We start from the raw sequence: 57671 nt of genomic DNA on the forward strand, positions 1-57671 counted from the left end.
TCTGGCCGAATTTCGGCTTCACCAACCGCAACGCCCATCAAAGTGATCCGATAACTGTTTGGGGTTAATTCCAAGTTGTCACGAATATGTACTGGAGGAATAAGGAAACCAAAGTCTTGCGAGAGTTTTTTTCTGACCCCTTTAACACGTTCAAGTAATTCTCCACCTTGGTCACGGTCAACCAATGGAATCAAGCGATACCCCACTTCTAAACCAATCACATCAACGGGCTGAACATCATCCCAAGAAAGTTCACGTTGAGCAGTCGATTCAGACTGACTTTTTACGGGTAATTGTTCGGTTTCTTTCTCTTGCGTTTGCTTACGTTGCAACCAATAAGCAGCACCACCAGCAATTGTCGCTAAACCAAGAAAAGAGAAATGCGGCATACCGGGAACCAACCCCATTACACCCAGAATACCCGCTGTAATGGTTAAGGCTTTAGGATTGTCAAACAGTTGGAAAATAACCTGCTGTCCCATGTCCTCATCGGTATTTTGGCGCGTAACCATGATAGCAGCGCCAATAGACAACAGTAATGAAGGGATTTGTGCAACTAAGCCATCACCAATGGTCAATAGGATATAAATTTCCATCGCCTGACTAAAACTCAGACTATATTGAATCATCCCAATGATAAGCCCGCCAATAATGTTAATAAATAGGATGAGAATACCGGCAATCGCATCCCCTTTAACAAATTTGGATGCACCATCCATTGAACCGTAAAAATCGGCTTCTTTAGTGACTTCAAACCGTCGAGTTCGAGCCTGTTCTTGATCAATCAACCCTGCATTCAAATCCGCATCAATCGCCATCTGTTTACCGGGTAAGGCATCCAAGGTAAAGCGAGCACTCACCTCTGAAATACGTCCAGCACCTTTGGTGACCACCATAAAGTTGATAATCATGAGGATAAGGAACACCACTAAGCCCACCGCATAGTTTCCGCCAATGACGACACTACCAAAGGCTTCGATAACATTACCCGCAGCGCCTGCGCCTTCATGACCGTACAGTAAAACCACCCGAGTTGAGGCCACGTTCAAAGCCAAACGCAATAAAGTTGCAATCAGCAGTACCGTAGGGAAGGCTGCAAAATCCAGAGGACGGCGCGTGTAAACGGTGACCAATAACACCACCATGGCAAGAGCGATATTAAAGGTAAAGAATAAATCAAGTAAAAAAGCGGGGATGGGTAACACCACCATCGCCAAAGTCGCCAATACCATGATCGGCGCACCCACCGCTGGTAGGCTGCGTTGAGGGATGTTGGGTAATTTATCCGCAAATGGCAGAGTAAATTTCATAGGCCTGCAGCAATTAAGTTAATGAGGTTTACGAAGTAACGGTATGTTACACCTTTAATTTTGATTTTTATGCAATTTTTAGTCCATCGGCGACTGTCAAAAATATGACAACGTGAGAGAATCACCAACCTTTCTCCTGATAGCCGTAAAAAAAGCCGCCTTAATAAGCAGCTATTCTACGCCTTTTATCGATCCCTTAAGGATATACGTTCCAGCGAACCTCTCCCTGAGCAGAGGATGGCGTATATTCAATACACATGATCCCTGAAGTTGGGAACATAGGAGCCGGCATATTAGCAACAAACTCCGCGCTAAGGTATCCAACCAAAGGAAGATGTGAAACCAGTAAAATACTCTCTAATTGTTCCGTTTCAATCAAGGCCACCAAATAATCGTAGACGGAATCGGCTTGCCCATAAGGCGTAATATCTTCACAAGTCTCCACTTGTGTGGCAGAAAAATAGCGAGAGATTGCTTGCCATGTTTGCTGTGCTCGTAAGTAGGGACTCACCAACACCTTATCAAATTGATGCAGATTTTGCTGTTCTGCGCATACTCGGGCAACGGCAACCGATTCATTACGTCCCCGCTCTGTTAACGCTCGTTCAGCATCATTGGCAGCATAGTGATGGGCTTCACCATGACGCATAATCACAATTTTCATTCTCTCTACCTAATCTACTTGATTTATGGCTGCTTATCCTCGTGTTATAAACAGTCTGCATCAGGTGTTTCTTTGCCTATTTCGGCATATTATTACGAGCGATTATAACAGCATAAAAGGCAAAGACCTCGATAGAGATAACAATCTTTTGAAAAGTTTTTTCGATGCTCAAAATGTTCGTCTGCTCAAAAAATTTACGTCGATCAATTGGCATCACAAGGTTTCAGACCCATACTACTAAGAACATGATTCCCAAACGCAGAACGCATCAGCACTGTCATCTATCAATTATGGTACGACACGTGAATACGATAATTTTTTGACACTCACTCTGCAGTCCCTTTCCATCAGCTCGGAGAACCCAGTGCATATTAGCCCTAATGATTCCAATCGCTACCGCAACCTAACGTTAACTAACGGTTTGCGAGTGCTATTGATCCATGATTCTCATGCACAAAAATCTGCAGCGGCTTTAGCCGTAAAGGTAGGGCACTTTGATGATCCTATCGAACGTCAAGGGCTGGCACACTACCTAGAACACATGCTTTTTCTTGGCACAAAAAAATACCCAAAGAGTGGTGATTTTCAACAATTTATTAGCCAACATGGCGGCAGTAATAATGCTTGGACAGGAACAGAACACAGTTGCTTCTTCTTTGATGTTTCCCCTAATACCTTTGAGAAAGCACTTGACCGATTTAGTCAGTTTTTTATAGCTCCTCTCTTTAATGCCGAAGCTTTAGATAAAGAACGCCAAGCCGTCGATTCTGAATTTAAGCTGAAATTAAACGACGACTCCCGCCGTCTGTATCAAGTACAAAAAGAAACCATCAACCAAGCTCATCCTTTTGCTAAATTCTCGGTCGGGAATCTAGACACTTTGGCCGACAGGGAAGGCAGTTCGATCCGCGATGAAATTATCGCTTTTTATCAAGATCATTACTCTGCAGATATTATGACGCTAACGCTGTTTGGGCCACAATCTCTGGATGAACAGGAAAGGTGGGCGACCGATAAGTTCACGAATATTGTAAATACCCAGCAAGCGAGTAAAAATATTGTTTCTCCCTTTGTAACCGAAGAGCACACAGGCTTACTTATTCATGTCGAACCACTAAAAGAAATTCGCAAATTGATCCTAAGCTTTCCGATGCCCAGTACCGATGCTTATTATCAGCGCAAACCGCTCTCCTATTTTGCTCATTTATTAGGTTATGAAGGCGAAGGCAGTTTATTGATCGCACTTAAAGAACGTGACTGGATCACCTCTCTTTCTGCTGGAGGAGGCACCAGTGGAAGTAATTATCGTGAATTTTCCATCAGTTGCACATTAACTGAACAGGGTTTAACGCAGATTGAAGCGATCATTCAAGCCGTTTTTCAAACATTAGACCTAATTCGTCAACAAGGGCTTAACGAATGGCGTTACATGGAAAAAAGAGCCGTTCTCGAAGCGGCGTTTCGGTTTCAAGAAAATGCTCGTCCTTTAGACATGGTAAGCCACCTAGTCATTAATATGCAGCACTACTCATCCGCAGACATCATTTATGGTGACTACATGATGCAAGCTTATGATGAGAAATTACTGCAACAAATTTTAACCTATTTAACTCCTGAAAACTTACGCGCAACCCTTGTTGCCCAAGGCTTACACTATGACCACAAAGCGCAGTGGTATCAAACACCTTACGCAGTCCAAAAATGGACATCACAACAACTTCAGCAATTTCGTTCACAAGATGTTCACTGGCCACTGAACCTCCCCCCTAAGAATATTTTTATTTGTGAACAATTGGAGGCGAAACCATTAGAGCAGCTCCAGACTCAGCCACAAGTTATTCAAGAGCAACCCGGTTTTCGTTTATGGCACCTACAAGAAAGCGAATTTAGGGTACCTAAAGGGGTGATTTATATTGCCATTGATAGCCCTCACTCCGTCGCTAACGTGCGAAATATTGTAATGACTCGCTTATGTGTAGAGATGTTTCTTGATAGCTTAGCAAAAGAAACCTACCAAGCTGAAATCGCTGGAATGAGCTATAACATGTACGCGCATCAAGGCGGCGTCACCTTATCATTATCCGGCTTTAGCCAAAAACAGCCTCAATTGATGAAAATGATTTTAGATAAGTTTGCCTTGCGTGAATTTAGTGAACATCGTTTTCAAACGGTCAAACATCAATTGCACCGGAATTGGCGTAATGCAGCGCATGATCGTCCGATATCGCAACTGTTTAATGCCATGACGGGGTTATTACAACCCAATAATCCGCCTTATGGTCACCTGCTTACTGCACTCGAAACGATTGAGCGCCAAGAATTAGCCCCCTTTGTTGAACAGATTCTCAGCCAGCTTCATGTGGAAATGTTTGTCTATGGCGATTGGCAACAGCAAGATGCACAAGCCATGGCTGAAGTACTCAAAGACGCATTAAGAGTTAACAACCAGTCTTATCAAGAATCATTACGACCACTTGTCATGCTTGGTGATAGTGGAACATTCCAATACGAAGTTAACTGTGACCAAGATGACTCAGCCATTGTGGTCTATTACCAATCACAAGAAATTACACCTCGCAATATTGCGCTTTACTCTCTTGCTAATCATTTAATGTCGGCTACATTTTTCCATGAAATCCGAACCAAACAACAACTAGGCTATATGGTTGGTACCGGAAATATGCCACTCAATCGCCATCCCGGCATTGTGCTTTATGTACAATCTCCGAATGCTGCTCCTGCTGAACTGATTCGCTCAATTGATGAATTTCTCAATGCCTTTTATCTGGTCTTACTGGAACTGAATGAGTATCAATGGCATAGCAGTAAGCGCGGATTATGGAATCAGATTGCCGCTCCAGATTCGACTTTAAGAAGTCGAGCGCAACGCTTATGGGTTGCGATTGGTAATAAAGATGAAACGTTTGATCAACGAGAGCAAGTACTGGACGAACTCAAGCAGCTTCGCCGATCTGATATGATTCGCTTTATCGTCAATGAACTCAAACCAAGAACGGCTAACCGCTTAATTATGCATACTCAGGGCAACGCCCACCACGATCATCAGCCACTTGAGCTTGGCGAAGACATTGAATCAGCTGCACAATTTCAACGTCGACCTAAAGCCTGTGATTTAGGCTAGTGTTCCGATTGGATAATAGACGTTAAACGGTGGGGATGTAGTTTGATACAGATCCCTTGCCACTTAAACGCTAGCGTAGGGTTAGCAAGACGCTCTCCCTCTCCTTTCGGTGAAGACAGTTTGGTCTGAATACCCAATTCAGCTAATTGTTCCCACTGCTTAGCCAGTGATGGGAATTGACGTAAAATATCTTGCTGATACGCTTCTGCATTATCAGCAGCAGAAGGCACGACAAACTCCACGTGCTCCCATCCCTGCAGAGGGTATACTTTTCCCTCTGCAGGATAAGGTAACTCTAGGCAATCAACCGACCAACCTTCACTCACCAAAGGTTGAGTTAACGCGAAAACGATAATCGGCCGCCCATGTATTTCTGCCATAGATAAAACATCGCCATGCTCTAACCATGCCTGATGCGCCGCTTCAGCCAATGACCTATCATTGATTCTTAACGCGATGTGATCCAATAAAAAAGAGGAAAGATCGAGCTGTAAAAGTTGGCAAAGTTGCTGAACTTTGCCCATAAAATCATTGAATTGATTTTTCATTTGTTGAGGATGAAGAGAAGATTCAATCAGTAAAGAACACATAGCCCTAGCCAAAAAGACGGATTTATCCGCTATGTTATCAACATTACATGGGGAAAGTAGAAAAATTCCTAATTTTCACCCTATAAGCCATTTCAGAATATTGCTATTATGTGCGCCAATTTATGAACAAGATCAAGATATGCATTCACCTTCTGTGTGATACAAATGCATACCTCACCAATTCTCGGAATTGAAGGACACGCGTGTGAATATTCAAGCACTGATTAATGATAAAGTCTCTCAGGCTCTTGAAGCCGCTGGCGCTCCGGCAGGGACACCTGCTGCGGTACGCCAATCCGCAAAACCACAATTTGGCGACTATCAAGCAAATGGCGTGATGGGTGCAGCCAAAAAACTCGGCATGAACCCACGAGAGTTCGCACAAAAAGTTCTGGATGTTCTCGATTTAGACGGCATTGCGAGCAAAACCGAAATTGCTGGCCCAGGTTTTATTAACATTTTTCTATGTGAGTCATTTCTTGCACAACAAGCAGAACTCGCTTTAGCCGATGCCGCTTTGGGCGTTGCCAAAGAAACCCCACAAACCATCGTTGTTGACTATTCTGCTCCCAACGTTGCAAAAGAAATGCACGTCGGGCACTTGCGCTCAACTATTATTGGGGATGCGGTCGTCCGTACCCTTGAATTTTTAGGTCATAACGTGATCCGAGCTAACCACATTGGGGACTGGGGCACTCAGTTTGGTATGCTTATCGCCAACCTTGAAAGAGTACAGCAGCAATCGGGTGAAGTTTCCATGGAATTGGCGGATCTTGAAGCCTTCTACCGTGAATCGAAAAAGCTATACGATGAAGATGAAACCTTTGCAGAGAAAGCACGTAACTACGTGGTTAAACTACAAAGTGGTGATGCTTTTTGCTTAGAAATGTGGAAAAAATTGGTCGATGTGACCATGATCCAAAACCAGCGCAATTATGACCGCCTCAATGTTTCTCTCACTCGAGATGATGTGATGGGAGAAAGCATGTACAACGATATGCTTTCTGGCATTGTTGCCGACCTTAAACAAAAAGGCCTAGCGCAAGAAGATGATGGCGCACAAGTGGTTTTTTTAGATGAATTTAAAAATAAAGATGGCGAACCGATGGGCGTCATTATCCAAAAACGTGATGGCGGTTTCCTCTACACCACCACCGATATTGCTTGTGCGAAATATCGTTATGAACAATTAGGTGCTGATCGCGTCTTATATTTTATTGATTCTCGTCAACATCAACACTTGATGCAAGCGTGGACCATCGTTCGTAAAGCCGGGTATATTCCTGAAACAGTCAGCTTGGAGCACCATGCCTTTGGGATGATGTTAGGTAAAGATGGCCGTCCATTTAAAACCCGTGCTGGTGGAACCGTTCGCCTAGCCGCTCTTTTAGATGAAGCAGAAGATCGTGCATTAGCCTTAATTGAAGCAAAAAATCCAGAGCTCTCTAACGAAGAAAAAGCTCAAATCTCAACAACGGTAGCAATGGCAGCAGTGAAGTATGCAGACTTGTCAAAACACCGTACCACAGATTACATCTTTGATTGGGATAATATGCTGGCCTTTGAAGGCAATACTGCACCTTATATGCAATATGCTTATACTCGCGTAGCCTCTATTTTTGCCAAAGCGGGCGTGGCGATGGAAAACCTGAATGGTGAGATCATCGTAAGCGAAGAAAAGGAAAAAGCCTTGATCGCTAAATTGCTTCAGTTCGAAGAAGCCGTTCAAGCCGTTGCTCGTGAAGGTCAGCCTCACATTATGTGTAGCTACTTATTCGAGTTGGCCGGTCAATTCTCTAGTTTCTATGAAGCATGCCCTATTTTGGTGGCGAGTGAAGAATCCATCAAACAGAGCCGTTTAAAATTAGCCGCCCTCACAGCTAAGACAATTAAGCAAGGTTTGGATTTGTTAGGAATCCATACGCTAGAGCGGATGTAGCCTCCACATTATCTCATGTCAAAAAGGTTGGCCATAGCGCCAACCTTTTTTCTCGCTACACCTAGATACTCTGTTGGGGATCTCTCTTCTTATTAGCGATATAATCTCATGATTAAAATATGATGGATTTGAGATATGCACTTTGAACTTCACCCTCAGCTAGCCCAAGATACCGATATGATTGGGCAATTTCCTCTCTGCTTAGCCTTACTTCATAAAGATGCGGCGGTGCCTTGGGTTATCTTAGTACCGAAAAAAAGCCCACTCAAAGAACTTCACCACCTACCAATGCAAGATCAACAGCAATTCTTACTTGAATCACAGGCCGTCAGCCAAGCTCTCGAAGCCTTGTTTCAGCCAGATAAACTAAATTTAGGGGCTCTAGGCAATATCGTACCCCAACTGCACATTCATCACATAGCCCGTTTTGCTACTGATTGTGCTTGGCCTGGGCCCATTTGGGGCAATACAGAAGGCGTACAACGCAGTGATAAAGATCAACAAGAAATGCTACAGAGATTACGCACCATTTTATCACTGAGCACGCTTTTTTCTTCTGAGGTATAAACCAATACCATCATTCAAGATCGTCGTTTAGGTCTGCATGAACAAAGAGCCGAACACAGCGTAATGCCAATCAGTTAAGCTGACTGGCATTTTTCTTTTTTAGTAAGGGGAGCAATCACATAGTCACGATTAATGACAAACTATTATCTCGATTCAAACAATAGCGAACTCGTGTAACATAGTTCGCCGCATTCGTATCGATCAAACGCGAAATCACCCCTTTTTTGATCCACACGGCAAGCATCGCATCGACGCCATCTTCACTAAGAGCGAAACGTTTGGCGAGATCTTTTCGGGTTGCTGACCCTTGTTGTTCAATCACCTGCTTAAGCTCAGATAAAATCATGCCAGTTGAACCTCAAGTGTCTGATGTTTACGCCCCAGACGTTTCATGTAGTGGAACACCAAAACAGACGTCAACACAATTCCCAAAATCCAACCACCACTACTCACAGGGTGATCATTAAAATGCGCGGCTTGATAAAATAGAGCGGCGGCTCCATAAGCGAGCCCCATTGTCCATACAGCAATGAAACGCGCATATTTTGAACCAAATTCGCGCACATAAGCTCCCATCGCAGCTACGCACGGTGTATAAAGCAGAATAAAAATCAAGTACGCGAATGCAGCGTAGCTACTCACAAAATAGTGCTGTAAATTACCAAAAATAGACGCATCCACTTCTTGCTCTGCAGCTATCGCATCATTATCAGTAAGATCACCCACATCAATGCCTAGCGGGTCAGAAAAATTAAGGCCCATTAGGTTCTCAGGAATAGTCATCACCGCTTCTTGCAAGCTAGCCAGTAAATCAAACTCAGCGTCTTCTTGGTCAACAGAGCTATAAAGATTGTTCAGTGTTCCAACAACGGCTTCTTTTGCAAAAATACCAGTAATAATCCCTACCGTCGCCGCCCAATTATCTTGATGAATCCCGATCGGTGTAAATATCGGTGTCACCACTTGAGCTGCACTTGATAAGACCGATTTATCACTATCTTCATTACCAAAACTACCATCTGTACCTAAGGAATTAAAGAAGCTCAAAATGGTCACCACAATAACGATGGTTTTTCCTGCACCCAAAACAAAGCGCTTTAATTTTTGCCATGTTTTGATCAACACATTTTGTAACGTAGGCAGTTCATAATCTGGCATTTCCATTAATAAACTGTCACTTGATCCAGGGTATAACGTTTTCTTTAACACCCATCCCGTAAAGACTGCCGCAACAATTCCTAATAGATACAGAGCAAATACGACGTTTTGTCCATTGTTTGGGAAAAAAGCGGCGGCAAAAAGTGCATAGACAGGTAAACGAGCACCACATGACATAAATGGTGCCATTGATGCCGCCAGTTTTCGCTCACGTTCTTGATCCAGAGTCCGTGTAGCCATAATTGCTGGTACATTGCAACCAAATCCCAACACTAATGGGACAAAGGCTTTACCCGGTAGACCAATCTTCTGCATGACTTTATCTAACACAAATGCAGCCCGCGACATGTAGCCTGAACTTTCAAGTAGCGCAAGAAATAGATACAGACAGGCAATAACTGGAATAAACGTGGCGACGGTTTGAATCCCCCCACCTAAGCCATCAGCCAATAAAGTGACTAACCAAATGGGAAGATGCTCATCGAACAGATAATGCCCACCATCAACCAATAATGCCCCGACACCAATATCAAAAAAGTCGATAAAAGCACTACCAATATTGATAGAGAACATAAACATTAAATACATGACAACAAAAAAGAAGGGAACGCCTACCCATTTATTTAAAATAACTCGATCTACTTTCTCCGTAAAACTGTGGCTTAACTTCCCTTCACTACGGCGCACGTGTTGGCAACACTGATGTAAAAAGGTGTATTTCACATCAGCAACAAGTAAATCAATATCCAATTCGCATTTTAATTGTTCACGATTAATCAATTGACGCTCTTCTTCCATCCGCTCATTGATCACCAATAAGTCATTCTCGAGCGCTCGGATCGCCAAAGCACGAGCCGACACTTCCTGAGCGGCAAAAATCGGCTCTAACTGTGTAATGGCCCCTTCAAATATCGAACCATAATCCAGCTCTAATTCTTTAAGCGCAATACCTTGCACCACTTTCTTATGCAGTTGTTCTTTAAAACGTCGTACTTGATGTTTGTTATTTGCAGACAAAGCGAAAACCGGGCAACCTAATACTTGCTCTAGTTTTTTTATATCAATGGTCTGACGTACCCGCTTAAGTGCGTCCATTTTATTAAGAACCACAACCATAGGGCGACCTAACTCACGTAACTGTAAGGTCATATAAAGGCTGCGTTCTAAGCAAGTGACATCAACCACATTGATGATCAAGTCGACTGGGTGAGTCAGCACTGCACGAGACGCTATCGACTCATCAATGCTATTACTGTCATTGCCACTGTCTAAAGCGTAAATTCCCGGTAAATCGGTCACTCGGAATTCATCGCCCGAATGACGATAACGACCCGTCTTCTTCTCAACCGTGACACCAGCCCAGTTACCAACTTGCTGTTTGGCACCCGTTAAGCCATTAAATAACGTCGTTTTTCCACTGTTGGGGTTACCAACGGTTAAAACTTGATATTCCATTAAACTTTCTCCACTTCCACGGCCGAGGCTATACTTTCTCGCACAGCAATAGAAACCCCTCTCACTTCAATTTGAAGAGGGTCTCCCATCGGAGCTCGACGAATCAGTGTTACTTGGGTATTCGGTAACAAGCCCATTACCATCAATTTCTTACGAATGTCTATCGACAATTCATTCAACGCGATGATGAGACCAGACTCACCCGCTTTCAATTCAGACAATTTCATTGGTCGCCACACAAACTGTATTGTAAATGAGAAGGATTTCTATTTCTAACTGTAATAATACGCCTACAAACGCCATTAATCATTGTGTGAAATCAAAGATTCCACAAATTGCCTCGTCACTTTCGCTAAAACGCCCTCGTTAAAAACGTCAAATAATTTTCTTCTTTGGATTAAATCTCTATTTACTCAGTTTTCATCTTCTAACAAAAAAACAAAAACTAAAAGTAAAACAAATGGATAGAATAGATTATTCATTAATGACGGTTTTATCAGGTTACGTTGTCGTTAATTTTATACGTGAAATAAGCCTGTTTGATTATAGTGATTCTGTCAACGGGGATTCTCCCCGCCGATAGAATTCCAGAGGTGATATGGCACTGCCCATATCACTCCGGCAGCAAGCGAAGGTGTCATTGACGCCCGTGGTATAGTCCCCCCGGCTATACCACGATCTTTTTTTCTATTCTGTTCCACTTTCTATCCTCCTGCCTAGCTCAACAGCCATCACTCATACTCCCAGCACCTTCTCGGCTCACTAATAATAAGAGGTTCATTTTGCTGATTAACTTGGTCAGTCAAATAATAAGTTCGTTACCGTAAGGAGGATGGTCGCTCATCTTCTGTAAATTGTGACGGAGATAAACCAAAGTGCAGCTTAAAACGCTGACTAAAATAAGAAGGGTCATTAAAGCCACATAAAAATGCAACCTGAGAAATTTTCTCACCGCTCATTAGTAAACCACATGCCTGCTCAAGGCGATATTCCGTGAGGTATTCTTTAAATGTTTTTCCGGTCGCATTTTTAAATCGGCGCTGCAAACTGCGTTCAGAGACATACATCTGTGAAGCAGCGGTAGATGTGGTGAAGTCTGGGTCAGCATAATGGGTGGCAATAATTTGATCCAACTTCATCAACCAATGAGATTCGGAAAGATCTGGCGCATAATGAATATTCACCGCGTTATCCGTCGTAGGCTGAACATGAGCTGGCCATTTCAGTTCAATCAAATTACGCTCTGGGGAAGAAAAGTCGTTGAACTCTCCTCCTGTTAAATTTACCGCCTCATGCAAAGTCTGCGTTCCATCCTCATCAAGCGTCACCATCTGTAAATCTAACCGCTCCGTTGATTCAGCGCAGTCCATTATCCTCACCACTATCCACTCTTCTTGTTGTCGCCCTTTAATACTCAATATTTGGTGTGGATGAAGACGATCTAGCACATCGGCAAAAATGGCGTTAAAAATAGCATCAAGCCCCGACTGTTTAAGGCAAACATCAGGAAGAGGCTCAGTAAACTCACACTCGACTTGAATCCCAGCTTGTGCAAATTCATGCTTCCACCCTTCAAGTATGGTATCCAATACAAGCTTTAGAGGCTGATTCATACCATGAGCAACTTTTCCCTTATTCAATAGACTGATTTGCTTAAATTGTGTCGTCATCCGCTGAGCTAATGGTAATAATGCTTTGCTTTGCTGTTGAGCCGCTTTCTCTGTCAGTACCGTTAATAATGACTGACTTTTCACTAACCAACGATCAATCCATAGCTGACGAACCTGTACTTGCTTACGCAACTGTTGATTATGGCTAACCAGAATTTTGCTTTGCTGTTGAGCCTGACGTGTTTTCAATGCGACCTGCTGACGTAAATCTTCATTCAAACGAATCATCACCCGAGCCCGCCAACGAATAAATAACACAATAAACATCGTTATAATGAATAAATATCCTATACATGCGAGTAAGGAAAAATACCACGGTTTCAGAACATGGAAGCGCCAAGTAAAACTCTCTGTTGGCTCATTTTGGTTACGTAATGACAAGCGATACTCACCTGGGAAAAGGTGATCGAAGGTAAGGTGAGGCCCTTCGAACGGCTGCCAATCATCATGATTAATTCGAAATTCAAGACGTTGGTTACCAGTAAGTGGTACTGAACCAAAATGAAAGCTGATCGCCTTTCCATAATCAACGTCTAATGATTGTTGAGCAAGCCCACCAATATGAATGGGATGGTACTCAATGCTCACCTGACTCAATACAATGGGCTGTTGTGGAATAGGCGTATCTGCAATCTCTTCGGCTTGCATATGAATAAGCCCTTGCGCAGAAGAAAAAAGCAGAGTTTCTTGACCTCGATCTCCACTAGTTGCACAAATTCCCGTCTCTAATTCATTATTTATTAGCCCATAAGGGGCGCCAATATGTTTTTGGATTGAACCATCAAAGTGATAAAGCGTAACCCCCTGTGATGAAGAGAGCCATAAGCCTTGAGATGTCAATAGCAAACATTTTAAACGAAGATTGTCTTCCTCCAAAGGAAGAGGCGTTACTGGGTAATTAAGAGCATGGAAGCGAAAAAGACCAAATTCACTTAAAAACCAGAGCGTCCCATTTGCTGCTTCAATAACTTGTAGACTACTCCCATAAGGGGCACTTTCTTTATAATAAGTGATTTGATCATTATCCAATCGGTAAACCCCTTGTTCCGTGCCTATCAGCAATCCATATTTTTGGCTGGCATGCAACCAAGTTATGGTTAGTGGTGAATGTTGAACGGACTGCCACTCTTGGGAAAAATCAACGTAATGCTTTTTCTGTGTATGGTAAGCCCAAAGACGGCCAGTTGAAGCGCCCCATAATGTGCCTTGCTTATCTACCGTTAAAAAGTCTATGTTATTATGGCGTAACACACTGGGTATTGAGGGCAAAGGTAACGATTGATTGGACAGAGAGTGGTAAATAAGCCCCTGAGCCGTAGCGATCCAGAGTCGTTGTCCTATTTGCAAGACATCGTTCACTCTCCCTTTATAGAGCAACGTTTTAATACCTTTGTGCTGTGTATCCAGTAAAAAAAGCCCGGTGTGGGTAATCATTAAATAGTTATTTGAACCGGATAAAGGCAGTAATTTTTTGACACTAGAGGCAATGCCATCATGCTCCATGTTATCCGTGAAGTAACGAGTGAACTTTTGGCTAAAAAGTGAAAAATATCGGATGCCTTTCTTCGTTGCTATCCAAATACCACCGCGTTGATCGTTAGCGAGAGCATAAATTTTTCCGTCTGGTAACCCATACTCAGCGGATTTTATGCCTGTAAATTCCGTAATTTCATCGCGGTTCAATGAATAAATCAATAACCCATTCTCAGTACCTATCCAGTAAGCATCCTCCGTTTCAATCATACTAGAAACCGTAGAGTTCCCGATTTTTTTCACCACTTGGGTAGGATGTTCAATATCAATCACCAAAGCACCATTGTGTGTCCCCACCAGTAAGTGGTTTCTTCTTGGAGAAAGAAATAAGGTTTCTATCGCATGTTTTCCAGATTGGAGAATGTGAGTAAATTGATTTTGTTTGGATAAGTACGTTCCAACATTTGTTGCTAAAACCCATTTATTCCGTACTTTCACCGCATCATTGATAATGATGTTACTGGCTTGATTAAGTTGATAAAGTTTACTTAAAGAAAGGGTTTGTAGTTCACCCTCTGCGATACGATAAGAATAGAAAAAACGATTATCGGTTAACCAGAGATAACCGTTGGATGCACCAATATTCTTAATCACAACGCCGGGCGTCAAGCTCAGCACTCGTTCCGGTTCACCTCCCGGATAAGTGCGATAAAGCTCATTGTCAATAAAGGTCCAAAATGCCCCTTGCTGATACACTAATTGCTGATAACGCTTGGGTAAGACAGAACCCCGCCTTGGTAGGATGGTTTGTCCATCAAAAAACATCACGTTACCATGAATATCATGAATCCAGATCCCCCCTTCATCTCCTCTAAAAAGTTGTTGGGCAACAAAGACTTTGCCCTGTGACAGGGTCGGTAAAGGGTAAGATATCGATGACGTCATATCTAACACTTGTGCAGATAGCGGTGAGAACCGAACCATCAGAAAGATGAGTAATAATATACGGTACAAAGTTATTCCTTTAACCGGTAAAAAAAGCACACTCATTCCTTTATCTAGGTTAATGACACAAGAGTTATTTTTTAGAGAAAATTAAATAATACGCTGATCTCTTGACCTTGCAAACCATTGAAAATTGATTATCACGAATGGTATTTATCGATCATGGATTGAAGATAACGTGCTGAGGAGAGATAACAGTAAAGTATTTTATCTAAACAAATTGGATTAGGTAGAAGCAATCAGAGAATATGTGATGTGGTTGATCGCTTTTTTGGCCTAAAGCGCATAAATGTCATCAATTATGACCAATAAAAACCGAACAATAAAGAAACGCTAACTAATGATACCACCATACCCTGATAGCACAAAAAATGCGTATCAGGGTATGATTTACGGTCTACCTTTTTACTTAACGGCAGAATGTCTTTTCTTCATTATTGAGATAAGCAAGAGTAAAAATTCCCTGCAAGTTGCTCCAGAAAGGAAAAATAGCTTCCCGCTTGAACAGGGATAGTAGACCCTAGCGGATCGAGAATACCGATATGAGTTTGGCTACCTCGGACCACGGTTTCAATCACTGCAGGTTGAAATTGTGGCTCAGCAAACACACATATTGCTTGATGGTTAGCCAAGTCGCGACGAATACTAATTAATGTTTTTGCACCCGGTTTTCTATCTGGACTGACGGTAAAATGACCAATATTATTAAGCTGATATCTATCTTCAAAATAAGCATAAGCATCGTGAAAAACATAGTATGGCTTGTTTTTGACTGGCGTTAATTGCTGAGCAATGGCTTTATCCGTCTCATCTAGCTTCGCTAAAAATTGCGATAAGTTCTCTTGGTAAACTTTGCTATGGTTAGGGTCAGTTTCACTTAAACGCTGCGCAATGGCTTCCGCCACTGTTTTTGCTTGTGCAATACCAAGCCAAAAATGTGGATCATAGGTTCCATGATGATGCCCATCATGATCATGCGATGCTTCTTCCCCATAAGATCGCAAGGCCAACTGAGGAATATCACTTAAAGTGAGTACATTGCTGTGTTGGCTGAGTGGCTTCTCTAGAAAAGGTTCAAGATCAGGACCAAACCAGATCACCAATTCCGCTTCACGAATCCGCTTTACATCTGAAGGACGAAGCGCATAATCGTGCGGCGAAGCATTCGCAGAAACAAGGACATCAGGTGTGTTTACTTGAGCTGTCAGCTCATAAGCGATCATCTGAATGGGCTTTATACTGGTCAAAATATCACTGGCCCACACCATTGAAGGTAATATGGTTAGCATAGCGATCAGTGTCAATCTAGATAACATGATACAATTTCCTGCTGGTAGCGTTCGTAGATTCGAAATGTTACATTATAACATCACCTAATTGCAAATGAGTTTCTTTCATGTCAACGCTAATTGAATTGCATGACATCTGTGTTGATTTCAATCAGCGCCGAGTTTTAGACAAGGTCAACCTGTCGCTCTCTCGCGGCAAAATTACAACATTAATCGGCCCTAATGGAGCTGGGAAATCAACATTAGTTCGTGTATTACTCGGGCTACACCAGCAAGATTCTGGTTCAATCTCCCGAGGGAAAAATATCAAAATTGGGTATGTACCTCAAAAACTCAAGCTTAATGATACACTCCCTCTGAGTGTGAATCGCTTTCTTCGCCTTGCGGGCAAGTACAGTGCACAAGAGATCAATGAAGCATTACTCTTAGTGGGTGCTGAACATCTCAATGATAGTGATATGCATAAATTATCGGGTGGTGAAAATCAGCGGGTACTTCTTGCCCGTGCACTACTACAACGCCCCGATGTATTGGTATTAGATGAACCGGCCCAAGGGGTCGATGTACAAGGACAAATTGATCTTTATGACCTGATTGATACCATTCGTCTTCGTTTTCACTGCGCTGTTTTTATGGTTTCTCATGACCTACATTTAGTAATGGCAAAAACAGATGAGGTGATCTGTTTACATCACCATATCTGTTGTTCGGGTTCTCCCGCTGATATTTCTCAACATCCCAGCTACCTGGCTTTATTCGGTCATCGTAGCCGAGAGACTCTGGCTTTTTATCAGCATAACCATCAACACCATCACGATTTAGCAGGTCAACCCGTTAAAGGAGATGCGCAAATTTGTTCTCACCATTCACACGGTCACCATCACCATGATTGAGTTTTTACTGCCTTCTATTGCTGCTGGAATCGGAATCGCCATCATAGCGGGTCCGCTTGGCTCTTTTGTCGTTTGGCGTCGAATGGCTTATTTTGGCGACACCCTCGCTCACGCCTCTTTACTGGGGCTGGCGCTTGGTTTTTTGCTCGACATTAACCTTTACTTCGCATTACTTATTTGTTGCTTGGGACTTGCTGTGATTTTGGTAACAATGCAGCGGCAAAAATTGATTGCGACCGATACATTACTCGGCATTTTAGCCCACAGTTCTTTATCACTTGGCCTGATTGCGGTCAGTTTTCTCGATAATGTACGAATTGATCTCATGAGCTACTTATTTGGTGATCTCCTCGCAGTTAGCCCTGTGGATCTCTGGTTTATCTGGAGTGGTGTAATTGCGGTAAGTGGATTAGTTTATCTCTTTTGGCGACCTTTGCTGTCCAGCAGTGTCAATGAAGAATTGGCAAGTGTTGAAGGAGTCAACATTGAGTTAATGCGCTTGATCTTAATGTTGTTAATTGGCGTGGTTATTGCGGTTGGTATGAAATTTGTGGGAGCATTAATCATGACCTCGTTGATGATTATCCCCGCGGCAACCGCCAGACGCATCGCCAAAACACCAGAACAGATGGCTCTGATAGCATCTTCAATTGGGATTATTTGTGTGTTGACAGGGCTTTCTCTTTCCTGGCAATTTGATACTCCTGCAGGCCCCTCTGTGGTGGTAAGCGCAACAATGATGTTCATGCTCAGTCAGTTAATAAAGCAACGCTAAAGCATAAAAAGGGCCACCGGAAATTTGGTGGCCCTTTTTTAGAATAAGTGAAAACTTACCAACCTGTCACTTCACGTAAAGCTTGACCGATATCGGCAAGGCTTTTCACGGTTTTCACACCCGCTGATTCCAGTGCTGCAAATTTTTCATCTGCCGTTCCTTTTCCACCAGAAATGATCGCACCTGCATGTCCCATTCGTTTACCCGGAGGTGCGGTTACACCCGCAATGTATGAAACAACAGGCTTAGTCACATTATCTTTAATAAATGCCGCCGCTTCTTCTTCTGCAGTACCACCGATCTCACCGATCATCACAATGGCTTCCGTTTCAGGATCTTCTTGAAACAGCTTTAGAATATCAATAAAGTTCGAACCTGGAATAGGGTCGCCACCAATACCCACACAGCTAGACTGGCCAAAACCTTCATCCGTGGTTTGTTTCACCGCTTCATAAGTGAGAGTTCCAGAACGCGACACAATGCCAACTTTACCTTTCTTATGAATATGACCCGGCATAATACCGATTTTACACTCATCCGGCGTAATCACGCCCGGGCAGTTAGGACCAATCATGCGCACACCCGTTTCTTCCAACTTCACTTTTACATCAATCATATCAGTAGTTGGAATACCTTCTGTAATGGTCACGATAAGTTCAATACCAGCATCAATCGCTTCTAAAATAGCGTCTTTACAGAAAGGAGCTGGAACATAGATAACTGATGCCGTCGCACCTGTTGCCTCGACTGCTTCACGAACGGTATTAAAAACGGGTAAACCTAGATGGGTTGTTCCACCTTTGCCCGGTGAAACCCCACCTACCATTTGAGTACCGTAGGCAATGGATTGTTCAGAATGGAAAGTTCCTTGACCGCCCGTGAATCCCTGACAAATAACTTTGGTGTCTTTGTTAATTAATACTGACATTATTATTTGCCCTCCGCAGCAGCAACCACTTTCTTCGCTGCGTCCGTCAACGACTCAGCGGCAATGATATCTAAACCAGATTTCGCTAACACTTCACGGCCAAGTTCCGCATTGGTCCCTTCTAGACGAACCACAACCGGGACTTCCACACCCACTTCTTTTACCGCACCGATAATCCCTTCTGCGATCATGTCACAACGCACGATACCACCGAAAATATTCACCAGAACCGCTTTCACATTATCATCAGACAGGATAATTTTAAAAGCTTCAGCGACGCGCTCTTTCGTCGCACCACCACCGACATCTAAGAAGTTGGCAGGCTTGCCGCCATGCAGATTAACGATATCCATGGTACCCATTGCAAGACCGGCACCATTAACCATGCAGCCAACATTACCATCAAGGGCAACATAGTTAAGTTCCCATTGCGCAGCATGAGCTTCACGGGCATCTTCCTGAGAGGGATCATGCATTTCACGCAGTTTAGGCTGGCGATACAAAGCATTTGAATCGATATTAATTTTTCCGTCTAAACACAGTAGGTTACCTTCTGCTGTCACCACGAGCGGGTTAATTTCTAAAAGAGCAAGATCATACTGCGTAAACATCTGTCCTAGTCCCATGAAGATTTTGACAAACTGTTTAATTTGTTCACCTTGCAGACCAAGTTTAAATGCGAGTTCTCGGCCTTGATAGGCTTGAGGACCAACGAGAGGGTCAATAGCCGCTTTATGGATCAGCTCTGGCGTTTCTTCTGCCACTTTCTCAATTTCCACGCCGCCTTCAGTCGACGCCATAAAGACGATACGACGGGTAGCTCGGTCAACCACTGCACCTAAATAGAGTTCATTGGCAATATTCGACGCTTCTTCAACCAAAATTTTTGAAACTGGTTGTCCATTCGCATCGGTTTGGTAAGTAATGAGATTTTTTCCTAACCATTTTTGGGCAAATTCTTTAACGCCGTCTTTGCTTTCATGCAGTTCAACACCGCCCGCTTTGCCACGACCGCCAGCATGAACCTGACATTTCACGACTTTTTTAACGGTACTAATACGCCCTGCAGCTTCGAAAGCTTCTTGCGGGGTATCACATGCATAGCCTTCAGGGACAGGCAAACCGAATTCTGCAAACAGCTGTTTGGCTTGATATTCATGCAAATTCATTATGTTATTCCATTTATATATTTTTATTCCATATAGCCCAATACTTTGTTGAGCTGTACGTCTGTAGGGGTACTCTCAATGAGTAGCCAAATGGCTGATAAATTAGGCCGGATGTTGAGCTGATCCGGCCCCGTGCTTAAACGTATATTACGTCTAAATTTTATACATCCAGTAATAGGCGTGCAGGATCTTCCAGCAACTCTTTTACGGTAACGAGGAAACCTACGGATTCACGACCATCAATCAAGCGGTGATCATAAGACAATGCCAAATACATCATTGGTAAGATTTCAATCTGACCATCCACCACCATGGCTCGATCTTGGATTTTATGCATTCCTAAGATCGCCGCTTGTGGTGGGTTAATGATCGGTGTTGACATTAAAGAACCGAAAACTCCGCCATTGGTAATGGTGAAATTTCCGCCAATCAGTTCATCAACCGTCAACTTACCATCACGGCCTTTTTCCGCCAAATCTTTAATGCCTTTCTCAATCTGAGCAAGGCCTAAAGTATCACTATCTCGCAGTACGGGGGTGACTAGACCACGCGGCGTTGAAACGGCAATACTGATGTCGAAGAAGTTATGATAAACAATATCATCTCCATCAAGTGAAGCATTGACTTCAGGGTAACGTTTAAGTGCTTCTGTTACTGCTTTAACGTAAAAAGACATAAAGCCTAAACGTATGCCATGCTTTTTCTCAAACAGATCTTGATACTGTTTACGCAGCTCCATGATGGGCTTCATATTGACTTCATTAAACGTCGTCAACATCGCTGTGCTATTTTTGGCTTCCAGCAAACGCTCAGCAATACGCTTACGCAAACGTGTCATCGGGACTCGTTTCTCACTACGAGCGGCCACGGGTGCCGCAAGTGCCGCTTGTTCAACCTCAGGTTGAGCTTTATTCGTAGCTAAGTAAGCTTCAACATCCTCTCGAGTAATGCGTCCACCGACACCGGAGCCTTTCACTTGTGAAGCCTCTAAACTGTGTTCGGCTAATAAACGGCGAACCGCTGGGCTTAACGCATCATTCGTTTCTTCGGTGAGAGCGGCTTTGTGTCGCTTATCGGGTGATGGCTCTGTCGCCGCAGTACTATCTTGTGTTGGTTCACCCGCAACCGCACCCGGCTTAAGCCGAGCTAAGAGTTGCTTAGACAATACGGTCGCACCTTCTTGTTCCAAAATCGCTTCCAAAATACCTTCTTCCGGAGCCGGAACTTCTAGCACAACTTTGTCTGTTTCAATCTCAACGATCACTTCATCTCGCGCGACTGCGTCACCCGGTTGTTTATGCCATGTCGCTACCGTTGCATCAGCGACTGATTCAGGTAAATCTGGAACCAGAATTTCAACTGTCATAATCTGTCTCTTCCTTTTACTTCTAGTTCTTAAGCTAGGGTCAGAGCGTCTTCTACCAACGCTTTCTGTTGTTTCATATGTACCGACATATAACCAACGGCCGGTGATGCAGAAGCAGGGCGGCCCGCATATTTCAGATCCGCTCCAGCAGGAATTGCTGCACGGAAATTATGTTGGCTGCAATACCAAGCACCTTGGTTCTGTGGCTCTTCCTGACACCATACATAATCAACAACATTGCTGTACGGCGCGATAGCAGCTTGAACTTCCTCAAGAGGGAAAGGATAAAGCTGCTCGATACGAACAATCACTACATCGTCTTGTTCCTTGTTACGTCGCTGCTCAAGTAAGTCGTAATACACTTTACCTGAACAAAACACCACCCGTTTCACTTTGGTCGGTTCAAGGTTATCGATTTCACCGATAGCGGGTAAAAAAGTACCTTGCGCGAGATCATCCATACTGGATACACATAGCGGATGACGTAACAAAGATTTCGGAGACATCACAATGAGAGGTCGGCGCATTTTACGAACCACCTGGCGACGCAGCATGTGGTAAACCTGTGCTGGCGTTGAAGGCACTACCACTTGCATATTTTGTTCTGCACAAAGCTGCAAGTAGCGCTCTAGACGAGCCGATGAATGCTCTGGACCTTGGCCTTCATAACCATGAGGAAGCAGCATCGTCAAACCACATAAACGCGCCCACTTTTGCTCACCCGATGAAATGAATTGGTCAATCACAACTTGAGCACCATTGGCAAAGTCACCAAACTGAGCTTCCCAAATCGTTAATCCACCCGGTTCTGCTGTTGCATAACCATATTCAAAAGCTAGAACCGCTTCTTCAGACAATACAGAGTCAATGACTTCAAAAGGCCCTTGCTTATCATGAACATTGGCTAATGGAATATAAGTACTTGCATCAGATTGGTTATGTAAGACCGAGTGACGATGGAAGAAAGTTCCGCGCCCCGAATCTTGCCCTGAGATGCGAATGCGTTGTCCATCATCCACTAACGTTGCATACGCTAATGTTTCAGCCATCCCCCAATCGAGCATTTTCTCACCCGATATCATAGACATTCGGTCGTTGTAGATCTTTTCAACCCGACTTTGTAACTTATGACTCTCTGGATATTGGCAAATTTTCTGACCAAGCTCTTGTAAGCGTTCTAAGGAAAACTGATTATCCCAAGCTTCGTTCCAATCATGCCCAATATAAGGAGACCAATCCACTGAATGCATGGTCATTGGTCGCCACTCTTTCACAACCACTTCACCATGATCCAACGCATCACGATATTCATTGATGAGCTGTGTGGCGACTTCGATATCACACTCTTTTCGCTCAATCAAAACATCAGCATAAAGCTTGCGAGTTGTAGGATGTTTTTTGATCTTCTGATACATCAAAGGTTGAGTGGCATTCGGTTCATCCGCTTCGTTATGACCATGACGGCGATAACACACCAGTTCAATCACAACATCACGCTTGAATTCATTGCGATAATCCAACGCCATCCGGGTCACAAAAGCAACGGCTTCAGGATCATCAGAATTTACGTGAAAAATCGGAGCCTGTACCATCTTAGCAATATCGGTACAGTACATCGTTGAACGAGTATCACGAGGGTTTGATGTGGTAAATCCAACTTGGTTGTTGATAACAATTCGAACCGTTCCACCGACACAATAGCCACGAGCCTGTGACATATTAAATGTTTCAGCAACCACCCCTTGCCCTGCCACTGCAGAATCACCATGAATCGTGATAGGCAAAACTCGGCTTCCTTCGGAATCCCCTAAACGATCCTGACGAGCACGAACCGAGCCCATTACCACGGGGTTAACAATCTCTAAGTGTGAAGGGTTAAAAGCCAAAGCAAGGTGAACATCTCCCCCCGGCGTTGCAAAATCAGCGGAGAAACCTTGGTGATATTTTACATCTCCGGTTCCCCATGTTTCATCGTGTTTACCCGCAAATTCATCGAATAAGCCTTGCGGTTTTTTCCCTAACACGTTGACTAACATATTCAAACGACCACGGTGAGCCATACCGATCACCACTTCTCGCATACCACTTTTACCGGCGTGACGAATAAGCTCTTTGGTCATCGGGATTAAGGCATCTCCCCCTTCTAAAGAGAAACGTTTAGCCCCAGGGAATTTTGCACCGAGATAACGCTCCAGTCCTTCTGCTGCAGTCAGTTCATCGAGGAAAGTTCGTTTCTCATCCAACGTAAAGGTGGGCTCACCGAGCACAGGCTCCAAACGCTGCTGAATCCAACGCTTTTGCTCTGTATCAGTCATATGCATGTATTCCGCACCGACAGAACCACAGTAAATTTTATTCAGAGAATGATAGATATCTTTCAACTTCATGGTATCTGCGCCAACGGCAAAAGAACCCACGTTGAACGTTTCTTCCATGTCATCTTCAGTGAGGTTATGGAAGGAGGGATCTAATTCCGCCACCGGTGGGCGTTTCCATAAACCAAGGGGATCGAGTTGAGCGGCCTCATGCCCGCGGAAGCGGTACGCATTGATTAGCTGCAGAACTTTTACTTGCTTTGCATCGACTTCAGGATCACTAACTTGGACATTGTAATGCTTTGTGTCTTGAGCGAGTCGCCGGAAGTAATCACGGATACGTGAATGTGGTTGTTCAACCACATGATCAGGTTGCGCAGGCAAACCTTCAAAAACACGTTTCCACTCCTCACTTACCAGGTCGGGGTCACTTAGATACAGTTCGTAGAGATCTTCTACATAAGTTGCATTGGCGCCAGCCAAGTGTGAAGACTCGAGCCATGCCTTCATCACGCCGTTGTGCATTATTTTCCCTTAACCAGTAGTTTTCACGTTTGCTTCGGTCTTACGCCGAGCTATAAAGGCAGGCCCCAAGGGCCTGCAATCTTCTATTATCTAAACCGAGCGATTCACCAACATCGATTTAATATGGCCGATCGCTTTCGTTGGGTTTAGCCCCTTAGGACAAACACTTACACAATTCATTATGCCATGGCAACGAAAAACGCTAAATGCATCATCAAGATTTGATAAGCGCTCATCGGTTGCCGTATCTCGACTATCAATTAGCCAGCGATAAGCCGCTAATAAGCCGGCAGGACCAATAAATTTATCCGGGTTCCACCAAAAAGAGGCACAAGAAGTAGAACAACAAGCACACATAATGCATTCATATAAACCATCAAGATGCTCACGTTCTTCAGGTAGCTGTAAATGCTCACGAGATGGCGGTAATTCACCATCGGAGATCAAAAACGGCTTAACTTTCGCGTAATTATCGTAGAACTGTGTCATATCAACGATTAGGTCACGTACAACGGGTAAACCGGGCAAAGGCCGAATAACAATTTTACTGCCTTTCAGGGCAGATAACGGTGTAATGCAAGCCAAACCATTTTTACCGTTCATATTTAAGCCATCAGAGCCACATACTCCTTCACGGCATGAACGACGAAACGCAATCGTTGGATCTTGTTCTTTCAATAAAATCAGCGCGTCCAACACCATCATATCCGAGCCTTCTTCGACTTCAAGTAGATAGTCTTTCATATAAGGCTTTTTATCGACATCCGGATTGTAGCGATACAAAGAGAAGTTCAGTTTCATTCGTTATTCCTCCCTTAGTACGTACGAATTTTTGGTGGGAAAGCTTCACGATGAACGGGTGACATATTCACGTCACGTTTGCTCATTTTTTCAGTTTCCGGATTATAAATAGAGTGACACAACCAATTGGCATCATCACGATCTGGGTAGTCAAAGCGAGCGTGGGCTCCACGGCTCTCTGTGCGGTAGTTTGCTGCAACCGCCGTCGAAAATGCCGTTTCCATCAAGTTGTCAAGCTCTAAGCATTCAACACGCTGAGTATTAAACTCTTTAGATTTATCCGCCAAGTGAGCCTCTTTGAGACGCTCACGTATCACTTTCAGCTCTTCAAGCCCGGTTGCCATGGCTTCCCCCTCACGGAATACTGAGAAGCTGTTTTGCATACAACGTTGGAGATCTTTACGGATTTGTACAGGATCTTCACCTTGGGTGCTATTTTCCCAACGCATGGTTCGGGCCAAAGAGGCTTCAATATCCGATTGGGTTGCAGGACGAGCTTCCGCTTGTGCTGCTAACGTTTCACCAAGGTGTAAACCGGTTGCGCGTCCGAACACCACAAGGTCAAGCAGTGAATTCCCGCCTAAACGGTTTGCTCCATGAACTGAAACTGAGGCAATTTCACCACAAGCAAATAAACCTTGAACCTCGAAATCCTTACCTGACGCATCTTGTTTTAATGCTTGCCCAGAAACCTGAGTCGGAACACCGCCCATCATATAATGGCAGGTTGGGATAACTGGAATCGGCTCTTTAACAGGGTCAACATGTGCAAAGGTACGTGAAAGCTCACAAATACCTGGCAGACGAGACTCCAAAACCTCTTTACCCAGATGATCAAGTTTCAACTTAAGGTGCGGGCCCCATGGACCATCACAGCCACGCCCTTCACGAATTTCGATCATCATTGAACGAGCCACCACATCACGACCAGCGAGGTCTTTCGCATTTGGAGCATAACGCTCCATAAAACGCTCACCGTCTTTATTGAGTAGGTAACCGCCTTCACCACGACAACCTTCTGTAACCAGAACCCCCGCGCCTGCAATGCCTGTTGGATGAAACTGCCACATTTCCATATCTTGCATCGGAACGCCCGCTCGCAGAGCCATTCCAACCCCATCACCAGTATTAATGTGTGCGTTGGTTGTTGAGGCATAAATACGTCCAGCCCCACCCGTGGCTAAAATAGTTGCTTTAGATTTGAAGTAGCAGATTTCTCCGGTTTCCATGCATAACGCAGTACAACCAAGTACGGCTCCATCTTGGTTTTTCACTAAATCAAGTGCATACCATTCTGAGAAAATCGTGGTTTTATGTTTAATGTTTTGTTGGTAAAGCGTATGCAATAAAGCATGGCCAGTACGGTCGGCCGCCGCCGCCGTACGAGCAGCTTGTTCACCACCAAATTCTTTGGATTGCCCACCAAAGGGACGTTGATAGATGGTGCCATCTTCAAAACGAGAGAAAGGCAGCCCCATACGTTCTAGCTCAATAACAGATTCAGGTCCATTTTTACACATATATTCAATGGCATTTTGGTCACCAATGTAGTCGGAACCTTTCACAGTGTCATACATATGCCACTGCCAGTTATCTTTATGTGAATTTCCCAATGCCACAGTAATACCACCTTGAGCAGAGACAGTATGAGAGCGAGTTGGGAAAACCTTAGAAAGCAAAGCACAGGTTAACCCTTGCTCTGAAATTTGTAGTGCAGCACGCATACCTGCACCACCAGCGCCAATGACAACGGCATCGAACTCACGAACAGGAATAGTCACTTACACACCCCACAATACAAATAGTCCAGAGAAAAAGTACCCCAATAAGGTCATAACCACGACCAACTGCAATGTAGCCCGGAGTTTTGAGCACTTAACATAATCAGTGAGTACTTGCCATAAACCAATCCAGCCGTGGATAAGAATGCAAACGAGTGCCAACATGGTAAACACTTTCGTTAAGGTGGTACCGAAGAATTGTGACCAAGAGAGGTAAGAAATATCCGTGAAAGCACAAAAACTCACCAGATATATTGTATACAGTGTTAAAATTATCGCTGTCGCGCGGAGTAATAAAAAATCATGGACACCATTACGACCCAATGAAGAGACATGCTTTACCATAGCCACACCCCCACCAATAACGATAAAATACCAGTAATTGCAAATGACACTTTGGCTGTCATCGAACCTGTATCAAGCTCTTCGAAATACCCCAGATCCATGATCAGATGACGAATGCCACCGATGATATGATAGGCCAACGCAGTCAAGATGCCCCATAGAATAAATTTAACGAAGAAACCACTGACGATTTCACTCGCCTCCATAAACCCAACAGGAGAGGATAAGGAGAGGGATAGTAACCATAGCAAAATACCGACCGCGACAAACGTAATAACCCCCGCCACTCGGTGGAGGATAGAAGCGATTGCGGTGATCGGAAAGCTTATGGTCTGCAAATCTAAATTAACAGGTCTTAACTTTCTTTCTTTCACGGGCTTGCTCACTCAGCTTTAATTGAAGCATTTATAGTTATGAATGAAATTTAGTGATAAACCGATAAAACCCAACCTCTATTAAACATATTCACCAGAATTATCATGACAAAATTGTAAAATAAAAGTTAATAAATAAACCTTGATTATTACCTTGGGTTTATTTTTTGTGTTGAATTTATAAGATTTTCACCAAATTTTGCTACGCCGACATGCGACTGGCAACATTATACAACAAATGATGTAACAATTTTTGCTACACAGAACAGATTTTTAACTTTATATGTATAAAAAATCAAAGTAAGTGCACACAACAGAGGAGAAAAATTGACTTTAAATGAGATCAGACGTACAAGAATGACACACAAACATCCTGGACGGATTAAATAATAAACAAAGGAGATTGTTATGGCAGATAAGAAAGCAACCCTTCACATTGAAGGAAAAGCACCTATCAACCTGCCGATCATGGATGGGACCATGGGTCCTCAAGTAATCGATGTTCGTCAGTTAGGTTCGAATGGCTACTTTACCTTTGACCCGGGTTTTCTTGCCACTGCATCTTGTGAATCTCAAATCACTTATATTGATGGTAATAAAGGTGTTCTATTACATCGAGGTTACCCTATCGATCAATTAGCCAATAATGCGGATTATCTAGAAGTTTGTTACATCCTGCTTTATGGTGAAGCCCCGACTCGACAACAATATGATGAATTTAAGAAAACCGTCACTCGCCATACCATGGTGCATGAACAAATTGCGAGTTTCTTTCATGGATTCCGCCGAGATGCTCACCCGATGGCGGTGATGTGTGGTGTTGTTGGAGCACTCGCGGCTTTCTATCACGATTCACTCGATATCAACAATGATACACACCGAGAGATCGCAGCTTATCGCTTGTTATCTAAAATGCCCACGCTCGCGGCCATGTGTTATAAATATTCCATTGGTCAACCCTTTATTTATCCTCGTAATGATCTCACTTACGCGGAAAACTTCTTGCACATGATGTTTGCAAACCCATGTGAAGAGTACGAAGTTAACCCTATCGTTGCTCGAGCCATGGATAAAATCTTTACCTTACACGCGGATCATGAGCAAAACGCATCAACCTCGACCGTACGCCTTGCGGGCTCTTCAGGAGCCAACCCCTTTGCTTGTATTGCCGCAGGTATCGCATCACTATGGGGGCCTGCTCACGGTGGAGCAAACGAAGCTTGCCTACGTATGCTGGAAGAAATCGGCTCTGTCGATAAGATCCCTGAATATGTTGAACGAGCAAAAGATAAAGATGATCCATTCCGTTTAATGGGCTTTGGGCATCGAGTGTATAAAAACTATGATCCTCGTGCGACCGTAATGCGAGAAGCATGTCATGACGTATTGAAAGAGTTGAATATTCAAGACCCACTCTTGGATGTGGCAATGGAGCTAGAACGCATTGCCCTTTCTGATGAATACTTTATTGAGAAGAAGCTCTATCCTAACGTAGACTTCTATTCAGGTATTATTTTGAAAGCCATTGGTATCCCAATTTCAATGTTTACCGTGATCTTTGCCATGTCACGTACCATTGGTTGGATAGCGCACTGGAATGAAATGCATAGTGACCCAGATAATCGAATTGGCCGCCCTCGTCAGCTCTATACTGGTCAGAAACTAAGAGATTTCCAACCACTTCATGAACGTGAATAAGTACCTAACGTGGGTTAGATAAGAAAAGAGCGAGGTCAAAACCTCGCTCTTTTCTTTTTATACTGGATTATCAATATCAATAAACTCGACCTCAAAACCATGATTTTTCGCCAACCATTCCCCTAAGGCTTTAACACCATAACGCTCCGTTGCATGATGGCCAGCTGCAAAATAGTGAATATTAAGTTCACGCGCTATATAGGTCGTTCGCTCTGAAACCTCTCCGGAAATAAAGGCATCCATTCCTTGTTCAGCAGCAAGCATGATGTAGTCTTGTCCACCACCAGTACACCAAGCAATATTCTTAATCGGTTTATCTTGCTGCTCAGGTGCAATGTGTAACGGTGGCCGATGAAGGACTTGAGCTATCTTGGCTGCCAAGGCTTCACCGCTTGATGTGTGACGCAAAGAACCATACATAGCCACTGATTGAGGATGCCCTTCTAAACCACCTTCCACTTCAATTTCCAACAACTGTGCTAACTGAGCGTTGTTACCCAATTGAGGATGAATATCAAGCGGCAAATGATAAGCCAGCAAATTGATATCGTGTTTTATCAGGGTCCGTAACCGATCACCTTTCATACCACGAATGGATTCAGACTCGCCTTTCCAAAAGTAACCATGATGAACAAGCAGTGCATCAGCTTGATGTTCTACTGCCTTTTCAATCAATGCCTTAGATGCCGTCACTCCGGTAATAATTTTTTTTATTTCAGATTTACCTTCTACTTGCAGCCCATTAGGGCAGTAATCTTTAATTAATTGTGGAGATAAGGTCTCATTTAACAACGCTTCTAACTGAAAATTGTTCATCTTGTGTTCCATAACTTGATTAGCATGGCGTGGTTATAACAATTTCAAGTTAGAATGTCGAAAACTGTACGGTCGCAGTAAGAGTAAACATTATGGACATAACACCGCTGATCTCTTGGGTCATCAAAACCCCAACGCTATTTGAACACGCTTCCCCTCTGGTGAAAAAAGTACCTTTTTCACCACCATCGAATGAGCAATACTGGCCTCCCTATCAAGGAAATCCAAGGTTAGGATTTATTTACCAGTCTATATGCCAGCAACTGTTTACTCTCACCCCTCGTTATAATGCGGTATCAGAAGAAATTCAGCTTAACGAACATGGGAAAACACTCGGTGCGATTGATTTTATTGTTAAAAATCGCCAGACCAATGAGTATGAGCACTGGGAAGTGGCGATAAAATTTTATCTTCTTCATCAGGGGCGATGGTATGGCCCCAATGCGGAAGATAGACTGGATCGAAAACTTTCCCACATGCTTAATCACCAGTTAACACTCTCATCCCATCCCATTTTTTGTGAAAACTACCCATTATGGGCGAAGGCCAAACCGCATTTATTGATGCAAGGGCGTTTATATACCAATCCATTTCAGTCAGAGAATCTTCCCAAAGAATGCTTAGGCTACCCACTCAATCGCACTCAGATTCAAGGGCATTGGTGCTATCAAGATCAAGTATCTCTGATTGATGAACCACTCTACTCTTTAGATAAGCCACAATGGTTGACTGGCAGAGGAAAAACATCATCACCTTACTTCGCTGACCACCTCGCTCAGGAATTTATTCATTGCCAAAGTGAATCGGGTCTCTTTTGGTTTATTATGCCTCGTCATTGGCCAGCATCGGCTGACGTCAATTAGCTCAAATAAAAAAGGGAAGTACTTCGTACCTCCCTTCCCATACAAACTGTGTATCGCGTGTTTACAAACCAGCGTCGTTAAAAACTTGATTAACAATCTGCTGTGCTTCTTGCTCAATCAGGGTTAAATGTTCCGCCCCTTTAAAGCTTTCACAATAAATTTTATAAATATCTTCCGTTCCCGATGGACGAGCAGCAAACCAACCAAATTCTGTGGTCACTTTTAGCCCACCAATGGCTGCACCATTACCCGGTGCATGCGTTAAACGAGCCGTAATCGGATCACCGGCTAATGTCTGAGCAGAAACCATTTCTGGTGATAGCTTACTCAGTACAGCTTTTTGTGGTCCATTCGCCACCGCTTGAATACGGCTATAATAAGAATCACCATGTTTAGCGGCGAGTTCATCATAATATTGTTGAGGATTTTTCCCGGTAACGGCAGTAATTTCAGCAGCCAGCAAACATAAAATAATGCCATCTTTGTCCGTTGACCAAGGTGTACCATCTTTACGTAAGAAAGAAGCACCCGCACTCTCTTCGCCACCAAAGCCAAATTTTCCGGTGTACAGGCCATCAACAAACCATTTGAATCCAACGGGGACTTCACATAATTCACGGCCTAAATCAGCAACGACTTTATCAATCATAGCGCTAGACACTAATGTTTTGCCAACGGCAACTTCTGCGTTCCACTCTGTACGATGACGATAAAGGTAATCAATACATACTGCGAGGAAATGGTTGGGATTCATCAAACCTTGTGGGGTTACGATGCCATGACGGTCATAATCAGGGTCATTACCAAAAGCAAGGTCGTATTGATCTTTAAGTGCTAATAGCCCAGCCATCGCATAAGGCGATGAACAGTCCATACGTACCACGCCATCTTTATCTAATGACATAAATTGGAAAGTAGGATCAATCGATTCACTGACCAAGGTTAAATCTAGATTGTAGGCCTGACCAATTTGACGCCAGTAATCAATCCCACTCCCCCCCAGTGGATCAACGCCAATTTTCAGCTTGGCGTTTTGAATGGCTTGCATATCAACAACATTAGAAAGGTCATCAATATAAGGTTTCACTAAATCCACTTGCTTCAATAATGGGGATTGCTTGGCCTCTGTTATAGAAAGACGTTTAACGCCGCTTAACCCTTCAGCAATCAGTTGATTAGCCCGATTTTCAATCGCTTGGGTTAACGCCCCCTCTGCAGGTCCACCGTGAGTTGGGTTGTATTTGATTCCACCGTCTTGAGGAGGGTTGTGCGATGGTGTAATCACAATACCGTCTGCTTTCGCCGTATGCTGAAGATTATGAGTCAAAATGGCATGGGAAATGCCCGGTGTTGGTGTATAGCCATTATTTTCTTGAATAATCACTTCAACACCATTGGCAATCAGAACTTCAAGTACACTGCTTAATGCTGGTTCTGATAGAGCATGAGTATCTTTCCCCACATAGATAGGGCCATTTGTTCCTTGCTCAGCACGAATATCCACCACTGCTTGAGCAATGGCTAAAATATGATTTTCATTAAATGTCGCCTTATCGGCGCTGCCCCGATGGCCTGATGTGCCAAACTGAACTTGATGCTGCGGATTTTTTGGATCAGGTTGCAATAAGTAGTAGTTGGCCACAAGGGCGGGGATATTGTGCAAATCCTGCTGTTGTGCTTTTTGTCCTGCACGTGGGTGCATAGCCATAATGACATCCTATGTAAAATAACGACAAATAAAAAACCTCATAATACGCTGTTTTAACTGCATATTATGAGGTTTCAATCAGACTTTTGGCCTTCGTTCTCTAAAAAGTCAAATAGATTGAGTCACTTTATCAATGATCTCGGTCGGAAAATTCATCCGAACCATAACTTGCTCAACCATTTGCTGTTTTCGGCTCGTGTTATTATTAGTAATGACCCAGAATGGCGTATGAGGAATCGCTTTTGGCTTCGTGGTTTGTCCATTGGCCAATAATGTTTGTTCATTATCCGCAAAATACACTCGCTTCCGGCCTTTAACCGACATGGCTTCAGAAAAACTTTCAGGATCGACACGATAGAGTGTGGAGAGCACTAACATAAAACGATCAATCGCTTTTTTCAGATCAGCAAATTCATCTGAAATCAGTAAGGCGCGCATCTCTTTGACGCTATCGATTTTCGTTTCTTGAGCGGCATCTTTACTCACAACTATACCTTTAGTCGCCAGCACATCCGATGCTGACTCTTGCATAGACTGTCTATCCACATTCAGCAAACGGCGCAAAATATCTGACGCACTTTCACCAATATGTCGGGTTTGGCTAGCAATGTAACGGTATAGATCTTCATCAACCTCTATTGTTTTCATTCGCTTTTCACAATCTCAATGTTTAAACTCTGTGGGATTATAGCGAGATCTTTGCCGAGACTCTACGTTAAACCCATTACTATTAAGATAAAATGTCAGCACTGCTCAATTATAAACTCGAAGGTGAGGGTCACACCGTTGTTTTGATCCATGGTCTATTTGGGAGTTTGGATAATTTAGGATTATTAGCCCGAGACCTAAAAACAGACCACCAAGTATTAAGTATTGACTTACGCAACCATGGTCAATCTTTTCACTCACCAGAGCATAACTATGCGTTAATGGCACGAGATGTCGCTCGGCTGCTTCACCACCTCCAGATCTCTCAAGCCACTCTCATTGGCCACTCAATGGGTGGAAAGGTCGCGATGAAGCTAGCCGATTTAGATCCAGAGATCATACAACAGTTAATCGTACTCGATATGGCCCCCATTGCGTATACAGTACGTCGACACGATAATGTTTTCGCTGGGTTAAACGCTGTTCTAGAACAAAAACCGACCTCTCGTAGTGAAGTGATGGCTATTTTAGCCAAACACATTCAGTTGGAAGGCGTTCGTCAATTTCTCAGTAAATCACTCATAAGCCAAGACAGTGTGATGGCTTGGCGCTTTAATGTTAAGGCAATAAAAGCTAACTACGGGAATATCCTAGGCTGGGAACCTATCGCGCAAAATAAAACGCCGACACTCTTTATTAAAGGAGCTGATTCAGATTATTTAACCGCAGAGCATCAAGTGGTGATTCAACAACAATTTCACCATGCTAAAGCGCATGTGATTGCTAATACAGGGCATTGGTTACATGCCGAAAAACCCGTCGAAGTATTGCGTGCAATCCGGAAGTTCATCGTTTAACCCCATAATCCATATAAAAATAAGGGATAAATCAAAGATCATGGGTTGATTAACTTTGACCAATAACAGTGGTATAGTTCGCGCAAGCAAATTGGTATAAAGGATAACCATGCTTTACGACTATATGAACATGCTCGAATCGATTGGGCTTGATCTGCTTTTTGCGTCCATTTTTTTCTTTATTGGAATGGCAATAAAAGACGTATTGAAACAAGGTAATGTTCCGCCATTTGGCCGTCGTATCGTATGGCTTGTGCTATTTTTAGGTTGCGCGGGTTTTATTGCCAAAGGCCTTATTCAACTCAGTTGGGAAGGCACAGGGCTGGGCTAATGACCTAGCATTATTCCCATCAACCGATAACAATGTAAAGGTAAAGACTCTATGGCAAGTGTAGGTATCTTTTTTGGTAGCGATACAGGTAACACCGAAGCTATTGCAAAAATGATTCAAAAACAACTCGGTAAAAAACTGGTCCACGTCCAAGATATCGCCAAAAGCAGTAAAGAAGATATTGATAATTTCGATCTTCTACTGCTAGGCATCCCTACTTGGTATTACGGTGAAGCTCAATGTGACTGGGATGATTTTTTCCCTGAGTTAGAAGCCATTGATTTTTCTACCAAGTTGGTCGCCATTTTTGGGTGTGGAGATCAAGAAGATTATGCGGAATACTTCTGTGACGCGATGGGCACGGTACGTGACATCGTCGAAGCAAAAGGAGCAACTATTGTGGGTCATTGGCCAACAGAAGGCTACGAATTTGAAGCCTCGAAAGCATTAGTGGATGACAGCCACTTTGTCGGTTTATGTATTGATGAAGATCGTCAACCAGAACTCACTGATCAACGTGTCACCACTTGGGTAAACCAAGTTTATGAAGAAATGTGTCTCGCTGAGCTAGACGACTAAAAAATAGCCCTCTGTACTGAGGGCTATTTTTTACCTAAATTCACACCTCCGTCTCGACGTGTTACCACAAAAGTTGTCCTAAGAATGGAGCTATTAATACGGTAACCATCCCTGCAATCATCATAACGACACTAGATACGACACCTTCAGAGTTTCCTATTTGATATGCTTTGGCGGTTCCTGCACCATGGGCCGATGCCCCTAAACTCGCACCTTTACCAAAACGAGAGCGAATCGACAGCACGGTTAACACGGTTTCCCCCACCGCCATACCAATTACACCCGTTAACACAACAAACAGAGCCGTTAAGTCACTTTGCCCACCAATAGAACGTGTTGCCTCAACAGCAAAAGGCGTTGTTATCGAACGCATGGCTAAACTGCGTTGTAACAATTCGGGTAATTCAAACCAACGAGCAAGCAAAACGGTACTGCCCACTGCCACAATGACCGACACCACAACCCCAACGGATAGTGAAAGCCAATGGCGGCGAATTAGCTTACGGTTATCATAAACTGGAATAGCAAAAGCGACTGTTGCCGGGCCAAGTAACCAGAGCAACCAGTGAGATTCTTCCATATAAGCTTGATACGGAATCCCTAACCCCATCACGACAACCACCAAGAGTAAAGGAGCAAGCAGAAGCGGCATTAATAATATCGAACGCTTACGTTGATACAGCATTTTGCTGCCATAGTAAAAAAGCAACGTTAAAACAAGGCAAGCAATCCCCAGTAACGATAGATGAATAGACATCTTATGCTCCTCTCACCGAATGGCTTTTGCGTCGAGCTAATTTTAATTCGAAACGATATAGCTTATCGACCACCCAAGCCGTCGCCGCAATCACCACGATGGTACTGATCACTAAAACCAACATAATACGCAGCCCTTGCTGACGCATTAGCGGCTGATAATTCACGACGGCAACGACAGCAGGGACAAAAAATAATAACATCTCCGCCAGCAGCCACGATGCACCTCTGCGCAGCCAATCCACCTTCACAACTCGGCTAAACACCAATACCAATAACAAGAGCATACCTGTTAAGTTAGCCGGGATAGGAAGATGAAAACGATGTACCAAATAATCGGCAATAAACCATATCAAGGCTAAAACCGAAATTTGACCTAAAGTCAGCAAACCATTTTCTAGTTTTCTCATTCTATCATTCGATATTTTTGTGAAATTAGTCACAGTATAGTAAGGTAACAAACCTGCATAAAATGACTTTTTATTATAAATATCATTCCAAAATGGAATACTGAGGACACCGAGATCATCATGGACATTAAAGCGCTTCGATACTTTGTTGAACTCGTTAACCAGCAAAGTTTTACCCGTGCATCAGAGCAGCTCTATGTAACACAACCCACCATCAGTAAAATGATTCGTAGCCTTGAGCTTGAAGTAGGTCAACCACTATTACATAGAGAAGGAAGGCGTTTTTGGCTCACCGAGGCAGGCGAGATCGTCTACCAACGTGCCGTAGAAATTATCGCACATTTGACCCAACTCAATGCCGAACTGATTGATCTAAACCAATTACAGCGAGGTCAACTTCGATTAGGAATCCCCCCAATGGTTGGGCACCTCTATGCGAGAGTGATTCGCCAATACCGCCAAGCGTACCCAAATGTGGAAATGACGATAGTTGAATACGGAGGCCGAAAAATAGAACAAGCCGTATTAGATGGCGAGATTGATGTGGCTGTCACGATGCTTTCCCATCATGCTGAACAAAACCTAAATACTTTAGTGCTTGATAGTTATCCTATTTATGCGGTTGTACCCAATGTTTCCCCTTGGAAAGAGACGCCTAAAATTACTTGGGACATGTTAAAAAATGAGCCCTTTTACCTTTATACCCAAGAATTTACGTTAAGTGATTATGTTCAGACTCTCTGTCAGCAACAAGGGTTTACCCCACAAATCGCGGCGCGTAGCAGCCAATGGGACTTTCTAGTAGCCCTCGTCAAAAGCGGGGTTGGTGTAGCCTTTTTACCAGAACCCCTTTGTCAGCGGATACAGAGCGATGGTGTTCTGGTACGGCCCATCATTCCGACGATTGATTGGCAACTCTGCGTGATTTGGCACGCTGAACGGTACGTTTCTCGTACAGCGGAAGCATGGATTGAACTGTGCGAGCAATATCAAAGTACAGCAAATAACTCTCCTCGATAGAATATGAATAAGTTCGTGATTCTCATAAAGGCAATGTATCAACCCCACTGGCGCGATACTTTGGTCTTTTCCGAACGTATAACTTACGATGCACCTCAGAAACCACATTTCCCTCCTTATCTTTGACATGAATGATGAATTCCGGAAAACATTTATCCCCATTGGCGGTGACGCTCAATATGTCATCTAATTGAGCCTGAGAAATCAAAAATTCAGCATAAAGATCGCTTCGGCCGGGTTTAATAAAATTAATGCTCGCCTCTTTATCCCACACATAATATTGCTTACCTAAAATCCCCATCAACATCAACGAGTAAACAGGGTCAGTAAGAGAAAAAATACTCCCTCCATATTGGGATCGGTTCGCATTTTTATTCCACCAGCGTAATTTTAAACGTAGCTTTGCTTCACGAAAATCATTGCTAATCGATTCAATTTTTATTCCTGCGCCCCAAAAAGGAGGCCAACTATTTAGTGCCCACTTCACAATATTGGGTTTATATAACATTTCCAGTGTTTTATTCATGCTATCCGTGCCTTAGACTCTAAGTGCTCTCAACCTCTTAGCGATAAGGATAAGCTTGATCATGAGGTTGAGAAATACAATACGGTTAATGTTGCACAATTGTAACTGGCCTGATCGGGTTTCGCCGTGATTTGGCTAGACTTTATAAATAAAGACAGTAACCCTTTGAACTTCGGGTTTATTGTTTTAACTGGGTGACCTATAATGTGGGGCAATATTGACTTCTGTTTACGACGGCAGATCATCAACGGGAAAGTATATGTCAGACAATAACCAAGCGCTAAAGGATGCTGGTCTTAAAGTAACCCTTCCTCGGCTAAAGATTTTAGAAGTATTGCAACAGCCAGAGTGCCAACATATTAGTGCTGAAGAGCTGTACAAAAAGCTGATTGATCTCGGTGAAGAGATCGGTCTTGCCACCGTTTATCGAGTTTTAAACCAATTTGATGATGCTGGCATTGTTACTCGCCACCACTTTGAAGGGGGCAAATCAGTTTTTGAACTCTCGACCCAACATCATCATGATCACCTAGTCTGTCTCGATTGTGGTGAAGTAATCGAGTTTTCAGATGATGTTATCGAGCAGCGTCAAAAAGAGATTGCCGCTCGCTACAATGTAAAACTAACTAATCACAGTTTATATCTGTATGGTAAATGTGCAGACGGAAACTGTAAAACCGATCCTGATGCACACAAGGCAAAGTAATCGAATAAAAAAACCACCGTACGGTGGTTTTTTTATGACTCATTACCTCAACACATTCAGCTAAAAGTAATCTCGGATCAAAACTTCTGCAATCTGCACGGCATTCGTTGCAGCACCTTTACGCACATTGTCGGCAACAACCCATAAGTTGATACCACTATGGTGGCTAATATCATTACGGATACGTCCAACTAGCACATTGTCTTTACCGCCAGCATCACGAACTTGTGTTGGATACTCCTCTCCTTGGAAAACCTCAATACCATCCGTTTGATCTAATAACGTAACAACTTGTTCAGCATCTATCGGATGACTGGTTTCAATATGTATCGCTTCAGCATGGCCATAAAAAACGGGAACCCGCACACAAGTTGGGTTAACCATCAAAGAAGGATCATTAAAGATTTTCTGGGTTTCCCACACCATCTTCATCTCTTCTTTGGTATAACCGTTCTCCATAAATTGATCAATTTGTGGAATGCAGTTAAAAGCGATTTGCTGACTGAAGGCCTGAGGATCAGCTGGAATACCATTCAGTAACTTGGCTGTCTGCCCTGCAAGTTCATCGATGCCTGCTTTACCTGCACCAGAAACGGATTGATAAGTGGTCACGTTAACGCGTTCAATGCCAACAGCATCATAAATCGGTTTTAAGGCCACCAACATCTGGATGGTTGAACAGTTCGGATTAGCAATAATATTTCGATTACGAAACTCTGCAATGGCTTGTGGGTTGACTTCTGGAACAACCAGTGGAATATCGTAGTCATAACGAAATTGTGAAGAGTTATCAATCACCACAACACCAGCCTCTGCGGCAATCGGAGCCCAGCGCTCAGACTGCTCTCCTCCTGCAGAAAACAAAGCAATATGAGCAAGAGACCAATCGAACTCTTCCACATTCTGTACGCGGACTGTCTTACCGTTAAAACGATAGGTTTTACCTTCACTACGCTCACTGGCTAGTAAAAATAATTCACCAACTGGAAACTGGCGTTCTTGCAGAACTTCCAACATCGTTTCACCCACGGCACCTGTTGCGCCGAAAATGGCAACATTAAATTCTTGGCTCATTCGTTACCTCTATATTAAAACCTAATTTTGCTAGTGGCTCGAGTTGACAAGATTCATCCCCCACTAGCCTGATTGCGCTATATTCCCGCCGATCCCAATACTGTTTCCGCATTTGATCAAAGGCTCCGGGTTGCTGAATTTCGCGGCGAAACTGCGCATCATCACGTCGAACATCGTAAACCAATTGAGTTAAGTTTAGCAGCGTCGCTTCATCCCATCGTCGATTTAATGTCACTTCTGGAATAAGAGCAACCGGGAGTAAGCTCGATGGGTTTGCCCAAAATGCTTGCCCTAAAAACTCACTATAACGATTAAACACCATCGTTGTGCCACGTGCTTTCCCTTCTAAACCATAACCTGCGACATGTGGCGTCGCAAAAGCAAGCAATGGAAGTAACGACAAATCAACCTGAGGTTCAAACTCAAATACATCCAACGCTGCCGTGAACCCATCGTGCTGCTGTAATCGGGCTTTAAGTGCCTCATTATCAACAACAGGACCACGGGCTGCATTAATTAAAATTTGATCACCACGCAAACGTTGGAGAACAGACTCATTAATCAAGTGGTGTGTCGGCCATTCACCATCACGAGTAATCGGTGTGTGTAACGTAATCACATCCGCCTTTTCTAATAGTGTCGGTAACGGTGTAAACTCACGACTATCCCCTTGAGCTTGTTTAGGCGGATCGTTAAGAAGTACCTTAATACCCAGACCGGTTAAGCATTCCGCTAAATAAGTCCCAACTTGACCTGCACCTATAATCCCTACGGTTTTATCAAATACCGAGAAGCCTTGCTGCTGAGCAAGTACCATCAAAACACTAAACACATACTCGGCTACTCCAACTTTGTTACAACCGGGAGCGGCAGTAAAAAAGATGCCCCGCTCAGCCAATAAGGCTTGGTCTACATGATCCATACCTGCAGTTGCCGTACCAACGAATTTTAATCGATTCGCTTTCGTAAGCAGACGTTCATCCACATTCGTCACTGAGCGAATCATCAAAGCATCAATATCGATTAAATCATCGGCTGTTAGTGTTCGCCCGGGTTTTAAGATCACCTCACCAAGCTGACAAAATAACGACTCAGCATAAGGCATATTTTCATCAATCAATATTTTCATAGCAGATTCACACAAGTTATTTTTGAGGAATAAAGGGGAACAATGAGAAGAACACTCAACTCACCGAGGCGTATCGTCTGTTTGACCAGCATTGTGCAGAAAAGCATTCACGGTGTCGAGAATAAAAATACCCGGTGCCAATTGGTCACCGGGTGAATATCCAGAACAAAAGGATCCCGTCCCGCTCTCCAGGGGACAGAGTCTGCGTCTGTTTGATCGGCGATACCGATCGGTTCTGGAAACCTTTTACCTTACGGTATTTAGTAATTACGCTGAGTACTTTTTAATGACCAACGTTGCGTTCGTTCCGCCAAATCCAAAGCTATTAGACATAACCGTTGTTAATGGCTGCTCGCGCATTTCCGTTACAATATCTAAGCCTTGAGCGGCGTCATCTAATGTTTCAATATTAATGCTGGGAGCAACAAAATTATGATGCAACATCAAAGTAGAGTAGATAGCTTCATGAACGCCTGCCGCACCAAGAGCATGACCCGTCATAGCTTTTGTGGCAGAAATGGCTGGGCTGTTACCCGAAAAGACTTCTTGAATCGCGCCTAACTCCTTCACATCACCAACCGGTGTTGAAGTACCATGGGTATTCACATAATCCACATGATCAACATTTTGCATCGCCATTTTCATACAACGTGCGGCACCTTCACCTGAAGGAGCAACCATGTCATAGCCGTCAGACGTCGCACCATACCCTACGATTTCACCATATATTTTGGCACCACGAGCTAAAGCGTGTTCTAACTCTTCAATCACCAGCATACCGCCGCCTCCAGAGATAACAAAACCATCACGGTCTGCATCATAGGTGCGTGAGGCTTGCTCTGGTGTATCGTTATACTTCGTTGAGAGTGCGCCCATCGCATCAAACATCATCGTCAAAGACCAATCTAATTCTTCACCACCACCAGCAAAGACGATGTCCTGTTTACCTAATTGAATCAGTTCCATCGCATTACCAATGCAGTGAGCAGATGTGGCACATGCCGAGCTGATGGAATAATTCACACCACGAATTTTAAATGGGGTGGCTAGACATGCAGAAACGGTCGAAGACATCGTACGTGGCACCATATAAGGCCCAATGCGTTTCACCCCTTTTTCACGTAGTGTATCAACAGCCACCACTTGATTTAATGATGATGCCCCACCGGAACCGGCGATGATCCCTGTACGATCATTAGAAACTTGTTCTGGCGTTAAACCAGCATCTGCAATGGCTTGCTCCATGGATAAATAAGCATACGCAGCAGCATCACCCATAAAACGCATTTGTTTGCGATCAATATGTTCTGATGGGTTAATTTTCAGGTTACCCCACACTTGAGAGCGTAGGCCTTGCTCTTTAAATTGCTCAGAAGCAGTAATGCCTGATTTGCCGGCTTTCAGAGACGCTAAAACTTCTTGGACGTTGTTACCGATACTGGAAACAATACCCATACCGGTGATTACGACTCGTTTCATGTGACATTCCTATAATTCAAAATTTCTCGCTAGATAATAACGAAGATAAGTAACAAAAGTGGTCAGCTTTCCTATAAATCCGTACAATCTTGCCTTATTAAACGCATATTTCCTAGAACTCATCGATTATGACTTCCATTACTCATGCACAATTGGCTTGGAATGAAGCAGGAACACCTGTTTCAGACCAATTTGACGACGTCTATTTTTCTAATACTAATGGATTAGAAGAGACTCGTTACGTTTTTCTTGAAAAAAATCATCTCCCACAAAGATGGCATGAGTATGACCAACGCCGTTTTGTGATCGCAGAAACGGGATTTGGAACCGGGCTCAACTTTCTTGCCACTTGGCAATGGTTTGATCAGTTTTTACAGCAATCCCCTGATTCTACGCTAAAAACATTGCATTTTATCAGCTTTGAAAAGTATCCACTCAACAAAACCGATTTGATCCAAGCACATCAATCTTGGCCTGAACTGGCCGTATATGCTCAGCAATTACAAAAACATTATCCAATGGCTGTTCCTGAATGCCATCGTATTGTATTCGCTGGCGGGGCAGTGACACTTGATTTGTGGTTCGGGGATATTAAAGATTGCCTTCCTAAGGTTCCTGTTCCACAACAAGGGTTAGTCGATGCTTGGTTTCTTGATGGATTTGCACCCAGTAAAAATCCTGAAATGTGGAATCAAAATCTGTTTAATGGTATGAGCCAATTAGCCAAACAAGGGGCTACGTGTGCCACCTTTACCGCTGCAGGATTTGTTCGGCGCGGGCTTATCGAAGCGGGCTTTGAAATGAAAAAGGTTAAGGGTTTTGGTACAAAACGAGAAATGATTGTAGGTCATCTGGCATCGAAAAAACCATACACCAATATCCATCCTTGCTATCACAGAGAAAAAGTCACCGATCTGAAAGAAGTTGCCATCATTGGTGGTGGTATTGCCAGTGCGACACTGGCTTACACACTTTCTCAACGAGGCGTTCCTGTAACCTTATATTGCGCAGACACAGCGCCCGCAGACGGAGCATCCGGTAACCGACAAGGAGCTGTCTACCCTTTATTAAATAGTGAACACAGCGGTGTATCCCGTGTCTTTGCCCCTGCATTTCTCTTTGCTCGCCAATCTATTGAACAGATAGCACAGCGCTGCCTATTTGAGCATGACTGGTGTGGGGTGACTCAGTTAATGTGGGATGAAAAATCAACCGACAAGCTCACTCGCATGCTGCAAGGCCACTTTCCGGCGGCACTGGTTCAGTCTCTCACCAAAGAACAAACTCAAGAAAAAATAGGGTTACCGATTGATATACCTAGCCTTTATTACTCACTCGGTGGCTGGTTATCCCCTGCAGAATTCACCAAAGCCTTGTTGATGTTATTACAAGAGGAAGGGGCATTAACCGCCTATTTCGAACAACCAATTCATAAATTAACTTGGTTGGAAAACCAACAATGCTGGCAATTAGACAGTGATGGCCAATCATTTCAACATCAATGTGTGGTCATTGCCAATGGTCACCAGTTTGATCAATTCGAGCAGACCCGATTCATTCCTTTAGGTAAGGTGAAAGGCCAAGTAAGCCACGTGCCTACAAATTCAACCTTAAACTCACTGCATTCTGTGCTTTGTTACGACGGTTATATGACACCCAACAGCCCTAATCACAGCACTCATTGTCTTGGCGCAAGTTATGACCGACAACCGTTAGACCACCTTTTTGACCCTCAAGCACAAGAAGAGAATGCTCAACGCTTAACTCGCTGTATTCCCAACCAGCCTTGGCCTAAACTGGTTGATGTGTCAGGTAATCAATCACGGCAAGGTATTCGCTGTGTTAGCCGAGATCACTTACCTTTTGTTGGCAATATTGGTCACCGTGACAAAATTATTGAGCAGTACTCAGATTTACCTCAACAGTCCCCAGAACAAATCTCTCCCGTTTCAAATTATCCGCATTTATATGGGTTACTGGGCTTGGGCTCTCGGGGATTAAGTTCAGCCCCTTTGATGGCCGAAGTTCTAGCATCGCAGATCTGTGGTGATCCGATCCCCCTTGCTGTTGATGTTCTTGAAACGCTGCATCCGAGTCGAATGTGGATTCGAAAACTCAAGAAGGGCAAATCTCTCAGCGAATAAAACATCCCTATACTACGCCTTCTGTACTGACGTAAAAACGCCTCGCAATTGCGAGGCGTTTTCGATAACTCAATGCATCAGTCATTTATTCTGCTAATTTAGCGACCGCTTCTTGAACTTGAGCCGCCAGTTCTGAGTTAGTAACCTTACCCTGTTCTTGGTCAAAATTATCATAAAAGCTAGCAATAGAAAGCGAGGCTTTAACATTACCACCAAAGAATGGCGCAGAACCTATTGCTGCTGCTAAGACTGATTTCGCTCCGCCCGGGCCTGGTGAAGTAGCTAAATAAACCGCAGGTTTATCTTTAAAGACATTGCGATCGATTCGTGTTGCCCAGTCAAATAAGTTTTTATACGCCGCAGGGTGGTGACCATTATGCTCAGCAAATGAAATAACAAAGGCATCTGCTTGAGCTAAATCATTCAAGAAAGCTTGAGCGCCTTCAGCCTGACCGATTTCTTTTTCTACATCTTCACTAAACATAGGCACTGAATACTGGCTAATATCCAGCACTTGAACCTCGGCACCGTCAATCAAACCAGCTGCGTAAGTGGCCAACGCTTTATTGATAGATGTTGAACTAGTACTTGCGCCAAATGCGATAACTTTCATTGTGATAACCTCACTGTTCATAAGATGACAATTAGAGTAAACATTCATCATGCAAGCTGCAAGTCGTAAAATCAAATAGAGTTATTCAAATATTTCGAACAAGTCGCAATGATTGACGGTCTCCCTTGAGTTATTTTTCTTTAGCCGCTGACAAAACCGTTTTAAACTTGCGCAACTAGTTGTTGCCAAAGTTCACTGACAATCGCTCGATCCGCAGGTGATAGCTCTGAACGAGCCGCCGTTAAGCTCTGTTCGATTCGCGCTTTAAATTCGGTCAAGTCATCAATTCCCTCTTCCTCACAAGCTGCAGCAGAGAGTGAAATATGACCACGCAAATACCCACCAGCAAAAAGCTCGTCATCAGAGGCGGACTCAATACGCGTATCAATCAAATTCAGCAGTTGTTCTTCAAATTCAATAATCATCTTTTACTCATTATTTCACTATAAATTGGCTGGGGCTTAAAGGTGGCCTAACATAATGCTGGCGCAAAGCATCCGATAACCGTTTAACTCTCAAAGGCAATCCTTGTTTTAACAGTACTAGCACCTGTTGATGTACTTTATGCATAAAGGCCAATCGATCTGGCTCAATATCACCATTTAGGTTGTCACAACTAACGGTAAATGGAAAACCCGCACTTTGCGCAAAAATCCATTCATAAGCTTGAGGCCGAATTTCGACGCGTTCAAACTCCGCCTGAACTTTAGCCGACCGCCCATCAGGCTCATACCAATAACCAAAATCTTCCAGTAACCGCCGCTGAGGCCCAGCAACACACCAGTGCGCAATTTCATGCAAAGCCGAGGCATAAAAGCCCCGAGCAAAAATAATTCGGTGATAAGGCGTTTGCTCATCCGCTGGTAAATAAATCGGTTCCTCGCCACCTAATTCTAACTTGGTCTGATAATCAGCAAAAAAAGTCTGGTTGAAAATGGTGATCAGATCTTGATATTGATGCGTCATGGGTATTTTTGCCTCTCCCCTATCATTAACGAGGGGCATTCTCTCGGTTTTTTATCACGGGGTAAAGAGCCATCCGTACAATCTGCCAGCAAATAAATGAACGCTTGCAACAATCGTTGTAATCAGTCTCTCTCCCCCGCTCAGCCGAACAATTAGTTTAAGTAATCTATCCGCGACTTCATCTATATAAAAACTCATTCGCCAACCTCTAAAATTCCTCTTACACTCTCGCTTTCTCAAGCTTCAGATGAATTGATAAGGTACTCCGACATGTTGTTGAGCGTTCTGTATATTATTGGTATTACTGCGGAAGCGATGACTGGAGCACTCAGTGCGGGACGCCGAAAAATGGACTGGTTTGGCGTTATGTTGGTTGCCAGTGCCACCGCGATTGGTGGTGGTACTGTTCGTGATATTTTACTTGGTCACTACCCGTTAGGCTGGGTAAAAAATCCAGAATTTCTTGCGATTACCTGCCTAGCTGGCGTATTAACCACGGGGGTTTATCGCTGGGTCATTAAGCTAAAAGGGTTATTTATTCGCTTAGACGCACTAGGGTTGATTGTGTTTAGCATCATTGGTACAAAAGTGGCGTTAGGTATGGGACATCATGTGATGATCTGTATGGTGGCCGCATTAGTCACAGGCGTATTTGGCGGCTTATTACGAGATTTAATCTGTCGTCAGCCCCCTTTAGTTTTGCATGATGAGCTGTACGCTTCGGTCACACTAGTCGCATCAGGGCTCTATCTCACATTACTTGAGTTAGGAGTCAGTGAAATAACCAATACCATTATCACCTTAACCGTCGGCTATCTTTTACGTATGGCTGCGGTTCGCTTTAAGTGGCGCTTACCTTCTTTCCACTTGGTTGAAACAGATAATCCACTACATTAATTCGCTCTGTCTAACAAAAAAAACTCACATCCTATACAAGATGTGAGGTTTCACTGAATAGACAACATTAGAGTATCGGTGTTTCCGTATAAACGCCGTGGTTCTGGCCTCGATGACGTAGCAAATGGTCCATCAGTACAATCGCTAACATCGCTTCTGCAATCGGTACCGCACGAATCCCCACGCAAGGATCATGACGACCTTTGGTAATCAGTTGAGTCGCTTCCCCCTCTCGAGTAATGGTTTCACCGGGAACGGTAATACTTGAAGTCGGCTTTAGAGCAATGTTTGCCACTATGTCTTGCCCAGATGAAATACCCCCTAAAATGCCCCCAGCATGATTACTAGCAAAGCCTTTAGGAGTAAGCGGATCACGGTGCTCGCTGCCTTTTTGACGCACAACCTCAAAGCCATCGCCAATTTCAACCCCTTTTACGGCATTGATACTCATAAGAGCGTGTGCAATATCCGCATCTAAGCGGTCAAACACGGGCTCACCTAAACCAACCGGAACCTGAGTGGCTACCACTTGAATTTTAGCCCCGATGGAGTCGCCCTCTTTTTTCAACTCACGAATCAGTTGATCAAACGCGTCCACCTTATCAACATCAGGGCAAAAAAAGGCATTGTTCTCAATTTCGCTCCAATCCACTTTTTCTATCGATACATCGCCCATTTGCGACAAATATGCTCGGATTTCAATGCCAAATTCTTGTTTGAGGTATTTCTTAGCGATCCCCCCTGCGGCCACACGCATCGCGGTTTCCCGAGCGGAAGAGCGACCACCACCACGGTAATCGCGCAAACCATACTTTTGGTGATAAGTATAATCTGCATGACCTGGACGGAATTTATCTTTAATTTCCGAATAGTCTTTTGAACGTTGGTCTGTATTTTCAATGAGCAAACCAATAGAAGTGCCCGTTGTTTTCCCCTCAAACACGCCTGATAAAATTTTCACTTCATCAGGCTCACGTCGTTGGGTGGTATAGCGCGAGGTTCCGGGACGGCGACGATCTAAATCAACTTGTAGATCGGCGGCGCTAATTTCCAATCCTGGAGGGCATCCGTCAACGATACATCCTAGTGCGATACCGTGACTTTCTCCGAATGTAGTCACTCGAAAATGTTGTCCGATACTGTTTCCTGCCATTGTTTCCTCAAACTCGCTTACTTTGAGCGTGTGGTTTCGCCCATCGTATTCATTACTATTATTCGTAGAATCATACTCGCTTGATTAACGAATGATGTAAAGCCCCTATCGCGCACTAATTTATAGCGAATAGCAAAGCGCCGGCACAAGGCCGGCGCTTGATGACAATTCAACGATTAATCGCGGTACAGTACAAACTCATCCGCACACGCCACTAACTGCTCGCGTGTTAATAAAAAGACACCATGCCCACCATTTTCAAATTCCAGCCACGTAAATGGAATATCCGGGTATTGCTCCATCAAATGGACCATCGAATTACCAACTTCACACACCAAAATGCCTTGGTCGGTCAAGTAACGAGGCGCATTAGCCAAAATACGGCGGACCAATTTAAGCCCATCGGTTCCTGCGGCTAACCCAAGCTCTGGCTCATGCTTAAACTCATCCGGCAAACTATTCATATCTTCTTGATCCACATAAGGTGGATTGGTCACGATGATATGGTATTGCTCTTGAGGTAAATCTCGGAACAGATCGGAACGAATAGGGAAGACTTGCTGCTCTAAACCGTGATCTTGAATATTTTGCTCTGCCACTTGCAACGCATCTGTCGAAATATCGATCGCATCCACTTCTGCATCTGGAAAAGCATAAGCACAAGCAATCGCAATACAGCCACTTCCAGTACATAGATCCATAATTCGAGTCGGTTCTTCCACTAACCAAGGCGAAAATTCGGCTTGAATTAACTCACCAATTGGAGAACGAGGCACTAATACACGCTCATCAACAAAAAACTCCAACCCACAAAACCACGCTTTATTGGTTAAATAAGAGACCGGAGTTCGCTCATTAATGCGTTTAACTACTCGCTCAACCACGCGTAAACGCTCGCTGCCCGTTAGGCGTGAATTCAGGACATGGGGAGGCACATCAATCGGTAAGTAGAGCGTAGGTAAAATGAGCTGAACCGCTTCATCCCAGGCATTATCTGTGCCGTGGCCATAAAATAGTTTCGCGGCGTTAAAGCGACTCACCGTCCAACGAATCATATCTTGAAGCGTATGCAGTTCAGAAACCGCTTCATCTACAAAAATCTTATCCAAAATTGCCTCCGAAAAGCGCTACAATACTGCCAATTCCGATTCATAACCGATGATTTACCCAAAATGAACAAAAAACACACCGATTTCAATCCAAACGCTGATCTCGATGCTGATGATTTTGCTCTGTTTCAGGATGCAGTAAAAGGCGTAAAAAAGTTTGCGCAGGATACCATAATCCGGCCACCAAACAGAAACCCCAAACAAAAAGAAATCCGCCGAACATCACGCGAAGCCAGTGACAACGATTTTTATTTTTCTGATGAATTTGTACCAATGCTGAGTGAAGAAGGCCCAACCCGTTACGCTCGTAGTGACGTGTCAAAGTATGAAGTCAAGAAGCTACGCCGTGGCGTTTATGTGCCCGATGTTTTTCTTGATATGCATGGCATGACTCAGGTCGAAGCCAAGCGAGAACTAGGAGCCATGATAGCTTACTGCCTAAAAGAAAATGTGCACTGTGCTTGTGTTCAACATGGCATAGGTAAGCATATTCTTAAACAAAAGGTACCATTGTGGTTAGCTCAGCATCCTGATGTGTTGGCTTTTCACCAAGCACCATTAGAGTTTGGTGGCAATGGGTCATTATTGATTCTCTTGTCTATTCCGGAAAAATAGCTCCAATCTCATCAATAACGCATATCCGGTGGAATAGGCAGTTTATCTTCTTTAAGCACCGGACGCTCTCCCCCTTTACGCCGATATTGCTTAAGCTGAAAAACATACGCCAGCACTTGTGCCACTGCCATAAACAAGCCATCAGGGATCTCTTGCTCTAACTCCGTCGTGTGATAAAGCGCACGAGCGAGTGGAGGAGCGGGAACAATCATGATGTCGTGCTCACGTGCCACCTCTCGAATTTTTAAAGCCAGAAAATCGCCGCCTTTTGCCACCACGACGGGTGCACGGTCAGTATCTTGCTTATAGCGTAAAGCGACCGAAAAGTGTTCTGGGTTGGTGATAATAACGTCTGCTTGAGGAATATCAGCCATCATACGCCGTTGAGCCGCTTCCCGCTGCAACATCCGAATCCGCCCTTTCACCTCAGGTTTCCCTTCGGTATCTTTATATTCATCTTTGATTTCTTGCTTAGTCATTTTGAGCTTTTCAGCGTGTTGCCAAATTTGAAAAGGCACATCAATCGCCACAACCACCAATAAAGAGCAGCTAATGAGCAAAACGAAGTTCAGCAAAATATCTAAAGCGTGAAATAGATTTTGAGGAAACACATCCAAACTTAACTGAAAGAGATCGCTCTTTGAAGCGTCAACTAAATAAAAGGCCACCCCTGCCACCAGCAGCACTTTTAACATTGACTTCACCAATTCCACCCAACTTTGTAGGCCAAACATCCGTTTAATACCACTCAACGGATTCAGTTTAGAAAACTTAGGCATGGCAGCTTCAACCGAAAAGTTCACCCCGCCAACCCCTGCCGCTCCAATCATGGCAGCAACAAAAAGGGTGCTCAAAATCAGTAATAATGGCAGCAATAAATCGGCGAGGGTTCCCGCTATAATTTCAAACAGTTTACTGCTATCAAAAATTTCTTCGCGGCTGAGTGAAAATAAGCGCTCCATCATGCTATATAAGCCTCGCGCTAATCGATCACCAAACCACATCAGTGATACCGCCCCTACCACCAAAACAGAAACGGAAGCCAACTCTTTCGATCGCGCAACCTGGCCCTTTTCTTTTGCCTGTTGCAACCGTCGGGGAGTGGCTTCTTCGGTCCTTTCTTGTCCGTCAGAATCTGCCATCGTCGCCTCCTAACAATTTAAGCGAATCAAACGGCAAAGCTGCTGTTCACCGTCTGACCAGAATAATTCATAATGGGTAAATAAACCGCCCACGATATACCAACAAAGCAATAAGCCGACCAGTAATGCAAAAGCAAAGCCGAGTGAAAAAATGTTCAGCTGAGGGGCGGCCCGTGTCATCACCCCAAAAGAAAGGTTTACGGTAAGCAGGGCGATAATGCCAGACAAGGCCATATTCAACGCGACCTTAAACATGATACCGAGCCAAAGAGCCAACTCCCGAAAATCCACACTTGTCAGTGAACCACTGCCGATAGGTAAACTCTTAAAACTCATCACCACTAATTGGATCATCTGTAAATGACCATCGGTAGCCAAAAAAAACATGGTGGCCAAAAACATAAAGAGTTGACCCAATAAGGGCGTATTTTGACCATTAGCCGGATCAACCATCGAGGCAAAGCCTAAACTGGCTTGCATACCTAAAATTTGCCCTAAAATAACAAAAGCTTGAATCAAAAATTGCGTTACCATTCCCATAGCAACACCAATGATTAATTGCTCCAACGTGGTTAAAAAGCCTTGAAATGAAAGCAGTGGAACTTCATCTGAAATTTCAGGAATAGCTGGCATCACAGCAAAGGTAATCGCCAAACCGAGATAAAGACGAATTCGGGGAGAAACGAACCGAGCCCCAGTGACAGACATCACCATCAACATGGCTGAAATACGGGTAAAGGGCCAAAAATAGTGAGCAATAAAATCCAACACCACACTTGTCGGGTATTCCATTTATACTCCTAATAGAGAACCTGTGGTAAACGCTCAACCATGGCTAAAAAGAACTCCATTAACATCTGAGTCATCCAATGAGCAAACACCATTAATGCCAGTAGAGTCACAATAAGACGCGGCAAGAAGCTCAGGGTTTGTTCGTTAATCGATGTCGCAGCTTGAAAAATCGCTACCACTAAACCAATCAGTAAGCTTGGGACTATGATGGCACACACCATAATGAGCACCATCCACAACGACTCACGAAATAACTCAACAAACAGTTCTGGTGTCATCGTCTTCTCCCGCTACAAGGCAAAACTGCCTGCCAAGGTGGATAAAATGAGGTTCCAACCATCAACCAAGACAAAAAGCATCAATTTGAAAGGTAACGAAACAATCATTGGTGATAGCATCATCATCCCCATCGCCATCAAAACTGAAGCGACGACCAAGTCAATAATTAAAAATGGCAAAAAAAGCATAAAGCCAATTTGAAAAGCGGTTTTTAATTCTGAGGTAATAAAAGCAGGAATGAGCACCGCCATCGATACTTCTTCAGGGCTTTGTACTTCTGAGCCTGAAATATTAACGAAGGTTTCTAAATCTTTCAGTCGCGTTTGTTTCAGCATAAAAGCCTTCATTGGCTCTTGGGCCAAATCAAATGCTTGGCGCGCCGACATCTGTTCATTGAGATAGGGTTGAACCGCTTGATCGTTAATCTGATTCAGTACTGGGGACATAATGAAGAAGGTAAGAAATATCGCAATCCCAATAATAACCTGATTTGATGGCGTTTGTTGTAATCCCATAGCCTGACGCAAAATCGACATGACGACCACAATTCGGGTGAAGGAAGTCATCAAGATAACCATTGCCGGTAAAAAACCGAGCATGGTCATTAGGGCTAAAATTTGTAAATTAACCGAGTAATCTTCGCTTCCATCAGGATTCGTCGTCATGGTAAAGGCCGGAATACCACCGCCACCACTGCTACTCGTTAAGGCCAACGATTTTGTCGCGCCTTGCTCTTTCTCCATGGTACTAACCGTCACGCCTCCATCAGCAAGCGTATTAGCCGGAATCGGAGTTTCCAACTCTTGCTGTGCACTCGCCAAAGGAGCCCAGAGAAAAATGATGGAACAAATGAGGGTCATCATCCAAGATAACGACACCGAACAGAAAGTATATCGACGGTTATTTATCATGTTTTTTCAGTAACTGAGTCAGTTGAGTAGCGAATGAAGGTGCATCGTAAGTTTCTTGTGTCAGTGGCGTTTCCAACTTCGAAATTAACTGGATAGATTGCGCCGTCACACCAATAAGAAACTGTTCCTCCCCCACTTGCACAATCATCAATCGTTCTTTCGTGCCGATAGGCAATTGACGCATGACTTGAAAGCCTTTGTGCTGCCCAAAGGTTGGAACACGCATACGTTTGAGTAACCAAGCTAAGCATAAAATCAGTACAACAACGAATAAAAGCGACCCGAAAGTGGTCGCTATATCCAGTGAAGCCGTCTCCGCTGCCCAAGTTGGGAACGAAACAAAAAATAAACTTATGAGCTTTTTCATAAGTTATCTCAGTTTCTTAATTCGTTCCGTTTGGCTGATCACATCCGTCAGGCGAATACCAAACTTATCGTTGACCACCACAACTTCTCCATGAGCAATCAAAGTACCATTAACCATCACATCTAATGACTCACCTGCAATACGATCCAACTCAACCACTGAACCTTGGTTTAATTGCAGTAAGTTACGAATACTGATTTTTGAACGCCCAACTTCCATTGAAATGGTAACAGGAATATCCATAATGGTGTCGAGTTTACGACGTTCATCATCAGTAATGGGTGGCGCAGTATCTTTTAACTCATCCAATGGCGCGGCTAACACCTCATCGACATCGATTTCTGGGGCATTAGGATCTTCCCCAAGCGCTGCAGCCCACTCATCTGCCAGCTTTTGATCATCTGATTTTGACATCTTCGCTACCTATTTTTACTCATGTATATGTTCGTCATCTTCCAGCTCATCATTCTCTAGTTCTGCAATAATGTCTTTGCCTAAGAACGCGAGGTCGGTTTTCACCACATCTGGACGGCGGATTTTTTCTGAAATTTGTACCGCCAGTTTTTCACCTGAGCGGCCCATTTTTACTCGATAAGTGGGTAAGTCTTCCACAAACATCACTGCATGCTCTGGCATATCAATTGGGATAATGTCGCCCGTTTGCAGTTCCATTAGATCACGCAGTGCAATATCTTGTTCTAATAAATTAACTCGAAAGTTAATGGGCACATCCATGATCTCTTCCCGAAGAGCTGAACTCCAGCGTACATCGGTTTCCATTTTATCCGACTGAACACCGGCATCGAGTAATTCTCGAATAGGCTCAACCATCGAATACGGCATAACCATATGAAAATCACCGCCCCCTCCATCCACTTCAATATGAAATGAACAGACAACGATCACTTCCGTTGGGCTAACAATGTTAGCCATACTTGGGTTAACTTCAGAATCAAGGTATTCAAACTCAACGCCCATCACAGGAGACCAAGCTTCTTTATAGTCAGTAAAGACGATTTTTAGTAATAATTGAATCACTCGACGTTCAGTCGGCGTAAATTCACGACCTTCGATTCGAGCATGGTAGCGTCCATCTCCACCAAAGAAGTTTTCTACCAGAATAAACACCAAACGCGCTTCCATTGTGACAAGCGCCGTTCCTTTAAGAGGACGAAAACGAACCATGTTTAAACTGGTCGGTACGTACAAAGTATTTTGGTATTCACCAAACTTCATCATTTGTACGCCATTGATCGATACTTCTGCAGTTTTGCGAAGCATATTAAATAAACTGATGCGCATGTGCCGAGCAAAACGTTCATTAATCAGTTCTAAGGTCGGCATCCGACCACGAACAATGCGATCTTGTGATGAAAAATCAAACGAGACAGCCCCCGCATCTGCGGAATCTAATTCGTCTTCTCCTTCATCAACACTGTCTACGCCATGCAACAGTGCATCAATTTCGTCTTGGCTTAATAAATCGGTCACGTACTCACCTATTGCATTACAAAGTCAGTAAAGAGCACTCGTTCAATCACTGGCTCTCCAACCACTTGTGTCATCGCCGCTTTAATATCGTCTGTCGCCTTATCTCGTAACTCAATACGTCCAGAAGTGGTTCGTAGTTGCTCAACCGAAGCAGAGGCAAAGGTTGCTAATAGTGTACTTTCCACCAAGGGGGAGTGATAGCGAGCTAAATTATCGTTTTTGCTACCTCGCACCATAAGTTGTACTTTTATTTGTACCATTCGACCACGATTCTCACCACTCACATTGAATACAAAGGGTTGAGAAATATTGACGTAAGAGACAGGATCAACCGTCACAGTATCTTGAGCTCTTACCGTTTCTTTGGGTTCAGAACTATCCGATCCAAGAAAGAAAAAAGCGCCCCCAGCAATCAGTAATAAGGCGACGACTGCCCCAACAATGATTAATAGTTTATTTTTACTTTTTGGTGCATTTTCATCAACAGCCATAACTTACTCTATGCGGTTATTTTTCTATTAGTTTAAGCGTAATAGCTGATTCCATCACGCTTTGTTGTTACATTCAAATCCAGTTTAATGTCAGACTCAATATTTTCATCGCCCGCCAAAACCTCTCGCCCCGCCGATGATCCCGATTCGCCACCATTTGCTGAATAACGTTGCTGTTGGCCAGCATTTTGTTGCTGAACAGAAGTATCGGCTAACTGAACGCCTTGCTGAGCCAACATTTCTCTCAAACGCGGCATGGATTGCTCTAAAGCATCACGAGCTTGGCTATTCGCCACCGTAAATTGCACACTAGCGCCATCACCATGCATATTCATTCTAATATGCATTCGACCAAGTTCTGGTGGATCAAGGCGAATATCAATATTTTTTAGATTTTTCGACATCATCATTTGTACCCGTTCAGCCATTTCATCGGCCACCATTCCTTTATTTAGAGCTAAAGGTAACGGTTGCCCTTGAATGGGGGCGGGTTCATTGCGCAACCCCGAGGGTTGTGCCGTTGTCGATTGTCCAGCCGCAGAAGCTAATTGCTGAGCAAAGAGAGAATTGCTCTCAGGCTCTGAACCAAGCGACTCTTTTTCTTTTCCAAATAAAGCGGCCCCATTCAACGATGCTTTTAATACATTCGGATCCATTCCCGGTGTCGATTGGACGAACTCAGGCATTGAGATCGCCGCCGCACTTCCTGCTTGAGTTGCTGTAAAAGGAGCCTCATTCACCATCGCGGAGACACCTGCCGGGTGCGTAGGTGGTTGAGATGAAGCGGCCATGGCTGAAAACGAGAACGAACCACTTGGCGCACTAGGTTTGCTCGGTTCATGACGAACCTGAGCCTCACCTTGAGTGAGTGGGAGGGCCTGTTCGGCCAGCTCCGATACCTCAACCTCGCTACTCGCCGTTTTCGCCACTAAAGGCTCTTCCTCCTCTTCGGTAAGAGGGGTATTTTGTGCGGGCTGCTGAATTTGTGAGTGAACGATCGATGCCTCGTCAACTAACTGAACAATGGCCTCTCCTGATTCGTCGAGAGGTCGGTCGGAAAATTCCACATCCGTACGAGTGGCATCCGCTTTATTGACGGCGACTTCTTGGTTATCCCAAACGGGGAGCTCCACAGCCTCTAACGATACAGCATCTTGTTTTTGTGCAGCCGAAAAATCCGCCCATTCACTGTCTTCATTGGGCAAGTTCTTGCCGCTTGTCTTAACTAATGTTTGATTGGCTTGCTGTAATCGACCAAGCAGTTCATCGCCCTGATTCATCACCTGTGCGGTTGTGATAGAGGGTTCCAGACTCTCTTCATGTTCCAGAGTAGAAAGACTCTCTATGTCAGCCTGCTTAGAATGAGCCACCGGTTGATTCGTAGACGCTTCATCTTGAGAGTCTGCCACCGCTTGCTCGGACTCTTCCCCACTGAGCTCAATCAACTCGGACGAGATCTCTTCCGACTGTATGGGTAAAGCCGCCAAATCCGTATTTTCTGACTCAACTTCGGATTGAGAATGAAACAAAAGTGCGGTTAATTTATCTAGAAACCCGGTTACCTCTCCAGCTTCGCCCTCTTTTGATGAGATGTTTTTTGAGTTTGCATTGGTTGCACTCACGCTGGAAATAGGCTTGCTATCAACTGAAGAGATTGGATTAATATTCATATTCACATCGCTCACATTGTATATAACACCTAAAAGCTCTGCTTGGTATTGACTGCAGCTCGCATCAGAGACTACAACCCATGCAATAAATGAGCCAAAGCTAGCTTTTAAACGGTATTAGCGAGAGGTTGAACGAAGGCGTTGACGATTAAAGCTGAGAGTCGAAAATTCATCCATCTGTTTTTGCTCTCGCCGCGCTTGTAAGCGCTCTCTTTCACTCTGTTTTTTCTCAATCAACCACTCATAAGAACGACGCTGCTTACGCACATTCATCCAATGTTGTTGGCAATTTTCCACTTGCTGAGTGAAATGCTGCTCGGCGCTGCGCTGCTTCGCTAAAGTTTCATCCAACTGAGTTAGGAAACGGTTTAAGTGACCATATTGGCTAGCGGTTAATCCTGCCTGCCCACGTTGAACCAGTTGCTGGCAGTATTCCAAGCGATACTGTTCAATCTGTTTCAATTGTTGATAGTAACCGTCCAGTTCATTTCTGGCTTTACTCAAAGCCATCACGGCCTGATCTTCCGACTCTTTGGCTTGCCCTAACAAAAACTCTAACGCATTGTCCATCGCTTACCTACTCCATACTCAGTACATTTTTCAGCATACCGATACACATGTCGTAAGGAACCGATTCTTTCATTTCTTGTTGCAAATAATTGTCTAACCGTGGTTTCAGGGTAAAGGCGCTATCAATCGCTTTATCAGTTCCCGGTTTATAAGCACCAATCGAGACCAAATCTTGGTTTTTACGACAAATCGACAGAATTTGCCGTACCGCTTTTGACATCAGCATATGTTCATCGGTTGTAATTTGTGGCATAACACGGCTGACCGATTTCTCGACATCAATGGCAGGATAATGCCCCGCATCGGCCATCTCCCGAGAAAGCACAA

General features: G+C 43.9%; 55 protein-coding genes and 1 pseudogene (2 of these 56 cut by a window edge). 15 read left to right on the forward strand and 41 right to left on the reverse strand.

Going from position 1 to position 57671, the window contains the following annotated elements:
* A protein-coding gene (gene flhA, locus EXA13_RS12950; protein WP_238133539.1) for a flagellar biosynthesis protein FlhA crosses the window boundary here: on the reverse strand, nt 1-1310 show its 5' portion. The gene continues 784 nt to the left of window position 1, outside the view; only the first 1310 of its 2094 coding nucleotides appear in the window; its start codon is at nt 1308-1310; the stop codon falls past the left edge of the window.
* Nucleotides 1311-1506: 196 nt separating this feature from the next.
* Nucleotides 1507-1974, reverse strand: coding sequence for a phosphohistidine phosphatase SixA (sixA, locus tag EXA13_RS12955; protein ID WP_238133540.1), 468 nt, complete (start codon nt 1972-1974; stop codon nt 1507-1509).
* A gap of 364 nt (nt 1975-2338) precedes the next feature.
* Between sixA and EXA13_RS12960 the strand changes: the two genes are divergently transcribed.
* Nucleotides 2339-5116 carry an insulinase family protein gene (locus EXA13_RS12960; protein ID WP_238133541.1) on the forward strand — a complete coding sequence of 926 codons (2778 nt, stop codon included), beginning with the start codon at nt 2339-2341 and terminating at the stop codon, nt 5114-5116.
* On the opposite strand, the gene EXA13_RS12965 is transcribed toward EXA13_RS12960, so the two are convergent.
* On the reverse strand, nt 5113-5706 hold the full coding sequence (locus EXA13_RS12965; RefSeq protein ID WP_238115474.1) for a VOC family protein: 594 nt from the start codon (nt 5704-5706) through the stop codon (nt 5113-5115). The two genes, EXA13_RS12960 and EXA13_RS12965, sit on opposite strands and share 4 nt — an antisense overlap.
* Before the next feature lie 205 nt (nt 5707-5911).
* Here EXA13_RS12965 and argS point away from each other — a divergent pair, with 205 nt between their 5' ends.
* Both argS and EXA13_RS12975 read left to right on the forward strand, forming a co-directional pair.
* A complete protein-coding gene (gene argS / locus EXA13_RS12970; protein WP_238133542.1) occupies nt 5912-7645 on the forward strand; it encodes an arginine--tRNA ligase in 1734 nt (577 codons plus the stop codon).
* A gap of 135 nt (nt 7646-7780) precedes the next feature.
* On the forward strand, nt 7781-8212 hold the full coding sequence (locus tag EXA13_RS12975) for an HIT family protein (protein ID WP_238133543.1): 432 nt from the start codon (nt 7781-7783) through the stop codon (nt 8210-8212).
* Between the two features lie 115 nt (nt 8213-8327).
* Here EXA13_RS12975 and EXA13_RS12980 read toward each other — a convergent pair whose 3' ends face one another.
* The 5 genes from EXA13_RS12980 to znuA all read right to left on the reverse strand — a co-directional run bounded on the left by EXA13_RS12980 (nt 8328) and on the right by znuA (nt 16289).
* On the reverse strand, nt 8328-8558 hold the full coding sequence (locus tag EXA13_RS12980) for a FeoC-like transcriptional regulator (RefSeq protein WP_238115477.1): 231 nt from the start codon (nt 8556-8558) through the stop codon (nt 8328-8330).
* Nucleotides 8555-10825, reverse strand: coding sequence for a Fe(2+) transporter permease subunit FeoB (gene feoB / locus EXA13_RS12985; RefSeq protein WP_238133544.1), 2271 nt, complete (start codon nt 10823-10825; stop codon nt 8555-8557). The genes EXA13_RS12980 and feoB overlap by 4 nt, the downstream gene beginning before the upstream one ends.
* The gene (locus tag EXA13_RS12990; RefSeq protein WP_238115479.1) at nt 10825-11052 is read right to left on the reverse strand and encodes a FeoA family protein; all 228 of its coding nucleotides are present in this window, start codon (nt 11050-11052) and stop codon (nt 10825-10827) included. The genes feoB and EXA13_RS12990 overlap by 1 nt, the downstream gene beginning before the upstream one ends.
* A 591-nt stretch (nt 11053-11643) precedes the next feature.
* Nucleotides 11644-14982: an AraC family transcriptional regulator gene (locus EXA13_RS12995; protein WP_238133545.1), complete on the reverse strand. Its 3339-nt coding sequence runs from the start codon at nt 14980-14982 to the stop codon at nt 11644-11646.
* Between the two features lie 425 nt (nt 14983-15407).
* Nucleotides 15408-16289 carry a zinc ABC transporter substrate-binding protein ZnuA gene (gene znuA / locus EXA13_RS13000; RefSeq protein ID WP_238133546.1) on the reverse strand — a complete coding sequence of 294 codons (882 nt, stop codon included), beginning with the start codon at nt 16287-16289 and terminating at the stop codon, nt 15408-15410.
* An 80-nt stretch (nt 16290-16369) separates the two neighbouring features.
* Here znuA and znuC point away from each other — a divergent pair, with 80 nt between their 5' ends.
* Nucleotides 16370-17155, forward strand: a complete 786-nt coding sequence (gene znuC / locus EXA13_RS13005; protein WP_238133547.1) for a zinc ABC transporter ATP-binding protein ZnuC — start codon at nt 16370-16372, stop codon at nt 17153-17155.
* Nucleotides 17148-17930: a zinc ABC transporter permease subunit ZnuB gene (gene znuB / locus EXA13_RS13010; protein WP_238133604.1), complete on the forward strand. Its 783-nt coding sequence runs from the start codon at nt 17148-17150 to the stop codon at nt 17928-17930. The genes znuC and znuB overlap by 8 nt, the downstream gene beginning before the upstream one ends.
* 55 nt (nt 17931-17985) lie before the next feature.
* Here the strand turns inward: znuB and sucD are convergent, their stop codons facing one another.
* The 8 genes from sucD to sdhC all read right to left on the reverse strand — a co-directional run bounded on the left by sucD (nt 17986) and on the right by sdhC (nt 27546).
* Entirely contained in the window at nt 17986-18858 is an 873-nt protein-coding gene (gene sucD, locus EXA13_RS13015) for a succinate--CoA ligase subunit alpha (protein ID WP_238133548.1), read from the reverse strand.
* Between the two features lie 2 nt (nt 18859-18860).
* A complete protein-coding gene (gene sucC, locus EXA13_RS13020; protein WP_238133549.1) occupies nt 18861-20027 on the reverse strand; it encodes an ADP-forming succinate--CoA ligase subunit beta in 1167 nt (388 codons plus the stop codon).
* Nucleotides 20028-20187: 160 nt separating this feature from the next.
* Nucleotides 20188-21393: a 2-oxoglutarate dehydrogenase complex dihydrolipoyllysine-residue succinyltransferase gene (odhB, locus tag EXA13_RS13025; RefSeq protein ID WP_238133550.1), complete on the reverse strand. Its 1206-nt coding sequence runs from the start codon at nt 21391-21393 to the stop codon at nt 20188-20190.
* Nucleotides 21394-21422: 29 nt separating this feature from the next.
* Nucleotides 21423-24233 (reverse strand): 2-oxoglutarate dehydrogenase E1 component, encoded by a 2811-nt coding sequence (gene sucA, locus EXA13_RS13030; RefSeq protein WP_238133551.1) that lies wholly within the window; start codon nt 24231-24233, stop codon nt 21423-21425.
* Nucleotides 24234-24323: 90 nt separating this feature from the next.
* A complete protein-coding gene (locus EXA13_RS13035) occupies nt 24324-25034 on the reverse strand; it encodes a succinate dehydrogenase iron-sulfur subunit (protein WP_238133552.1) in 711 nt (236 codons plus the stop codon).
* A 14-nt stretch (nt 25035-25048) separates the two neighbouring features.
* Nucleotides 25049-26815, reverse strand: coding sequence for a succinate dehydrogenase flavoprotein subunit (sdhA, locus tag EXA13_RS13040; RefSeq protein ID WP_238133553.1), 1767 nt, complete (start codon nt 26813-26815; stop codon nt 25049-25051).
* The gene (gene sdhD, locus EXA13_RS13045) at nt 26816-27160 is read right to left on the reverse strand and encodes a succinate dehydrogenase, hydrophobic membrane anchor protein (RefSeq protein ID WP_238133605.1); all 345 of its coding nucleotides are present in this window, start codon (nt 27158-27160) and stop codon (nt 26816-26818) included. It abuts the gene before it with no gap.
* Nucleotides 27154-27546: a succinate dehydrogenase cytochrome b556 subunit gene (sdhC, locus tag EXA13_RS13050; protein ID WP_238133554.1), complete on the reverse strand. Its 393-nt coding sequence runs from the start codon at nt 27544-27546 to the stop codon at nt 27154-27156. The genes sdhD and sdhC overlap by 7 nt, the downstream gene beginning before the upstream one ends.
* 396 nt (nt 27547-27942) lie before the next feature.
* Between sdhC and EXA13_RS13055 the strand changes: the two genes are divergently transcribed.
* Complete coding sequence (locus tag EXA13_RS13055; RefSeq protein ID WP_238133555.1) at nt 27943-29232, forward strand: citrate synthase; 1290 nt, start codon at nt 27943-27945, stop codon at nt 29230-29232.
* A gap of 57 nt (nt 29233-29289) precedes the next feature.
* On the opposite strand, the gene EXA13_RS13060 is transcribed toward EXA13_RS13055, so the two are convergent.
* A complete protein-coding gene (locus tag EXA13_RS13060) occupies nt 29290-30048 on the reverse strand; it encodes a Nif3-like dinuclear metal center hexameric protein (protein WP_238133556.1) in 759 nt (252 codons plus the stop codon).
* Nucleotides 30049-30140: 92 nt separating this feature from the next.
* Here EXA13_RS13060 and EXA13_RS13065 point away from each other — a divergent pair, with 92 nt between their 5' ends.
* On the forward strand, nt 30141-30911 hold the full coding sequence (locus EXA13_RS13065; RefSeq protein ID WP_238133557.1) for a DUF1853 family protein: 771 nt from the start codon (nt 30141-30143) through the stop codon (nt 30909-30911).
* A 61-nt stretch (nt 30912-30972) separates the two neighbouring features.
* Here the strand turns inward: EXA13_RS13065 and pgm are convergent, their stop codons facing one another.
* Together pgm and seqA are read right to left on the reverse strand one after the other, a co-directional pair.
* Nucleotides 30973-32619, reverse strand: coding sequence for a phosphoglucomutase (alpha-D-glucose-1,6-bisphosphate-dependent) (gene pgm, locus EXA13_RS13070; RefSeq protein WP_238133558.1), 1647 nt, complete (start codon nt 32617-32619; stop codon nt 30973-30975).
* 108 nt (nt 32620-32727) lie between these two features.
* The gene (gene seqA / locus EXA13_RS13075) at nt 32728-33267 is read right to left on the reverse strand and encodes a replication initiation negative regulator SeqA (protein ID WP_238133559.1); all 540 of its coding nucleotides are present in this window, start codon (nt 33265-33267) and stop codon (nt 32728-32730) included.
* Between the two features lie 92 nt (nt 33268-33359).
* Between seqA and EXA13_RS13080 the strand changes: the two genes are divergently transcribed.
* The 3 genes from EXA13_RS13080 (at nt 33360) to fldA (ending at nt 35034) form a co-directional block, all read left to right on the forward strand.
* Entirely contained in the window at nt 33360-34124 is a 765-nt protein-coding gene (locus EXA13_RS13080; protein WP_238133560.1) for an alpha/beta fold hydrolase, read from the forward strand.
* Between the two features lie 109 nt (nt 34125-34233).
* Nucleotides 34234-34455: a DUF2788 domain-containing protein gene (locus EXA13_RS13085; RefSeq protein WP_099611496.1), complete on the forward strand. Its 222-nt coding sequence runs from the start codon at nt 34234-34236 to the stop codon at nt 34453-34455.
* A 51-nt stretch (nt 34456-34506) separates the two neighbouring features.
* Entirely contained in the window at nt 34507-35034 is a 528-nt protein-coding gene (gene fldA / locus EXA13_RS13090) for a flavodoxin FldA (protein ID WP_238133561.1), read from the forward strand.
* Between the two features lie 61 nt (nt 35035-35095).
* Here the strand turns inward: fldA and EXA13_RS13095 are convergent, their stop codons facing one another.
* Entirely contained in the window at nt 35096-35785 is a 690-nt protein-coding gene (locus tag EXA13_RS13095) for an LrgB family protein (RefSeq protein ID WP_238133606.1), read from the reverse strand.
* A gap of 7 nt (nt 35786-35792) precedes the next feature.
* Nucleotides 35793-36200, reverse strand: a complete 408-nt coding sequence (locus EXA13_RS13100; RefSeq protein WP_238133562.1) for a CidA/LrgA family protein — start codon at nt 36198-36200, stop codon at nt 35793-35795.
* A 120-nt stretch (nt 36201-36320) separates the two neighbouring features.
* Here EXA13_RS13100 and EXA13_RS13105 point away from each other — a divergent pair, with 120 nt between their 5' ends.
* Nucleotides 36321-37220: a LysR family transcriptional regulator gene (locus tag EXA13_RS13105; RefSeq protein ID WP_238133563.1), complete on the forward strand. Its 900-nt coding sequence runs from the start codon at nt 36321-36323 to the stop codon at nt 37218-37220.
* Nucleotides 37221-37242: 22 nt separating this feature from the next.
* Here the strand turns inward: EXA13_RS13105 and EXA13_RS13110 are convergent, their stop codons facing one another.
* The gene (locus EXA13_RS13110) at nt 37243-37746 is read right to left on the reverse strand and encodes a DUF4442 domain-containing protein (protein WP_238133564.1); all 504 of its coding nucleotides are present in this window, start codon (nt 37744-37746) and stop codon (nt 37243-37245) included.
* Nucleotides 37747-38005: 259 nt separating this feature from the next.
* On the opposite strand from EXA13_RS13110, the gene fcrX reads away from it, so the two are divergent.
* On the forward strand, nt 38006-38452 hold the full coding sequence (gene fcrX / locus EXA13_RS13115; protein WP_238133565.1) for a ferric iron uptake transcriptional regulator FcrX: 447 nt from the start codon (nt 38006-38008) through the stop codon (nt 38450-38452).
* A 60-nt stretch (nt 38453-38512) separates the two neighbouring features.
* Here the strand turns inward: fcrX and EXA13_RS13120 are convergent, their stop codons facing one another.
* The 3 genes from EXA13_RS13120 to fabB form a co-directional block, all read right to left on the reverse strand.
* Nucleotides 38513-39526 carry an aspartate-semialdehyde dehydrogenase gene (locus EXA13_RS13120; protein WP_238133566.1) on the reverse strand — a complete coding sequence of 338 codons (1014 nt, stop codon included), beginning with the start codon at nt 39524-39526 and terminating at the stop codon, nt 38513-38515.
* The gene (locus EXA13_RS13125; protein ID WP_238133567.1) at nt 39510-40655 is read right to left on the reverse strand and encodes a 4-phosphoerythronate dehydrogenase; all 1146 of its coding nucleotides are present in this window, start codon (nt 40653-40655) and stop codon (nt 39510-39512) included. The genes EXA13_RS13120 and EXA13_RS13125 overlap by 17 nt, the downstream gene beginning before the upstream one ends.
* A 267-nt stretch (nt 40656-40922) precedes the next feature.
* Nucleotides 40923-42134 carry a beta-ketoacyl-ACP synthase I gene (gene fabB / locus EXA13_RS13130; protein WP_238133568.1) on the reverse strand — a complete coding sequence of 404 codons (1212 nt, stop codon included), beginning with the start codon at nt 42132-42134 and terminating at the stop codon, nt 40923-40925.
* Nucleotides 42135-42262: 128 nt separating this feature from the next.
* Here fabB and mnmC point away from each other — a divergent pair, with 128 nt between their 5' ends.
* Entirely contained in the window at nt 42263-44278 is a 2016-nt protein-coding gene (mnmC, locus tag EXA13_RS13135) for a bifunctional tRNA (5-methylaminomethyl-2-thiouridine)(34)-methyltransferase MnmD/FAD-dependent 5-carboxymethylaminomethyl-2-thiouridine(34) oxidoreductase MnmC (RefSeq protein ID WP_238133569.1), read from the forward strand.
* Between the two features lie 85 nt (nt 44279-44363).
* Here the strand turns inward: mnmC and EXA13_RS13140 are convergent, their stop codons facing one another.
* The 3 genes from EXA13_RS13140 to EXA13_RS13150 all read right to left on the reverse strand — a co-directional run bounded on the left by EXA13_RS13140 (nt 44364) and on the right by EXA13_RS13150 (nt 45857).
* Nucleotides 44364-44891, reverse strand: a complete 528-nt coding sequence (locus EXA13_RS13140; protein WP_238133570.1) for an NADPH-dependent FMN reductase — start codon at nt 44889-44891, stop codon at nt 44364-44366.
* A gap of 161 nt (nt 44892-45052) precedes the next feature.
* A complete protein-coding gene (locus EXA13_RS13145) occupies nt 45053-45316 on the reverse strand; it encodes a YfcL family protein (protein ID WP_238133571.1) in 264 nt (87 codons plus the stop codon).
* Nucleotides 45317-45326: 10 nt separating this feature from the next.
* Nucleotides 45327-45857, reverse strand: a complete 531-nt coding sequence (locus EXA13_RS13150; protein WP_238133572.1) for an elongation factor P hydroxylase — start codon at nt 45855-45857, stop codon at nt 45327-45329.
* A 270-nt stretch (nt 45858-46127) separates the two neighbouring features.
* On the opposite strand from EXA13_RS13150, the gene EXA13_RS13155 reads away from it, so the two are divergent.
* Nucleotides 46128-46754 (forward strand): trimeric intracellular cation channel family protein, encoded by a 627-nt coding sequence (locus tag EXA13_RS13155; RefSeq protein WP_238133573.1) that lies wholly within the window; start codon nt 46128-46130, stop codon nt 46752-46754.
* Between the two features lie 67 nt (nt 46755-46821).
* Here the strand turns inward: EXA13_RS13155 and aroC are convergent, their stop codons facing one another.
* Both aroC and prmB read right to left on the reverse strand, forming a co-directional pair.
* Complete coding sequence (gene aroC / locus EXA13_RS13160) at nt 46822-47907, reverse strand: chorismate synthase (RefSeq protein WP_238133574.1); 1086 nt, start codon at nt 47905-47907, stop codon at nt 46822-46824.
* Nucleotides 47908-48083: 176 nt separating this feature from the next.
* Entirely contained in the window at nt 48084-49016 is a 933-nt protein-coding gene (gene prmB / locus EXA13_RS13165) for a 50S ribosomal protein L3 N(5)-glutamine methyltransferase (protein ID WP_238133575.1), read from the reverse strand.
* 63 nt (nt 49017-49079) lie between these two features.
* Between prmB and smrB the strand changes: the two genes are divergently transcribed.
* On the forward strand, nt 49080-49631 hold the full coding sequence (gene smrB / locus EXA13_RS13170; RefSeq protein WP_238133576.1) for an endonuclease SmrB: 552 nt from the start codon (nt 49080-49082) through the stop codon (nt 49629-49631).
* A gap of 11 nt (nt 49632-49642) precedes the next feature.
* Here the strand turns inward: smrB and flhB are convergent, their stop codons facing one another.
* The 11 genes and pseudogenes from flhB to fliI form a co-directional block, all read right to left on the reverse strand.
* Entirely contained in the window at nt 49643-50773 is a 1131-nt protein-coding gene (gene flhB / locus EXA13_RS13175; RefSeq protein WP_238133577.1) for a flagellar biosynthesis protein FlhB, read from the reverse strand.
* A 9-nt stretch (nt 50774-50782) separates the two neighbouring features.
* On the reverse strand, nt 50783-51565 hold the full coding sequence (fliR, locus tag EXA13_RS13180; protein ID WP_238133578.1) for a flagellar biosynthetic protein FliR: 783 nt from the start codon (nt 51563-51565) through the stop codon (nt 50783-50785).
* Between the two features lie 8 nt (nt 51566-51573).
* On the reverse strand, nt 51574-51843 hold the full coding sequence (fliQ, locus tag EXA13_RS13185; protein ID WP_238133579.1) for a flagellar biosynthesis protein FliQ: 270 nt from the start codon (nt 51841-51843) through the stop codon (nt 51574-51576).
* Nucleotides 51844-51855: 12 nt separating this feature from the next.
* Complete coding sequence (fliP, locus tag EXA13_RS13190; RefSeq protein ID WP_238133580.1) at nt 51856-52707, reverse strand: flagellar type III secretion system pore protein FliP; 852 nt, start codon at nt 52705-52707, stop codon at nt 51856-51858.
* Nucleotides 52708-52744: 37 nt separating this feature from the next.
* The gene (gene fliO, locus EXA13_RS13195; RefSeq protein WP_238133581.1) at nt 52745-53122 is read right to left on the reverse strand and encodes a flagellar biosynthetic protein FliO; all 378 of its coding nucleotides are present in this window, start codon (nt 53120-53122) and stop codon (nt 52745-52747) included.
* Between the two features lie 3 nt (nt 53123-53125).
* A complete protein-coding gene (gene fliN / locus EXA13_RS13200) occupies nt 53126-53536 on the reverse strand; it encodes a flagellar motor switch protein FliN (RefSeq protein ID WP_238133582.1) in 411 nt (136 codons plus the stop codon).
* A 15-nt stretch (nt 53537-53551) separates the two neighbouring features.
* Nucleotides 53552-54613 carry a flagellar motor switch protein FliM gene (gene fliM, locus EXA13_RS13205; protein ID WP_238133583.1) on the reverse strand — a complete coding sequence of 354 codons (1062 nt, stop codon included), beginning with the start codon at nt 54611-54613 and terminating at the stop codon, nt 53552-53554.
* A gap of 8 nt (nt 54614-54621) precedes the next feature.
* Complete coding sequence (gene fliL, locus EXA13_RS13210) at nt 54622-55104, reverse strand: flagellar basal body-associated protein FliL (RefSeq protein WP_238133584.1); 483 nt, start codon at nt 55102-55104, stop codon at nt 54622-54624.
* 32 nt (nt 55105-55136) lie between these two features.
* Nucleotides 55137-56405: pseudogene (locus tag EXA13_RS13215) on the reverse strand (flagellar hook-length control protein FliK); the annotation flags it as partial.
* A 486-nt stretch (nt 56406-56891) separates the two neighbouring features.
* Nucleotides 56892-57344: a flagellar export protein FliJ gene (gene fliJ / locus EXA13_RS13220; protein WP_238133586.1), complete on the reverse strand. Its 453-nt coding sequence runs from the start codon at nt 57342-57344 to the stop codon at nt 56892-56894.
* 7 nt (nt 57345-57351) lie between these two features.
* Nucleotides 57352-57671, reverse strand: partial view of a flagellar protein export ATPase FliI gene (gene fliI / locus EXA13_RS13225; protein WP_238133587.1) — the 3' portion only. Its footprint extends 1003 nt past the window's final position; 320 of the gene's 1323 nt are visible here — the last part of the coding sequence; its start codon lies beyond the right edge, outside the window — the gene reads right to left on this strand; the stop codon is at nt 57352-57354.

It is taken from the genome of Vibrio cincinnatiensis (assembly GCF_022113815.1).
Classification (GTDB): domain Bacteria; phylum Pseudomonadota; class Gammaproteobacteria; order Enterobacterales; family Vibrionaceae; genus Vibrio; species Vibrio cincinnatiensis_A.

Coding starts and splice junctions, on each gene's coding strand:
- sixA (WP_238133540.1), bottom strand. CDS start 1,974: ATGAAAATTGTGATTATGCGTCATGGTGAAGCCCATCACTATGCTGCC.
- fliJ (WP_238133586.1), bottom strand. CDS start 57,344: ATGGACAATGCGTTAGAGTTTTTGTTAGGGCAAGCCAAAGAGTCGGAA.
- EXA13_RS13110 (WP_238133564.1), bottom strand. CDS start 37,746: ATGAATAAAACACTGGAAATGTTATATAAACCCAATATTGTGAAGTGG.
- sdhD (WP_238133605.1), bottom strand. CDS start 27,160: ATGGTAAAGCATGTCTCTTCATTGGGTCGTAATGGTGTCCATGATTTT.
- EXA13_RS13035 (WP_238133552.1), bottom strand. CDS start 25,034: ATGAAACTGAACTTCTCTTTGTATCGCTACAATCCGGATGTCGATAAA.
- znuC (WP_238133547.1), top strand. CDS start 16,370: ATGTCAACGCTAATTGAATTGCATGACATCTGTGTTGATTTCAATCAG.
- fliR (WP_238133578.1), bottom strand. CDS start 51,565: ATGGAATACCCGACAAGTGTGGTGTTGGATTTTATTGCTCACTATTTT.
- EXA13_RS13055 (WP_238133555.1), top strand. CDS start 27,943: ATGGCAGATAAGAAAGCAACCCTTCACATTGAAGGAAAAGCACCTATC.
- EXA13_RS13145 (WP_238133571.1), bottom strand. CDS start 45,316: ATGATTATTGAATTTGAAGAACAACTGCTGAATTTGATTGATACGCGT.
- fabB (WP_238133568.1), bottom strand. CDS start 42,134: ATGAAACGAGTCGTAATCACCGGTATGGGTATTGTTTCCAGTATCGGT.
- odhB (WP_238133550.1), bottom strand. CDS start 21,393: ATGACAGTTGAAATTCTGGTTCCAGATTTACCTGAATCAGTCGCTGAT.
- fliN (WP_238133582.1), bottom strand. CDS start 53,536: ATGTCAAAATCAGATGATCAAAAGCTGGCAGATGAGTGGGCTGCAGCG.
- fliP (WP_238133580.1), bottom strand. CDS start 52,707: ATGATGACCCTCATTTGTTCCATCATTTTTCTCTGGGCTCCTTTGGCG.
- EXA13_RS13100 (WP_238133562.1), bottom strand. CDS start 36,200: ATGAGAAAACTAGAAAATGGTTTGCTGACTTTAGGTCAAATTTCGGTT.
- mnmC (WP_238133569.1), top strand. CDS start 42,263: ATGACTTCCATTACTCATGCACAATTGGCTTGGAATGAAGCAGGAACA.
- fliQ (WP_238133579.1), bottom strand. CDS start 51,843: ATGACACCAGAACTGTTTGTTGAGTTATTTCGTGAGTCGTTGTGGATG.
- EXA13_RS13105 (WP_238133563.1), top strand. CDS start 36,321: ATGGACATTAAAGCGCTTCGATACTTTGTTGAACTCGTTAACCAGCAA.
- EXA13_RS13120 (WP_238133566.1), bottom strand. CDS start 39,526: ATGAGCCAAGAATTTAATGTTGCCATTTTCGGCGCAACAGGTGCCGTG.
- sucA (WP_238133551.1), bottom strand. CDS start 24,233: ATGCACAACGGCGTGATGAAGGCATGGCTCGAGTCTTCACACTTGGCT.
- flhB (WP_238133577.1), bottom strand. CDS start 50,773: ATGGCAGATTCTGACGGACAAGAAAGGACCGAAGAAGCCACTCCCCGA.
- znuB (WP_238133604.1), top strand. CDS start 17,148: ATGATTGAGTTTTTACTGCCTTCTATTGCTGCTGGAATCGGAATCGCC.
- fldA (WP_238133561.1), top strand. CDS start 34,507: ATGGCAAGTGTAGGTATCTTTTTTGGTAGCGATACAGGTAACACCGAA.
- EXA13_RS13085 (WP_099611496.1), top strand. CDS start 34,234: ATGCTTTACGACTATATGAACATGCTCGAATCGATTGGGCTTGATCTG.
- EXA13_RS13150 (WP_238133572.1), bottom strand. CDS start 45,857: ATGACGCATCAATATCAAGATCTGATCACCATTTTCAACCAGACTTTT.
- EXA13_RS12980 (WP_238115477.1), bottom strand. CDS start 8,558: ATGATTTTATCTGAGCTTAAGCAGGTGATTGAACAACAAGGGTCAGCA.
- EXA13_RS12975 (WP_238133543.1), top strand. CDS start 7,781: ATGCACTTTGAACTTCACCCTCAGCTAGCCCAAGATACCGATATGATT.
- EXA13_RS13140 (WP_238133570.1), bottom strand. CDS start 44,891: ATGAAAGTTATCGCATTTGGCGCAAGTACTAGTTCAACATCTATCAAT.
- fcrX (WP_238133565.1), top strand. CDS start 38,006: ATGTCAGACAATAACCAAGCGCTAAAGGATGCTGGTCTTAAAGTAACC.
- EXA13_RS13080 (WP_238133560.1), top strand. CDS start 33,360: ATGTCAGCACTGCTCAATTATAAACTCGAAGGTGAGGGTCACACCGTT.
- EXA13_RS13065 (WP_238133557.1), top strand. CDS start 30,141: ATGGACATAACACCGCTGATCTCTTGGGTCATCAAAACCCCAACGCTA.
- smrB (WP_238133576.1), top strand. CDS start 49,080: ATGAACAAAAAACACACCGATTTCAATCCAAACGCTGATCTCGATGCT.
- sucC (WP_238133549.1), bottom strand. CDS start 20,027: ATGAATTTGCATGAATATCAAGCCAAACAGCTGTTTGCAGAATTCGGT.
- fliL (WP_238133584.1), bottom strand. CDS start 55,104: ATGGCTGTTGATGAAAATGCACCAAAAAGTAAAAATAAACTATTAATC.
- seqA (WP_238133559.1), bottom strand. CDS start 33,267: ATGAAAACAATAGAGGTTGATGAAGATCTATACCGTTACATTGCTAGC.
- EXA13_RS13155 (WP_238133573.1), top strand. CDS start 46,128: ATGTTGTTGAGCGTTCTGTATATTATTGGTATTACTGCGGAAGCGATG.
- EXA13_RS12965 (WP_238115474.1), bottom strand. CDS start 5,706: ATGTGTTCTTTACTGATTGAATCTTCTCTTCATCCTCAACAAATGAAA.
- znuA (WP_238133546.1), bottom strand. CDS start 16,289: ATGTTATCTAGATTGACACTGATCGCTATGCTAACCATATTACCTTCA.
- EXA13_RS13060 (WP_238133556.1), bottom strand. CDS start 30,048: ATGAACAATTTTCAGTTAGAAGCGTTGTTAAATGAGACCTTATCTCCA.
- fliO (WP_238133581.1), bottom strand. CDS start 53,122: ATGAAAAAGCTCATAAGTTTATTTTTTGTTTCGTTCCCAACTTGGGCA.
- feoB (WP_238133544.1), bottom strand. CDS start 10,825: ATGGAATATCAAGTTTTAACCGTTGGTAACCCCAACAGTGGAAAAACG.
- EXA13_RS12990 (WP_238115479.1), bottom strand. CDS start 11,052: ATGAAATTGTCTGAATTGAAAGCGGGTGAGTCTGGTCTCATCATCGCG.
- aroC (WP_238133574.1), bottom strand. CDS start 47,907: ATGGCAGGAAACAGTATCGGACAACATTTTCGAGTGACTACATTCGGA.
- sucD (WP_238133548.1), bottom strand. CDS start 18,858: ATGTCAGTATTAATTAACAAAGACACCAAAGTTATTTGTCAGGGATTC.
- pgm (WP_238133558.1), bottom strand. CDS start 32,619: ATGGCTATGCACCCACGTGCAGGACAAAAAGCACAACAGCAGGATTTG.
- EXA13_RS13125 (WP_238133567.1), bottom strand. CDS start 40,655: ATGAAAATATTGATTGATGAAAATATGCCTTATGCTGAGTCGTTATTT.